At 52.3% G+C, this 57,671-nt stretch carries 56 protein-coding genes, 1 pseudogene and 1 riboswitch (2 of these 58 cut by a window edge); of the genes and pseudogenes, 35 read left to right on the forward strand and 22 right to left on the reverse strand.

Features of this window, described 5'->3' with window-relative positions; genetic code table 11:
* Positions 1–490, reverse strand: partial view of a metallophosphoesterase gene (locus R50912_RS14525; protein WP_197073082.1) — the start only. Its footprint begins 887 nt before the window's first position; only the first 490 of its 1,377 coding nucleotides appear in the window; the start codon lies at positions 488–490; its stop codon lies beyond the left edge, outside the window.
* 314 nt (positions 491–804) lie between these two features.
* Here R50912_RS14525 and R50912_RS14530 point away from each other — a divergent pair, with 314 nt between their 5' ends.
* Together R50912_RS14530 and R50912_RS14535 are read left to right on the forward strand one after the other, a co-directional pair.
* Positions 805–1,404, forward strand: coding sequence for a nitroreductase family protein (locus R50912_RS14530; protein ID WP_042235844.1), 600 nt, complete (start codon positions 805–807; stop codon positions 1,402–1,404).
* 79 nt (positions 1,405–1,483) lie between these two features.
* The gene (locus R50912_RS14535) at positions 1,484–1,678 is read left to right on the forward strand and encodes a DUF2188 domain-containing protein (RefSeq protein ID WP_042235847.1); all 195 of its coding nucleotides are present in this window, start codon (positions 1,484–1,486) and stop codon (positions 1,676–1,678) included.
* A gap of 96 nt (positions 1,679–1,774) precedes the next feature.
* Here the strand turns inward: R50912_RS14535 and R50912_RS14540 are convergent, their stop codons facing one another.
* Both R50912_RS14540 and R50912_RS14545 read right to left on the reverse strand, forming a co-directional pair.
* Complete coding sequence (locus R50912_RS14540; RefSeq protein WP_042235850.1) at positions 1,775–3,013, reverse strand: peptidylprolyl isomerase; 1,239 nt, start codon at positions 3,011–3,013, stop codon at positions 1,775–1,777.
* 253 nt (positions 3,014–3,266) lie between these two features.
* Entirely contained in the window at positions 3,267–3,602 is a 336-nt protein-coding gene (locus tag R50912_RS14545; protein WP_039298093.1) for a LytTR family transcriptional regulator DNA-binding domain-containing protein, read from the reverse strand.
* A gap of 199 nt (positions 3,603–3,801) precedes the next feature.
* On the opposite strand from R50912_RS14545, the gene R50912_RS14550 reads away from it, so the two are divergent.
* Complete coding sequence (locus R50912_RS14550) at positions 3,802–4,908, forward strand: lactonase family protein (RefSeq protein WP_042235852.1); 1,107 nt, start codon at positions 3,802–3,804, stop codon at positions 4,906–4,908.
* A 157-nt stretch (positions 4,909–5,065) separates the two neighbouring features.
* On the opposite strand, the gene hfq is transcribed toward R50912_RS14550, so the two are convergent.
* Positions 5,066–5,287 (reverse strand): RNA chaperone Hfq, encoded by a 222-nt coding sequence (hfq, locus tag R50912_RS14555; RefSeq protein ID WP_039298097.1) that lies wholly within the window; start codon positions 5,285–5,287, stop codon positions 5,066–5,068.
* A 110-nt stretch (positions 5,288–5,397) separates the two neighbouring features.
* Between hfq and R50912_RS14560 the strand changes: the two genes are divergently transcribed.
* Entirely contained in the window at positions 5,398–6,078 is a 681-nt protein-coding gene (locus R50912_RS14560) for a phosphatase PAP2 family protein (protein ID WP_042235855.1), read from the forward strand.
* A gap of 32 nt (positions 6,079–6,110) precedes the next feature.
* Here R50912_RS14560 and R50912_RS14565 read toward each other — a convergent pair whose 3' ends face one another.
* The gene (locus tag R50912_RS14565) at positions 6,111–6,611 is read right to left on the reverse strand and encodes a hypothetical protein (protein ID WP_042235857.1); all 501 of its coding nucleotides are present in this window, start codon (positions 6,609–6,611) and stop codon (positions 6,111–6,113) included.
* Positions 6,612–6,839: 228 nt separating this feature from the next.
* Here R50912_RS14565 and R50912_RS14570 point away from each other — a divergent pair, with 228 nt between their 5' ends.
* The 3 genes from R50912_RS14570 (at position 6,840) to R50912_RS34955 (ending at position 10,695) form a co-directional block, all read left to right on the forward strand.
* Positions 6,840–7,895 carry an FUSC family protein gene (locus R50912_RS14570; protein ID WP_042235860.1) on the forward strand — a complete coding sequence of 352 codons (1,056 nt, stop codon included), beginning with the start codon at positions 6,840–6,842 and terminating at the stop codon, positions 7,893–7,895.
* 241 nt (positions 7,896–8,136) lie between these two features.
* Positions 8,137–10,494: an RNA polymerase recycling motor HelD gene (gene helD / locus R50912_RS14575; RefSeq protein WP_042235863.1), complete on the forward strand. Its 2,358-nt coding sequence runs from the start codon at positions 8,137–8,139 to the stop codon at positions 10,492–10,494.
* Positions 10,495–10,554: 60 nt separating this feature from the next.
* Positions 10,555–10,695, forward strand: a complete 141-nt coding sequence (locus R50912_RS34955) for a hypothetical protein (protein WP_156123125.1) — start codon at positions 10,555–10,557, stop codon at positions 10,693–10,695.
* A gap of 5 nt (positions 10,696–10,700) precedes the next feature.
* Here R50912_RS34955 and R50912_RS14580 read toward each other — a convergent pair whose 3' ends face one another.
* The 3 genes from R50912_RS14580 to fsa all read right to left on the reverse strand — a co-directional run bounded on the left by R50912_RS14580 (position 10,701) and on the right by fsa (position 13,153).
* Positions 10,701–11,912, reverse strand: coding sequence for an MFS transporter (locus R50912_RS14580; protein ID WP_042235867.1), 1,212 nt, complete (start codon positions 11,910–11,912; stop codon positions 10,701–10,703).
* Between the two features lie 12 nt (positions 11,913–11,924).
* Complete coding sequence (locus tag R50912_RS14585) at positions 11,925–12,362, reverse strand: MarR family winged helix-turn-helix transcriptional regulator (RefSeq protein ID WP_042235870.1); 438 nt, start codon at positions 12,360–12,362, stop codon at positions 11,925–11,927.
* Between the two features lie 143 nt (positions 12,363–12,505).
* Positions 12,506–13,153: a fructose-6-phosphate aldolase gene (fsa, locus tag R50912_RS14590; protein WP_042213033.1), complete on the reverse strand. Its 648-nt coding sequence runs from the start codon at positions 13,151–13,153 to the stop codon at positions 12,506–12,508.
* A gap of 238 nt (positions 13,154–13,391) precedes the next feature.
* Here fsa and R50912_RS14595 point away from each other — a divergent pair, with 238 nt between their 5' ends.
* Together R50912_RS14595 and R50912_RS14600 are read left to right on the forward strand one after the other, a co-directional pair.
* Positions 13,392–13,835: a hypothetical protein gene (locus R50912_RS14595; protein WP_042235874.1), complete on the forward strand. Its 444-nt coding sequence runs from the start codon at positions 13,392–13,394 to the stop codon at positions 13,833–13,835.
* Positions 13,819–14,373 (forward strand): macro domain-containing protein, encoded by a 555-nt coding sequence (locus tag R50912_RS14600; protein ID WP_042235876.1) that lies wholly within the window; start codon positions 13,819–13,821, stop codon positions 14,371–14,373. Before R50912_RS14595 ends, R50912_RS14600 begins: the two co-directional genes overlap by 17 nt.
* A gap of 61 nt (positions 14,374–14,434) precedes the next feature.
* Here R50912_RS14600 and R50912_RS14605 read toward each other — a convergent pair whose 3' ends face one another.
* A complete protein-coding gene (locus R50912_RS14605; protein ID WP_039298117.1) occupies positions 14,435–14,632 on the reverse strand; it encodes a periphilin-like transcriptional regulatory Lge1 domain-containing protein in 198 nt (65 codons plus the stop codon).
* Between the two features lie 72 nt (positions 14,633–14,704).
* Between R50912_RS14605 and rpiA the strand changes: the two genes are divergently transcribed.
* From rpiA to R50912_RS14630, 5 genes are all read left to right on the forward strand, one after another.
* Entirely contained in the window at positions 14,705–15,385 is a 681-nt protein-coding gene (gene rpiA, locus R50912_RS14610; protein ID WP_197073117.1) for a ribose-5-phosphate isomerase RpiA, read from the forward strand.
* A complete protein-coding gene (locus tag R50912_RS14615) occupies positions 15,354–15,884 on the forward strand; it encodes a VanZ family protein (RefSeq protein WP_231637857.1) in 531 nt (176 codons plus the stop codon). The genes rpiA and R50912_RS14615 overlap by 32 nt, the downstream gene beginning before the upstream one ends.
* Complete coding sequence (locus R50912_RS14620; protein WP_042235882.1) at positions 15,874–16,314, forward strand: GNAT family N-acetyltransferase; 441 nt, start codon at positions 15,874–15,876, stop codon at positions 16,312–16,314. Before R50912_RS14615 ends, R50912_RS14620 begins: the two co-directional genes overlap by 11 nt.
* Positions 16,315–16,526: 212 nt before the next feature.
* Positions 16,527–16,979, forward strand: coding sequence for a MarR family winged helix-turn-helix transcriptional regulator (locus R50912_RS14625; RefSeq protein ID WP_042235886.1), 453 nt, complete (start codon positions 16,527–16,529; stop codon positions 16,977–16,979).
* Positions 16,976–20,134 (forward strand): MMPL family transporter, encoded by a 3,159-nt coding sequence (locus R50912_RS14630; RefSeq protein ID WP_042235890.1) that lies wholly within the window; start codon positions 16,976–16,978, stop codon positions 20,132–20,134. Before R50912_RS14625 ends, R50912_RS14630 begins: the two co-directional genes overlap by 4 nt.
* 130 nt (positions 20,135–20,264) lie before the next feature.
* Here the strand turns inward: R50912_RS14630 and R50912_RS14635 are convergent, their stop codons facing one another.
* A complete protein-coding gene (locus R50912_RS14635) occupies positions 20,265–20,936 on the reverse strand; it encodes a tetratricopeptide repeat protein (RefSeq protein WP_042235893.1) in 672 nt (223 codons plus the stop codon).
* A gap of 247 nt (positions 20,937–21,183) precedes the next feature.
* On the opposite strand from R50912_RS14635, the gene R50912_RS14640 reads away from it, so the two are divergent.
* Both R50912_RS14640 and R50912_RS35590 read left to right on the forward strand, forming a co-directional pair.
* Positions 21,184–22,185, forward strand: coding sequence for an aldo/keto reductase (locus R50912_RS14640; protein WP_042235895.1), 1,002 nt, complete (start codon positions 21,184–21,186; stop codon positions 22,183–22,185).
* A gap of 173 nt (positions 22,186–22,358) precedes the next feature.
* Complete coding sequence (locus R50912_RS35590; protein ID WP_197073083.1) at positions 22,359–22,517, forward strand: hypothetical protein; 159 nt, start codon at positions 22,359–22,361, stop codon at positions 22,515–22,517.
* 142 nt (positions 22,518–22,659) lie between these two features.
* Here the strand turns inward: R50912_RS35590 and R50912_RS14645 are convergent, their stop codons facing one another.
* From R50912_RS14645 to R50912_RS14650, 3 genes are all read right to left on the reverse strand, one after another.
* On the reverse strand, positions 22,660–23,577 hold the full coding sequence (locus R50912_RS14645; protein WP_042235898.1) for a manganese catalase family protein: 918 nt from the start codon (positions 23,575–23,577) through the stop codon (positions 22,660–22,662).
* A gap of 103 nt (positions 23,578–23,680) precedes the next feature.
* Complete coding sequence (locus R50912_RS34190; RefSeq protein WP_081956504.1) at positions 23,681–23,986, reverse strand: HNH endonuclease; 306 nt, start codon at positions 23,984–23,986, stop codon at positions 23,681–23,683.
* A 3-nt stretch (positions 23,987–23,989) separates the two neighbouring features.
* Positions 23,990–24,202, reverse strand: a complete 213-nt coding sequence (locus R50912_RS14650) for a hypothetical protein (RefSeq protein WP_039298136.1) — start codon at positions 24,200–24,202, stop codon at positions 23,990–23,992.
* 165 nt (positions 24,203–24,367) lie between these two features.
* On the opposite strand from R50912_RS14650, the gene psiE reads away from it, so the two are divergent.
* The 19 genes and pseudogenes from psiE to R50912_RS14745 all read left to right on the forward strand — a co-directional run bounded on the left by psiE (position 24,368) and on the right by R50912_RS14745 (position 49,606).
* A complete protein-coding gene (psiE, locus tag R50912_RS14655; RefSeq protein WP_042235901.1) occupies positions 24,368–24,772 on the forward strand; it encodes a phosphate-starvation-inducible protein PsiE in 405 nt (134 codons plus the stop codon).
* A gap of 459 nt (positions 24,773–25,231) precedes the next feature.
* Positions 25,232–25,839, forward strand: a pseudogene (locus tag R50912_RS36450) (transposase); the annotation flags it as partial.
* Between the two features lie 271 nt (positions 25,840–26,110).
* Positions 26,111–27,472 carry an ABC transporter substrate-binding protein gene (locus tag R50912_RS14665; RefSeq protein ID WP_042235902.1) on the forward strand — a complete coding sequence of 454 codons (1,362 nt, stop codon included), beginning with the start codon at positions 26,111–26,113 and terminating at the stop codon, positions 27,470–27,472.
* Positions 27,473–27,557: 85 nt separating this feature from the next.
* Positions 27,558–29,285, forward strand: a complete 1,728-nt coding sequence (locus R50912_RS14670; RefSeq protein ID WP_042235905.1) for a cache domain-containing sensor histidine kinase — start codon at positions 27,558–27,560, stop codon at positions 29,283–29,285.
* 14 nt (positions 29,286–29,299) lie between these two features.
* The gene (locus tag R50912_RS14675; RefSeq protein ID WP_042235908.1) at positions 29,300–30,667 is read left to right on the forward strand and encodes an ABC transporter substrate-binding protein; all 1,368 of its coding nucleotides are present in this window, start codon (positions 29,300–29,302) and stop codon (positions 30,665–30,667) included.
* Positions 30,668–30,685: 18 nt separating this feature from the next.
* Complete coding sequence (locus R50912_RS14680) at positions 30,686–32,281, forward strand: response regulator (protein ID WP_042235911.1); 1,596 nt, start codon at positions 30,686–30,688, stop codon at positions 32,279–32,281.
* Between the two features lie 984 nt (positions 32,282–33,265).
* Positions 33,266–34,471 (forward strand): MFS transporter, encoded by a 1,206-nt coding sequence (locus R50912_RS14685; protein ID WP_042235914.1) that lies wholly within the window; start codon positions 33,266–33,268, stop codon positions 34,469–34,471.
* Positions 34,472–34,592: 121 nt separating this feature from the next.
* Positions 34,593–35,660, forward strand: a complete 1,068-nt coding sequence (locus R50912_RS14690; RefSeq protein WP_042235916.1) for a Delta(5) desaturase DesA — start codon at positions 34,593–34,595, stop codon at positions 35,658–35,660.
* Positions 35,661–35,810: 150 nt separating this feature from the next.
* On the forward strand, positions 35,811–36,947 hold the full coding sequence (locus tag R50912_RS14695) for a sensor histidine kinase (RefSeq protein ID WP_042235918.1): 1,137 nt from the start codon (positions 35,811–35,813) through the stop codon (positions 36,945–36,947).
* On the forward strand, positions 36,947–37,549 hold the full coding sequence (locus tag R50912_RS14700; RefSeq protein WP_042136705.1) for a response regulator transcription factor: 603 nt from the start codon (positions 36,947–36,949) through the stop codon (positions 37,547–37,549). The genes R50912_RS14695 and R50912_RS14700 overlap by 1 nt, the downstream gene beginning before the upstream one ends.
* Before the next feature lie 579 nt (positions 37,550–38,128).
* On the forward strand, positions 38,129–39,574 hold the full coding sequence (locus R50912_RS14705) for an SWIM zinc finger family protein (protein ID WP_042235921.1): 1,446 nt from the start codon (positions 38,129–38,131) through the stop codon (positions 39,572–39,574).
* An 81-nt stretch (positions 39,575–39,655) separates the two neighbouring features.
* Positions 39,656–41,503, forward strand: a complete 1,848-nt coding sequence (locus tag R50912_RS14710; RefSeq protein WP_042235924.1) for a HEAT repeat domain-containing protein — start codon at positions 39,656–39,658, stop codon at positions 41,501–41,503.
* 60 nt (positions 41,504–41,563) lie between these two features.
* Entirely contained in the window at positions 41,564–42,667 is a 1,104-nt protein-coding gene (locus R50912_RS14715) for an AAA family ATPase (protein WP_039303646.1), read from the forward strand.
* On the forward strand, positions 42,664–45,012 hold the full coding sequence (locus tag R50912_RS14720; RefSeq protein WP_042235928.1) for a DUF5682 family protein: 2,349 nt from the start codon (positions 42,664–42,666) through the stop codon (positions 45,010–45,012). The genes R50912_RS14715 and R50912_RS14720 overlap by 4 nt, the downstream gene beginning before the upstream one ends.
* On the forward strand, positions 45,013–46,230 hold the full coding sequence (locus R50912_RS14725; RefSeq protein ID WP_042235931.1) for a VWA domain-containing protein: 1,218 nt from the start codon (positions 45,013–45,015) through the stop codon (positions 46,228–46,230). It begins immediately after the preceding gene.
* Positions 46,231–46,352: 122 nt separating this feature from the next.
* The gene (asd, locus tag R50912_RS14730) at positions 46,353–47,438 is read left to right on the forward strand and encodes an aspartate-semialdehyde dehydrogenase (protein ID WP_042235932.1); all 1,086 of its coding nucleotides are present in this window, start codon (positions 46,353–46,355) and stop codon (positions 47,436–47,438) included.
* Positions 47,439–47,584: 146 nt separating this feature from the next.
* The gene (locus R50912_RS14735) at positions 47,585–47,782 is read left to right on the forward strand and encodes a DUF3934 family protein (protein WP_039303638.1); all 198 of its coding nucleotides are present in this window, start codon (positions 47,585–47,587) and stop codon (positions 47,780–47,782) included.
* A gap of 158 nt (positions 47,783–47,940) precedes the next feature.
* Entirely contained in the window at positions 47,941–48,642 is a 702-nt protein-coding gene (locus tag R50912_RS14740; protein ID WP_042235936.1) for a pseudouridine synthase, read from the forward strand.
* Between the two features lie 19 nt (positions 48,643–48,661).
* Complete coding sequence (locus R50912_RS14745) at positions 48,662–49,606, forward strand: hypothetical protein (protein ID WP_042235937.1); 945 nt, start codon at positions 48,662–48,664, stop codon at positions 49,604–49,606.
* Between the two features lie 90 nt (positions 49,607–49,696).
* Here the strand turns inward: R50912_RS14745 and R50912_RS14750 are convergent, their stop codons facing one another.
* The 9 genes from R50912_RS14750 to R50912_RS14790 all read right to left on the reverse strand — a co-directional run.
* Entirely contained in the window at positions 49,697–51,529 is a 1,833-nt protein-coding gene (locus R50912_RS14750) for an ABC transporter ATP-binding protein (protein WP_231637858.1), read from the reverse strand.
* Positions 51,529–52,005 (reverse strand): MarR family winged helix-turn-helix transcriptional regulator, encoded by a 477-nt coding sequence (locus R50912_RS14755; RefSeq protein WP_042235941.1) that lies wholly within the window; start codon positions 52,003–52,005, stop codon positions 51,529–51,531. Before R50912_RS14755 ends, R50912_RS14750 begins: the two co-directional genes overlap by 1 nt.
* A gap of 207 nt (positions 52,006–52,212) precedes the next feature.
* Positions 52,213–52,884 carry a thiamine phosphate synthase gene (gene thiE / locus R50912_RS14760; protein ID WP_042235943.1) on the reverse strand — a complete coding sequence of 224 codons (672 nt, stop codon included), beginning with the start codon at positions 52,882–52,884 and terminating at the stop codon, positions 52,213–52,215.
* Complete coding sequence (thiD, locus tag R50912_RS14765) at positions 52,881–53,708, reverse strand: bifunctional hydroxymethylpyrimidine kinase/phosphomethylpyrimidine kinase (protein ID WP_042235945.1); 828 nt, start codon at positions 53,706–53,708, stop codon at positions 52,881–52,883. The genes thiE and thiD overlap by 4 nt, the downstream gene beginning before the upstream one ends.
* Before the next feature lie 27 nt (positions 53,709–53,735).
* Positions 53,736–54,533, reverse strand: a complete 798-nt coding sequence (gene thiM, locus R50912_RS14770; protein ID WP_042235947.1) for a hydroxyethylthiazole kinase — start codon at positions 54,531–54,533, stop codon at positions 53,736–53,738.
* Positions 54,534–54,608: 75 nt separating this feature from the next.
* On the reverse strand, positions 54,609–55,688 hold the full coding sequence (locus R50912_RS14775; RefSeq protein ID WP_052416336.1) for an ABC transporter substrate-binding protein: 1,080 nt from the start codon (positions 55,686–55,688) through the stop codon (positions 54,609–54,611).
* Complete coding sequence (locus R50912_RS14780) at positions 55,685–56,461, reverse strand: ABC transporter permease (RefSeq protein WP_042235949.1); 777 nt, start codon at positions 56,459–56,461, stop codon at positions 55,685–55,687. The genes R50912_RS14775 and R50912_RS14780 overlap by 4 nt, the downstream gene beginning before the upstream one ends.
* The gene (locus R50912_RS14785) at positions 56,442–57,224 is read right to left on the reverse strand and encodes an ABC transporter ATP-binding protein (protein WP_331281915.1); all 783 of its coding nucleotides are present in this window, start codon (positions 57,222–57,224) and stop codon (positions 56,442–56,444) included. Before R50912_RS14785 ends, R50912_RS14780 begins: the two co-directional genes overlap by 20 nt.
* 112 nt (positions 57,225–57,336) lie before the next feature.
* A riboswitch (TPP riboswitch) is annotated at positions 57,337–57,439 on the reverse strand.
* 68 nt (positions 57,440–57,507) lie between these two features.
* Positions 57,508–57,671: the end of a TetR/AcrR family transcriptional regulator gene (locus R50912_RS14790; RefSeq protein ID WP_042235955.1), read on the reverse strand. It continues 511 nt past the right edge of the window; 164 of the gene's 675 nt are visible here — the last part of the coding sequence; the start codon falls outside the window, past its right edge — the gene reads right to left on this strand; its stop codon occupies positions 57,508–57,510.

Below are 57,671 nucleotides of genomic sequence, written 5' to 3' on the forward strand. Positions count from 1 at the left end.
CCGCGTTAATATGATCTGCAACCACCTGCTTGTCACCGTCAAAGGATCTGGCCCAAGGGTTATTAATATCGTGGTTACCGGGAATAACATATACGCTGGTACCCATTGCCTCAATCCGGTGCAGCTTCGCGGCTAATTCTTTATGGCTGCTTGCTTCACCATTGTTGGTGAGATCGCCACTGAGAATGAGGAATTCAGGCTCCTTCTGTTCCACATCATAGACAAGGGCTTCAGTCAATTCATCACTGTAGGGAAGCATCTTACCGTCTCCGCCCGTGACATAGGTCTGGAAGGCTTGGCCGCCATCCTCAAGCGCTTTATCCAGATAATGTGTATCGGTAGCGACCCAGAAGGACACAGGCGCAGTGGAATCTATAGCTGTCTCAGGTTCTGTAACCGCGGCCGCTGCATTTAAAGATGTCGAAGCTCTTTCTTTGCAGCCGCTTAAAATCAAGGCAGAACTTAGCAGCATTAATAATGTGAATTTCATTGTTCTTTTAGTTCCATCCTTAACAGGGGAGCTCATGAATTGACCTTCTTTCTGCACTTTTGCTGAATCATTGTAGCGTATTTATTGACAGGTTGTATATACGAAAAGTTAGTGCCATGTTTCTAAATGTAAAGATCAGCTTATAGAAAATAGTGGAAGGCGTATAATTACTGCCAATACTGCGACACTAAGAGCTGATATATAAGCATAAGCAAGCAGACAGGAGAAAGTTGTGAATAAGAGTTGTATTCCGGTAGGAAAAGTGTTAAGATTTATAAAAGTAAGTTACTTAATTAAATGGAGGTAGTTATTTTATGTCTAAGAGCTTTTTCGAAGCGGTAAAAGGTAGACGTTCCGTATATGCCATCAGTAAAGAATCGCCAATCTCTGATGAACAGATCCAGAAGATCGTTGAAGAGGCAGTATTACATAGCCCGACTTCCTTCAACTCCCAGAGCTCCAGAGCCGTGGTTCTGCTGGGTGAACAACATGATAAACTGTGGGATATCACTGCAGAGACTTTGCGCAAAATCGTTCCCACTGAACAATTCGAAGGGACAGCACAGAAGTTAGCCTCCTTCAAAGCCGGTTACGGCTCCGTGCTCTTCTTCGAAGACCAGGCGGTAGTGAAGCATCTTCAAGAGAACTTTGCACTGTATGCAGAGAATTTCCCGATCTGGGCCAACCAGTCCTCAGGGATTCTGCAGTTCGTAGTGTGGACAGCTTTCGCAGAACAGGGTCTGGGCGCTTCGCTTCAGCATTATAACCCGCTGATTGACGATGAAGTCAAAGAAACATTCGGTATTCCGGCAGAGTGGAAGCTGATTGCGCAGCTGCCATTCGGTACAACTGTAACCCCTCCGGGAGAGAAGGAATTCCAGCCGATCGAAGAGCGTGTGAAAGTCATTAAATAAGGAAACATAACAATAAGTGGTTTAGAACCTCCCTGATCCGGCTAAGTATGAGTATAGTCAGATCAAGGAGGTTTTTGTTATGCCATGGAATAAAGGAGACTATCCGGATTCTCTGAAGAACTTCACTGCACCAGTGCGCAACAAGGCTGTGGAAATTGCCAATGCGCTGCTTGAGGATGGCTATGAGGAGGGGCAGGCGATTGCCATTGCAACCGCGCAGGCCAAGGAGTGGGGCGCGAATCATGACAAACAGATCCGTAAAAAGAATCATTGACCACTGTGCCCGGGCCTAAGGCCGGACAGCAAAGAGGACAGGCGGGAATCCGCCTGTCCTCTTTAGGTATGTGCATATTATGCAGGAATGAATAGATTACTTGGCTGGAGCTTCTGTTGCAGCAGCAGGGTCTGCGCTGGCATCTGGTGCGGCAGATGCTGCCGGAGTAGCGGATGCATCTGGAGTATCGGTCAAAGTATTGGTGATGGTGGCATTCTTGGTCAAATCAGCCAGCCAGGTAGAAGACATTTCCGAGACTTTCTGCGCTTTCAGAGTCTTGGTGATTTCCTCTTTTTTCTCAGCAAGCGTGTATTCATGTGCTTCTTTACGGTCAGTAACCTTGATAATGTGATAACCGTAATCGGTCTTCACAGCACCGCTGGTTTCGCCAACCTTCATGTTGAAGGCTGCATCGGAGAATTCAGCAACCATATCGGCACGTTTGAAGAAGTCGAGGTCTCCGCCTTTGTCTTTGGAACCGGTATCTGCAGATTTCTCTTTAGCGATTGTGGCGAAGTCTGCTCCGTCTTTCAGCTGTTTGACGATGGCATCGGCTTCTTCTTTGGTTTCAACGAGGATGTGGGAAGCGCGAACTTCTTCTTCCTGATTGAAGGTAGCTTTGTTCTCGTCATAGTATTTGGAGATATCCTCATCCGTAATGGTAACCTTCGGTTCAACCAGCTTGCGGATTTCAACCTGCAAAGGCATTTGCTTCTTCAGGTCTTCCAGAGTCATGGAGCTCTGCTGCAGAGCAGAATTCAGGGCTTCCTCACCGCCGAACTGGGTGATCAGGTCTGCGATCTCCTGGTTAATGTCTTCATCGGTTACGGTAATGTTGGCTTTCTTCGCTTCCTGATCCACGAGAGTGGTAGTAATCAGGTTCTGCAGCGTGGATTCCCCGCCTGCTTCAACCAATTTATCGTAAAGCTGTGCTTTCGTGATATCCGTTCCGTTAACGGTAGCAACAGCGATCTTGCTGTCGTCTTTCTTGAAAGGCTGCACAATCAGGACTACAATTAATGCCGCTGCCAATATGATGGAGGCGATCATCCAGCCTTTACCACCCGCAGGTGCGGCCGGCTTGGAAGGAGGAGTACCGTCGCCTACCTTGTTCATTACGGGAACGCTTTCTTCAATTTTCGGAGAATGCACGCTGCTGGAGCTTTCTGTTGCAGCTTGTACAGGTTCTGCCGGAATCATTACTTCCTCCTGAGGGTCAGATACGGCCTCCGCAGGTTCAATTCCATCTTCCGGGGTAACTACAGAAGTGTCGTTCTCTTCCGGCGTTCCGCCGTTTTCAAGCTGTCCATTTTCGTTGAAATCTTTTTTGTCCATTATAATTAATGACTCCCTTCAATATAGGTGGTGCCTGTCTTTCTACAACTTTACCAGAAAACAGAATTCCAAACCTTAAGAAAGTATAAAAAAGCATAATAACTTTTTAAGATTCCATTAAGAAACAGGAAAAAGCCGGAGCAGCAATAGGTTTCCCCATGCACGCTCCGGCCAGATGAGAGAGACATTGAATGCATAAAAATGATTCCATGCTGTATTCTACGGATTAGCGGGCAGCGGATATGTATCCGCCTTAGGAGCTAAGTCCTCTCAGCAGATGGCGGATGCTTTCCTGTTTGCGTCTGGGAACACGCACAGACTTGGCATACAAGCCCATTTCACCGAAGTAGATACAGTCATCTTCGATGGAACTGATCTTGTTCAGGTTAACGTAGCAGCCCCCGTACACATGATAATAGCTGTTGCTTGACAATAAGCGGTTCAATTGCTCGGCAGTCATTCTCTTTTTAATGTTGTAGTTTCTGCCGTGAAAAATGACCAGGTCATGGTCCCCGACCTTAAAGAACAGAATGTCTGTCTCCACCTCGAAGTCCTCATATACATTTCTGGCTTCCAGCAGGCTGCTCATTCGTGTTCCCCCTTTATACTTAATTAACATCGATGTTAGCGCTTTCATTATAACATACTCTTTTTGCTTTGAGAAGTCTTATTTTTGAAATGTTTTTTGTCATTTTTTCCGTTGCATTTGTCATACCTCACGAAAAACTGTAAATTATATAGATGGCTGATATGCATCCATAACCACAAGTTGGAGGAGGATTACCCAGATGAATGAGAATACGAAGCTGCTGTTGTTTACCGGCTCTTATGCAACGGTTGAGGAGAGCGGGGTTCAGGTGTTTGCTTTTGACGGTGAAGCCGGAGGTACACTTGAGCGGCTGGATACAGCTGATGGCATAACGAACCCGACGTTCGTAAATGTGGACCCTTCCGGGCTGAAGCTGTATGCGATTGGCGAGAAGCCAAGTGGGGAGGGCGGCAAAGAGGGAGAGATTGTAACCTTCGCGATTGAGCCTAAGACCGGTAAGCTGAGTGAATTGAAGCGGACTCCGACGATGCCTGCCGCAGGCACAGGTCAAACCACGACCTGTAATATCAATAGAGATGCTGAAAGCGAACATATTGTAGTATGCAGCTATCACGGGGGAACGGTAGGACTGCTCACCCTGGATGCAGACGGAATACCCGAAGCCCTGACGGATATTGCAGTACATACCGGTCATAGTGATCTTCCTGGCCACGACCGGCCGCATCCGCATTCGGCTATCTTCAGTCCGGATGAGCGTTTCCTGTTTGTGTCTGATCTCGGGCTGGATCTGATCCGGACCTACCGGATTAACAGAGAAGCGAATAAGCTTGAAGCGCTTGGAGATACTGCACTGCATGAAGGAGCGGGACCACGCCATTTCGTGTTCCATCCGGATGGCAAATCCGCTTATGTGATCAATGAGCTGGATTCCACCGTAACTTCTTTCCTATATGATGCTGCTGCAGGGACTCTGCAGACGGCATTTACGGTATCGACACTTCCTGAAGGTTACCCGTCAGACAATAACAGCTGTGCTGAAATTGCATTTTCCAAGGATGGGAGATATCTGTACGGTTCAAACCGCGGCCACGACAGTATCGTTGTCTACAGTGTAAATCCGGCATCGGCTGAGCTTACATTGATGGAGCATGTATCCACAAGAGGGGGGCATCCGCGCCACTTCTCGGTAACGCCGGACGGAGGCTATCTGATTGTTGCCAACCGGGACGGCAATAATCTGGTGGTCTTCTCACTGGATGCTAATGGTGGACGATTAACCTTCACAGGAAATACGGCGGAATTGTCCAAGCCAGTCTGTGTCATGCCTGCCGTATTTGCCGGATAGTTATTTCGGACCGGTTAGTAGCTGCTACGTGTAATGCTTGTCCTGCCAGGCAACTATGGCAAAAGGAACACCGGAATGGCTTGCTCCGGTGTTCCTTTTGAATTCAGGACGGTTAATTTGTAGGTGTTAGGCCCAGAGATGCGCCGGGCGGGACTGCTTATTTGAGTGAGACGGGCTTCAACGGCACTACCGTGGAGACTGCCGATTTGAAGAGTACGTTCTGTCTGCCGTCACCTTGACCCTGCAAGGTGATAGTATAAGCGTCATAAGAGGTTACGAGTCCCTGCATTTTGACTCCGTTAGTTGTAAAAATGGTCACGGGCACTTTTGTTGAGATACACTGGTTCAACAAACGTTCCTGCAATTTTAGACTTTCCACTTTGGCAGCACTCCATTTTTATATGAATTAACTTCTTAGGCAATTATAACACGGGAGAGATGCTCCCAGGAAATCTGTCATCGGGCGCGGAAATAGACAAGGGGGTAGTTATGCTTTATTATCATTACTGGTCCGGCGGATTTCGCCGTTTTATATGGTTTTTGCTGGGATTTATCCTGATCGCTGTATTAGTTAAACAGGGCGGAGCTGCAGGCTTTGACCGTGCCGTTATACATATCGTGCAATCTATGGAATCGCCGCCGCTCACTGCGCTGGCCAAAAGCCTATCGCTCGTCGGCTCTTCGAGACTGGCTATCGGGATTTCGCTGCTGACTATGACTATATTATTCTTCGCCTTGAAGCACCGGATGGAACTGGCTTTGTTTCTGTGGGTAGGCTTAGGCTCCCAATTGCTGAATACACTGCTGAAGCTGTGGTTTCACCGCGAACGTCCCACTGTACACAGACTCATTGAACAGGCCGGGTATAGCTTTCCAAGCGGACATTCTATGGCTGCCTTCTCATTATACGGGGTGATTGCCTATCTTCTCTGGAGGCATATGCACAACAGACGCGAGCGGTTCATCCTGATTCTGTTCACCGTACTGATGACCGGCGGGATCGGCTGGAGCCGGATTTATCTGGGAGTGCATTATCCCAGTGATGTGATCGGCGGATACGCAGCCAGCGGCGCATGGCTGATGCTGTCTGCCGCCTGCTTCGAGGCTTACCGGAACTTCAGGGAACGCCAGGGGTCAGGACCGCACGGCAAAAAGGATGCCCGCAAGTAATCTGCTGGGCATCCGCATTATTGACTGTAGCTTTAGCGCGTCTTCGGCGCAGCAGGCTGCTGTGAAGGCTTGGCCTGGTGAAACTGGGCCGCACGGCTAAGGCTCAGCTTGATCATTACGGGCAGCCCGGTCTTCAGCTTGTCGGCATCCTCTTTCGTAATCCGGCCGTCCTTGACGGACTCGTCCACCTTGAGGCTGGCGGCTTCACTCAGCTTCTGGATGTACTGATCTTCGCTCCAGCCCTTTTTCTCCTGGGCGAGGGCGGAGAGTGTCTTGCCTGCCTTGAGGCTGTCTATCAGCTCTGAACGGTCCATCTCAAGCAGCTTAGCCGTTTCATTGATGATGAAATGGCCTCCGGCCCGAAAGTTCTTAATCCCGCCGTGAGGATGCCCATGCTCCTTGCCGGCGTGTATGGAATCCGGTGAGGAAGTAGGCGTTACGGCAGATGGATTCTCTGCAAAAGCGGCAGCCGGTGCCATAGTGAGCATTACGGCTGCAGTGAATGCAGTGATTCTTTGGATAGGGTTGTTCATGATTCACCTCTTCTGAGTTGTGAGTTGGCTGACATGTACCCATTATTCCCTGAAAGCTGAAAGAATCCTTAAACCTGGCTTAAGCCATACTAAAATTCGCCAGCGTGCTTCATGGGTAATAATGTGTGTGCAATTATTAGAGATTTATCGAATACCTTCAGGATATACATAAATTTTTAATCACAGCATCTATATTGAAATAGATTAAGCTCTTTAGGAGGGATGGATTTGGCTTTTGGTGCCCGCATACTCAAAACAGGAATGGCAGTCACGCTCGCACTTTATCTGTCCGTTCTACTTAATTTCGCCTCCCCTGTCGGTGCGGCTATAGCGGCTATTTTTGCAATGCAGCCATCCATATACAGATCATGGAGGTATTTCCTCGATCAGATTCAGACCAGCACCATGGGAGCTGTGATAGCACTGCTGGGCGGAATGCTGCTGTCCAATGAACCGATTGCGGTCGGGCTGGTATGTATTCTGGTGATTATGATCAGCATGAAAATGAACCGCGCCGATACGATCGGCCTGACGCTTGTTACCGTAATCTCCGTAATGGAGGCTTCCGGGCAGTGGCAATTTGCGCTCACCCGTTTTCTGCTGACGCTGACCGGTATTCTGTCGGCATTCATTATTAATATCGCTGTCTTTCCGCCGAAGCCGCGCAAGCAGTACATTCAGCAGATTGAGAATGTATTCACCAGCCTATCACTGCTGTTAAGGACTGCGGTATCGCATGAAATGAAGGAAAGTGTATTTCGGGATGAGAAGAACGCTCTAGAGGGTTCCATTAAGGCGCTGGCTGACAAGTATGCATTGTTCGAAGAGGAGCAGAAGCAGCTAAGAAGGGCGAAATACAGCCAGACAAGGCAGATGGTGGTGTATAAGAATCTGCTAAATTCTCTGCAGAAGGGGTTTCAGGTGCTGGAGGCTATAGACCGGCATTACTTCCAGGCCGAGCGAACAGAACGTACCGATAAGCTGTTTGACCGGCATCTGGAGCAGCTGATCAAATATCATGAGTACATCCTGCTGAAATTCGAGAATAAGCTGAAGCCGGGTGCGCATGATTCTGAACTTCTGGCAGAAGACAACGACCGTTTTCTGGAGGCGGCTATCCACGGATATGATTCTGAGAAATCGGGGCAGCTGCGGTTGTCCGTGGTGGCAGCGGCAATATATGATTACGGCTATCAGCTGGATCGTCTGGATAGGGTGGCTGATCAGATTAACCGGATGAACACGGACGAGAAGGACTCTGCCGATATGACGGGGGAAATATAAAGAACAAAAAATCCGGTCCCAGAGGGACCGGATGAAGATATACATCATAAGGTTATGTATTGCGTGAAGCATATAAATTCTTAACTTATTGAATAAATTGTGCCGGAAACTTGTAAAAGCGCTAAAGAGTTGGTAATATAAAAAGATATCAAATAAAGTCTAACTAAAAAAACATAGTTATTCAATTTAATTATAACATGAAGAATTATGAATGTCAACCTTCTGAAGGGGATGAAATGATTTGGATAAACATGATCACGAGTGGCAAGAGGAGCAGGAGCGGGTCACCGGAATTACCAGGCAGTTATCTACACACATCCGGCTGCTGTCGGAGGAGCTTGGACTCCACCGTACAGATGTCGTGGATATGCGTAAGGACTTCTGGGAAGAAGTTACCGTGAACTTCAGCAGCCCTGACGATCTGGGCGAGACCTCAACCAGCCTGCGGCAGCAGGCACAGATCCTGAACGAACGCGAACGCCATCATCTCCAATCCAGTAAAGCGCTCAAAAAATATAAAAAGCTGGTCGTATCCCCCTACTTTGGCCGGATTGATTTCTCGGAATCCACGGATACTGCGGCAGATAAAATCTATCTGGGCATCGGTTCACTGATGGAGGATAACGGAACCTTCCTGATCTATGACTGGCGGGCCCCGATATCGAGCCTGTATTATGACGGTGCGCCGGGTCCGGCTGCCTATGACACACCGGGCGGATTAATTACGGGGAACATGGAGCTCAAACGCCAGTTTGTAATCGATAATGGAGAGATCGAAGTGATGTTCGATACCGGCGTAACGATCGGCGATGAGCTGCTTCAGCAGGTGCTGAGCCACAGCGCCGATGACCGGATGAAGAGCATCGTAGCGACCATCCAGAAGGAGCAGAATGCGGTGATCCGCAACGACAGAAGCCGGATGCTGGTTGTGCAGGGTGCGGCCGGAAGCGGCAAGACCTCAGCGGCGCTGCAGCGGGTAGCCTACCTGCTCTACAAATACCGCGAGGTGCTGCAGGCAGACCAGATGCTGCTCTTTTCACCGAACCCGCTGTTTAACAGCTATGTATCGACCGTCCTGCCTGAACTCGGTGAAGAGAATATGCAGCAGACCACCTTCCAGATGTATCTGGAGCACCGGCTTGGACAGGAGTTTCAGCTGGAGGATGTGTTCAATCAGACGGAGAGCCTGCTGAATGCGCCGGATGGGCCGGAAGCCTCCATACGCAGAGCCGGGATTACCTATAAATCCTCCGTATCGTTCCTGGATGTCATCCGGCGGTATGTAAACCTGCTGGAGCACGAAGGCATGATGTTCAAGCCGTTGATGTTCCAGGGGCGTGCGGTCGTCGGCAAGGAAGAGATGGAGCGCCAGTTCTATAGCTATGATCCGAATATCAAGCTGGCTAACCGGATCGAACTGATGACGGGCTGGCTGCTCAAAAGAATAGCCGCGTTTAGCATTGAGGAACGCAGTGCATCATGGGTCGAGGACCAGATTGAGCTTATGGACAACAGCGACTATCAGCGTGCTTATAATATGATGCGCCGCAAGGGCGGAGGGCATAATGAGAGCTTTGATGATTTTGAAACGGAGAAAATCATGCTCGCCCGTTATATCGTCAGCCAGCGCCTCAAGCCGCTGCGCGGCTGGACCAAACGCGGACGGTTCGTTGATGTGAAGGGGCTGTACAGCCGGCTGTTTACCGACCGGGAGTTAATGAACAGCTTGAACAGCAGCCAGGTTCTGCCTGATGTATGGGATGATATCTGCAGCTTCACGCTGACTACCCTTGCCGGGAACGAACTGGCCTATGAAGACGCGACACCATTTCTATATTTGAAGGAGCTCAGTCAGGGCTTCCGTACCAATACACTGATCCGTCATGTGATTGTCGATGAAGTGCAGGATTATTCGCCGTTCCAGCTGGAATTCATGCGCCGGCTCTTTCCGCGGGCCAAAATGACTGTCCTGGGCGATCTCAACCAGGCAATCTACGCGCAAGGTGAGGTGCTGGGGGATTTGGCCGGGCTGGTCAGCATCTATGGCGAAGTGAACACGGAAGTAATCTCATTGACCCGCAGCTACCGCTCCACCTATGAGATTGTCGAGTTTACACGGGCGATGATTCCCGGAGGGGAGAAAATCGTACCGTTTAACCGGCGCGGCGAGGAGCCTTTGCTGACGGTCGTGGACAGTGAAGACGACCTGCTGGCCTCGGTGGAGCAGGATGTGCTGAATCTGCATGCACAGGGCTATCATTATGTAGCTGTTATCTGCAAAACAGCGGAAGAAAGTGCACGGGTGCATAATGAACTGCAGAGCAGGCTGCCGGTAAGGCTGGTTACCAAGGAAACGCCTAATTTCCAAAAGGGTACTCTGGTGCTGCCCGCCTATCTGGCAAAAGGCGTGGAGTTCGATGCGGTAATTATCTACGATGGCTCGGCAGAGAAATATGGCCGTGAGCATGAACGCAAGCTTTTCTATACAGCCTGTACCCGGGCGATGCATCTGCTTCATATCTACAGCCTGGGGCAGCCTAATCCGTTCCTTCCGGCTGCGGTGCGTGAGACTGTATCGGTAGGAGCTTTACAGGACTGAGAGCAACCGATTGTCTGCAGAACCGTCTACGCGTGTATACGCCGGGCGGTTTTTTTGCCGTTGGCGAATATCAGACTCCAGTTTGTGAACGATGAGCGCCGCCCTGTACAGCAGCATTCGGTTCAGCGGAGTGGCACTTGGACCGCAGATGGTTCGCTGCTGCTGATGTCATGGGGGCATTGGAAGGTATTTGAACTGTAGCGGGGTTAGGTATGGCTGATTACTTCGTGTGCATGAGAGTGGCGTCCTCGGCTGCGCTGTGATGCATAGACGAAGAGGTAGATTACGAGCAGCAGGACAGGTGCGATTATGGAGTATCTGTACATAACGGCATAACTTGTATATAAGGCAATTGCTCCAAGCAGCAAGGTGCCGATGGCGACTCCGAGATCAAGGGAGTTAAAGAACATGCCGTTAGCCAGTCCGCGCTGGCGCGGTTCTACGGATTGGATCATCCAGGTCTGGAGTGCAGGCTGCATCGACCCGAAGCCGAAGCCGTAACATAGGGCGGCTGGGAACAGTGCAGCTGTCGTTGATGCAAAAGAGAGCAGCAGCAAACCGCCGGCGATAAACAGGCTTCCCGGGATGAGCAGGGCTGCCGGGCCAAAGCGGTCATAAATCCTGCCGGACAGCGGACGGATAATCACAATCGAAACGGCATTGAACAGGAAGAAGTAGGCTACATGGGACAGGTTTTTCTCAGCTCCGAAGAGCGCCAGGAAGCCAATCAGCCCGCCATAGGAGATGGATAACAGGAAGTTAAGCAGGCAGGGAAGAAACAGCCTGCGGTACGCCCCACCCCCGGAGGCTGAAGCGGGTACTCCTGCGGGCTCTTTGTGCTGCGGGGGCAAGGTTTTGGCCAGGCGGTAGCCCAGCGGGAAGATGATGGCCAGCGCAGCTCCCGCGCCGAGGAGCAGGGAGCCAAAGCCGGGTCCCTGCAGCAGGCTGAGCCCGATCAGCGGACCGGCGGACATCGCCAGACTGGTGGACAACCCGAAATAACCCATGCCTTCACCCATCCGGCGGACAGGGATCACATCCGAGGCCATAGTCGGAAAGGCAGTACTGGCCATTCCGAAGCCAACGCCGAATAACATCCGGAGCAGCAGCAGGGCGGCGATACTGCCTGCGAAGTAGTAGCCGGCCACGGCCGCGAGTGAAACGGACAGTCCGAGGAAGATCAGCAGATTACGGCCGCCCTTCTCCATGGCTTTGGCCGAGAATAGACGGGAAGCGATAGCGCTGAGTGCAAATAGGCTGGTTACGAGGCTGACCTGCACGGAAGTTGCATGCAGTGTACCTTCCGCATACGCCGGAAGGGTGGATAAGGTCATCTGCAGGCCCGTGAACAGCAGCAGATTGCATAGGGTGAGAGTAATGAAGGACTTGGTCCAAAGACGTTCTGTTGAATTGCTCAAAGGTGTATGCTCCTATTCTTGATGGTTGGTGTTGTGGTAGATCAGCTCCAGCATGCTGCGGAGCTCTTCAAGCTGATGCGGATTCAGTCCGGCCACGGCAGTATTAATGGTCTGCTGCTCGAGTTCGAGCGTATTTCCGATAAGCGACTGCCCTTCTTCTGTGGCGTAGAGCTGAAAAGCCCTGCGGTCACCGGGATTCATTGACTTGCTGATGAACCCTTTCTTGAGCAGGAGCTCAACGATCCGTGCAGTGGTCGGCTGGTCCTTGGCGGCAGCAGCGGCAACCTCCTTCTGGCTGATTCCGCTGCGGTCACAGATCATGAGCAGGACCGACCATTGCTCGGGAGTAATATCATAAGGCTTCAGAGCCCTGGCAAATCCGGTGGTAATCCTGCGGTGGGTGGAGCCCAGCAGGAAACCGAGAAATTGCTGCGGAGAAGAATGCGGCATAAATTTGCTCCTTCGAATATAGTTGTCATGACAATTATAATTACAACAATCAAATTGGTCAAGGCATTTGCGGGACAGCAAACAACAAAAAGCCCCGCTCCGCGTTCGCGGAAAGGGGCTCGAACTAAAAAACCGTTATGAGTTTAAACTTGCGGCACTTTCTCCCAATCCTTCAGGAAACGCTCAATTCCGTTGTCTGTCAGCGGGTGCTTCCAGAGGGAAGGTAAGAGTGAACCCGGGATGGTCGCAATATGAGCGCCGGCAATAGCTGCTTGCTCTACATGGGCGATATTGCGGATGCTGGCTGCAATAATTTCGGATTTCAGGCCATAGTTGGTAAGAATGGTCTTCAGATCCTTGATCAGCTTCATGCCGTCAACGCCGATATCGTCCAGACGTCCGACGAACGGGCTGATATAAGTAGCACCTGCTTTGGCTGCCATGAGGCCCTGAGCAGCGGAGAATACGAGCGTAACGTTAGTTTTGATGCCTTTCTTAGTCAGTTCATAACAAGCTTCAAGACCATCTTCAGTCATTGGCAGCTTGATTACGACATTCGGAGCCCATTCAGCGATTTCGTAAGCTTCCTTAAGCATCTCTTCCGCTGTGAGACCGATAACTTCAGCACTGACCGGACCGGGAACAATCGCCACGATCTCCTTGATTACATCTTTAAACAATCTGCCTTCCTTGGCGATCAGCGACGGGTTCGTCGTTACGCCATCCACTAATCCGAGGCGGGTAATACGTTTGATTTCCTCAATATTTCCGGTATCCAAGAAAAATTTCATTTCCAGGTATCCTCCCTTGATTTCGTATGGATTGACAAATCAGTTTGCTCCACTTCATTATGAGACATGCCACGGGAAGTTTCAACTGTTAATTTGAATATCTCAAAATAACTTTATAGATGAAACGCTTAAATAAACATTTCTTGCGTCTGGGCCATTCACGGCAGACTTCTCTACATGATAATATAGAAACGGTATTGTCCATTTCATGCGATTGGCGGTGAAGGGAATATTTACTTTGATTGGAAGTGTGGTGCTGTTTCTGCTGTTCGCCGCCGGAATTATTGCCTTTCAGAACAGCAGAATGCTTGCTGAACGGGAGAATGATTCATCCAGAGCCTACACCGGCCATTTGATGTATTCTGTATATCATCAGACTTTCTCTCCAAATGAGGAGTTGCCGGAAGCAGTCCCTTTGTTTCAATTCACACTGTTTGACGGGGCGGACGAAGAGTCCTTCATCACGCATGCGCTGTGCAGGGTTGCTGCCGGACGGGGCGAGATGGTGTTATCCGACGCGCAGAATTATATGCTCAGCAATCTCAGCCAGGCCGCGCTGCAGGGAGTCCGGTTTGAACATTTATCTTTTCCGGGCAAGGCTGCCCGCAGGGGGGAGAAGGAATTGATTAAAGCGCTGGAGACTGCGGCGAAACAGGAGGCCGAACATGCAAATCACCGTTAACAATGTAGTGATTTCAGTAAGTGAAGGCGATATTACCGCCTGGCAGGGTGAGATGATTGTGAATGCATCCAACTCAGGTCTCTACGGGGGCGGGGGAGTGGACGGGGCGATTCACCGGGCAGGCGGACCCCGCATTGCGGAAGAATGCGCTGTAATCCGGCAGAAGCAAGGCGGAATACTCCCGGGACAAGCCGCGGTAACCACAGCAGGTCTTCTCCCGTTCCGGGGAATCATTCATACTGTAGGACCGATTTGGAAAGGGGGCACTGCAGGCGAGACGGCTATTTTATCCCAATGTTATAGCAGCAGCCTCAGTCTGGCATGCTCCTACGGAGCACGGAGTGTGGCCTTTCCGAACATCAGTACCGGAATATTTAACTTTCCCAAAGAGCTGGCCTGCAAGACGGCGCTGGATTCAGTCGTCACTTATGTGCGTGAACGGACATCCGCGGAGCTCCCGCTGCAGCGGATTGAATTTATCTGCTTTGAACATGACAATGCCATATTGTATGAGGCCATGCTCAACGATTATATCTGAGCTGACAGTGTAGGCCTGCCTGCTGATCTGTTCGGGCTTACATATTGTCCTTAACTATCCGTTAGGCGTGATATTTACCCGTGGGTGCGTTCAGTACCCATTCGAGCATCATCATCATATCTTCCAGCCGGGTTAGCTGGACATTCAGCGCTGCCCGCTGCGGATCACCGGCAGACAAGGGTGCCAGCCGCGACTCCAGAGATCTGCGCTGAAGCGTCAATTCGTTGATTTTGGATTGAATCTGATTTTCGGTTCTCATCCGGAATCCTCCTGGTGTGCATTATTGTACTTGGTTCATTATAACGGATAACATGGGGGTAATAAAATGAGTATCAATGTTAAGCAGCTGGCAGCAGAGAAAGCCGTCGAGTACGTGCAGGACGGAATGAAGGTAGGGCTGGGTACGGGTTCTACGGCTTACTGGGCCATCCGCAAGCTGGGTGAACGTGTTAGCGAAGGCTTAAACATCACGGCAGTGGCAACCTCGCAGGCTTCGGAGGATCAGGCCCGTGAGCTGGGGATTCCGCTGGTTGCTTTTGGCGAAGTGGATTCTCTGGATCTGACCATTGACGGCGCGGATGAGCTTGATGGTGCACTGCAGCTGATCAAAGGGGGAGGCGGAGCGCTTCTCCGCGAGAAGATTGTTGCGATGGGCAGCACCCGTATGATTGTGGTAGCAGATGAGAGCAAGGCAGTGACCACACTTGGCAAATTCCCTCTGCCGGTTGAGATCGTGCCGTTTGCCTGGGAATGGACTGTCGCTGACCTGGCCAAGCTTGGCTGTAAGCCGGAGCTGCGCCGCAGCGGCGGTGAGCTGTATAAGACGGATAACGGCAACTACATTGCTGACTGCCGCTTCGAGGCTATTGACTCTGCTGCTGATCTGGCGCTTGCCCTCCAGCGTATTCCAGGAGTCGTGGAGCACGGGCTGTTCATCGGTATTGCCGATATGGCAGTGATCGGCAAAAATGACGGCACCATTGAAATCATTGAAGGTGAGAGCAATCTCTAACACGCGTAAACACCGGCGGAAAGGAAAACCGGCGGCAAACAGACAGAAGCTGCCCCCGGGGCGGCGGATACTGGCCTGGCTGCTGCTACTCATATACAGTGCAGTGCTGATCTACTGGATGTTTCTCGGCTTTGGACGGACGGTTCAGACGGAGGGGCCGCTGCGCTACAATCTGGAGCCGCTGCGCACAATGCGTTTGTATTTTGATATGAGTAACGGAGTGTCTTACTCAGGGCGGGTGGTCAACCTGTTGGGTAATGTTGCTGTGTTTGTGCCTTTTGGCATCCTGCTGCCTCTGGTTAGCACCGCCTACCGCTCATTGCTGCGGTTAACGCTAGTATCCGTTCTATGTATAATAGTGCTTGAGCTGATGCAAATGCTGCTGCGGGCGGGCAGCCTGGATATTGATGACCTGCTGCTTAATCTGCTGGGGGTATGGGCGGGATATGCACTGCTGCGTGTTAAACAAACTTTTAGGAGGTCACATAATGTTGATTGATTTGAAGCCACTTGTCGGAACACCTGAGGTGAACGAACTGCTGGCTTATGCGGTTATAGATGATCCGGATGCGCTGGAGCGCACGTCGGCAGAATACCGGGAGCAAGCGGCGCTGCAGCTATGCGGCTGGGAGGAGGAAGGGCTGCTGCTCGGCCTCACCGGCTTTGAAGAGACTGAAGACGGTTCGCTGGATATCCGCCATATTGCAGTGCTGCCGGAGAACCGGGGCAAGGGCTATGCGCGGGGGATGATTCTGGAACTGGTGACGACCCGTCAGCCGCGTTATCTGGTGGCGGAGACCGAAGATGAGATTGCCGCGGATTTCTATCGCAGCCTTGGATTTATGGTATACAGCCTGGGCGAGAATGCAGCCGGAATCGAAATATTCCGCTGTGTGTACGAGGTTGAAGAGACCGAGGACGAGGAGTAGAGCGGAAAGGCTGGCATCAACGTAACAGAACATCACAGACAGAACATACCGGAAGAGAACAGCCATTCAGCACTTTACGGTGCAGGGTGGCTGTTTTTGCGATGGAATGTAAAATTCATGATGAGCGGTTGACTTTTTAAGATTAGGACAATATAGTTTTACTGTGAAACTGTTCTACACGTGAACTATTATTTCGTAAAGGAGGAACCCGCATGAAAAAAGATGCAGAGGAATGGATCAACCGTTACGTGGACGCATATATGGTGGTTACCAGGCAGATTAACGCCAGGCTCAGGGATATTTTTGGCGAAGGGCTGACGAATGACCAGTTCCTGATCCTCCGGCTGATTGCCGGACAGGAGAAATGTACTTCCACCTATCTGGCTGAGGCTGTAGCGGTGGGCAAAAGCTCAATTACGGCTATTATCAACCGGCTGGACGAAGCGGGAATGATTGAGCGGACCCGTGATGAGAATGACCGCCGGCAGGTGTATCTGACGATGACCGAGCATGGCAAAAGTGTCTACAGCACTTCTGAGAAGCAGATGCAGGAGGTTATCTCCCCCTACTTGTTCCACTTCGAGGATCACGATATCGAGCGGTTTATTACGATGTTTGAGAAGCTGGCATTTTTGATGCAGGAACCAGGAGGTAGACAAAATTGAGAACTATTTTAAAAGCAAGATGGGCAATTATCGCTATTTGGCTGGCGGTGGCAGTAGTGCTATTCCTGACCGCCCCGGCTATGTCTGATCTGGTACGGGAGAAGGGGCAGATCTCGGTCCCGGCAGGATACACTTCGTCAAAAGCCGCCGAAATCATGAAGGAAGTGGCAGAAGCCAAAGGCGGGGAAACCGTACATCAGGTTGCGCTTGTGTTCAACAAGCCAGAGGGCCTGCAGGCTGCGGACACCGAGAGTATTAAGCAAGGCGTTGAGAAGCTGGCGGCGAATAAGGCTTCCCTGAATCTCAGTGCGATCACCGATCCTTTTACACAGCCTGAACTTAAGGATACCCTTATTGCCAAAGACGGCAATACAATCATGGTTGCTTTGTCGGTGCAGGGCGGAGAAGAAGAGGTTAAAGAGCTGCCGGCCAAGGCCGGGGCATTGCTGGGGGACGTCACCGCTGATCATTATATGACCAGTGAAGGGCTGATTACAGAAGATACGATTGCCAGCTCTGAAGCCGGGCTGAAGAAGTCGGAATACATTACAGTTGTCTTTATTCTGCTCATTCTGTTCGTTGTGTTCCGCTCGTTCGTAGCGCCGTTTGTGCCGCTGTTAACCGTGGGGCTGAGTTATATTGTGTCACAGTCGGTTGTGGCTTTTCTGGTGGACCGGTTTGATTTCCCCCTGTCCACGTTCACACAGATTTTCATGGTCGCTGTTATGTTCGGGATCGGGACGGATTACTGCATTCTGCTGATCAGCCGGTTCAAGGAAGAGCTTGCCCATTCCGAGGATACGACAAGTGCCATTATCTCTACTTACCGTAAAGCGGGCGGTACCGTATTCTATTCAGGGCTGGCGGTGTTCGTCGGATTCCTGGCGATCGGCCTGTCCAAATTCATGCTGTACCGTTCAGCGGTCGCGGTAGCTGTCGGGATTGCCGTGATGCTGCTGGCGCTCGTGACGATTGTACCGTTCTTCATGGCGGTGCTGGGCCAAAAGCTGTTCTGGCCGTCACGCGGCAAGCTGGAGCACAGCGAGAGCCGGATTTGGGGGGCGGCAGGCTCCTTCTCCCTGAAGAGACCCTGGGCTGCGCTGCTGATTGTGGCAGTCATCGTTGTACCGTTCCTGCTTACATACAGCGGGAAGCTGAGCTTCAACAGCATGGATGAAATCGGCTCGGATTACGCGTCGGTCAAAGGCTTCAACATGATCTCGGAGAGCTTCGGTCCGGGTGAGTCGATGCCGGGCAAGATTGTCATTAAGAATGATGACCGGATGGATACGGCTGAATATATGGGCCTGGCCGAGAAAATCAGCCGTGAGCTGGAAAAGGTGGACGGAGTCAAGGCTGTGCGCAGCATGTCCCGTCCAACCGGGGAGCAAATTAATGACTTCCTGATCCCTACCCAGGTCGCTACGCTCGCCGACGGGCTGGATCAGAGCAATGAAGGCTTAACCAAAATTCAGAGCGGGCTTGCTGAAGCAAGCGAGCAGCTGAAAGAGAATGGGCCGAAACTTACAGAGGCCGTATCCGGGAGCGCCAAGCTGACGGAAGGTACAGCTGAGCTCAAGGCAGGCATCGATGCGCTGGGTGACGGCCTGTCACGTATTGAGAACGGAATCCGCAGCGGATCAGCCGGAGCCGGAGAGATTAAGACCGGCCTCTCGCAGGCGGCGGCAAGCGCGAAACAGCTGGCAGCGGCCAATACGGCACTGCTCGAAGGCTACAAGAAGATCGGAAGCGGCCTGACGGCGCTGGATGGAGGGCTTGCCGGCCTGCAGACACAGCTTCAGGGTGTTGCCGATGCACTGACAGGCCTGCAAGGCTCCTTCACCGGACTTGAGTCCGCGCATCCGGAGCTGCTGCAGGATATCAATTACCAGACGATCAAAGGTACAGTGACGCAGAGCGGCGCTGGAGCTGCAGGGCTGGCCGGAGGGCTGGGCCAGATTTCAGCCCAGCTCAAAGGGGCGGCAGCAGGGCTGAGCGAAGCCAATGCCGGTTATGTCAAAGCGGCAGCAGGCCAATCCGCGCTGGCGAAGGGGCTGGATCAGCTGGTGGCCGGTATCGGCCAACTGCAATCCGGCCTGAATCAGGCGGCAGACGGACAGGAGCAGATTGTCGGCAAGCTTCCGTCCATCACCAGCGGGCTGGATCAGCTGCAAGGCGGACAGCAGCAGCTCGCGGACGGTTTCGGTGAGCTTACAGGCCAGCTTGGCCAGCTGCAGGGCGGACTTACCCAAAGTGCGGATGGCCTGGGACAAATTACTGGCGGCCTGAGTTCCGCGCAGGATTATCTTAAGCAGATTCAGGATGCCAAGGATGACGAGCTGAGCGGGTTCTTCGTACCGGCAGAGGCGCTTGAAGCTGACGGTATTCAGCAGGTATTTGATACCTATCTGTCCGGAGACCGTAAGGTCATGACACTGGATGTTGTATTCGCTGAGAATCCATACAGTGCTGAAGCCATTGACAGTGTCGGAGATATCCAGGCTGCAGTGGACCGTGCTGTGGCCGGTACGAAGCTGGAAAATGCGGAGACAGCCATGAGCGGCGTGACCAGCACCTACAGCGATTTGCAGAAAATCTCTAATGAGGATTACACGCGGACCGTGATTCTGATGCTGGGCGGTATTTTCATTATATTGGTGCTGCTGCTCCGGTCAATCATTATGCCACTGTATCTGATTATCTCACTGCTGATTACCTACTTTACAGCACTGGGCGTAACGGAGGCGATCTTCGTCCATCTGCTGAACTATTCCGGGATCACCTGGACGACTCCATTCTTCAGCTTCGTCATGCTGATTGCCCTCGGGGTAGATTATAGTATCTTCCTGATGGCCCGGTTCAATGAGAATAAAACATGGGATGTGCGTGAAGCCATTCTGCATGCCATGCGGAATATGGGAACGGTAATTCTGTCAGCCGTTGTTATTCTTGGCGGAACCTTCGCCTCGATGTATCCTTCAGGGGTGCTGTCGATGATGCAGATTGCCACCGTGGTGCTATCTGGTCTGGCCCTGTACGCATTGCTGTTCCTTCCGTTCTTCGTGCCGGTAATGGTGCGGATGTTCGGCCGGGCCAACTGGTGGCCGTTCAGTACGGCAGCTGCAGAGGAACAACCCAAATCCCTGAATCTCTAAGGAGCTCTAAATCCCTGAACTTGAGATAACGGTTCCTGTAAAATAACACAAACAACCTCCGGGGCACGGTAACGTGCAGCAGCCGGAGGTTGTTTGCGGTAAAGGTCCTGTATCATTAATAATAAGCCGCTCAGCGCAGCTTGGCGAAATAGCTGCGCAGCGCCCAGCCGCGTTCCTGGCGTTTCTTGTATTTGGGCAAGGTGCGGTAGACGGCAAGCGATTCGGCAAAAGCACGCTTGGCATCTTCCCCGCGCCCCAAAGCCTTGTACATGGAACCCGCCAGATAATAAGCTTCGCTGGAGGAGGTCTGAATCTCCTGGAATTGGCTCACATAGTGGAGTGCCTTGTCATGGTCTACATGCCGGAAGGTTTCGGCAAGTCGAAGGTAGGGCTGCCCGTATTGCGCCCTGCGGTTGATCTCCAGTCCCTTGAGCATCTGGGCTTCTCCTTCGGGAAGCTGGCCCAGCTTGAGGTTAGCATATCCCAGCTCCACCCAATACTCAGCCGATGTTTCGTAACGGTCAACAATTGCTGTCAGAAGCTCCTTGGACTCGCTGTAGCGTTTGCGCTCTGTCATCAGCCGGGCCAGATCGAATTTGGCGGTTACATCGTTCGGGTTCTGTGCAATGGTCAAGCGCAGTTTGGAAATCTGGCGGCTGCGGCGGAAAGGCTTGGAGAAGCTGGGCAGAATGCCTACATAACGGCGGTCTACAAAATATAGAACGACGAGCAGAATGATCAGGGCCAGAAATGGATTGCCGAGCAGACGGTACAGCAGCAGGAAACCTAGAAATTTAATCATGGATAATGAATTCCCTCCGTTATGGTTGTGTTTATGTAAGCTTCCTGCAAGAATTAGAGCAGTATGGCAGGGCAATTATACCATATCCTCCTTTTTTAAGGCCATGGCCTTATTATGCAGTGTTAATGGCACTACAATTGACAGCCCGTAGGGTAAGACTTAAGCTTTGTGTACAATGATATTGTCTCATAGCTATATATGCTCTTACATATTGGATTCAATTAATTCTCTGAGAGAAGGATGAACTATGGAGACACTGACAAGCAAGGTCAATTTACGCCTGCTGGGGCAGTCGGATTTATCCGTATCGCCGCTTGGACTCGGCTGCTGGCAGTTCAGCCGGGGAAGCGGCATCGTGGGCCGCTACTGGAGTAATCTCACTGATGCGGATATTCTGGATATTGTACGGGTCAGCCTGGAAGGCGGCATGAACTGGGTCGATACGGCAGAAATCTATGGAGGGGGCAAATCGGAAGAGGCGCTGGCTCATGTGCTGGATCAGCTCCGGAAGGAAGGCAACCCGCATGCCGCACCGCTGATCGCTACCAAGTGGTGGCCGTTGCTGCGGACAGCCGGCTCCATTACCGCAACGATTGACCAGCGCATCGCCTGTCTGGGAGGAAGAGGAATTGATCTGTATCAGATTCATCAGCCGTTCTCCTTATCCTCCATTGCCAGTGAGATGAAAGCTATGGCTGGACTTGTGGGGGCAGGCAAAATCCGTTATGTGGGCGTAAGCAATTATTCCGCCAAGCAGATGGTGGAGGCACACCGGCTGTTGAAAACCTTCGGGCTCCCGCTGGTATCCAATCAGGTCAAATACAATCTGCTGCACCGCAATATCGATCAGAATGGGACTCTGGCCGCTGCCAAGGAGCTGGGGATTTCCATTATCGCCTACTCTCCATTGCAGCAAGGCATCCTGACCGGTCGCTTCCACAATGATCCGTCGCAGATTGCTGCAGTCTCCCGGATACGGCGGATGCAATCGGGTCTGGACGATGCCGGTCTGACCCGCAGTAAGCCGCTGATTGATTCTCTGGGTAAGCTGGCAGAGAAATATGAGGTGACACCGGGCCAGGTAGCCCTTAACTGGCTCATTCATTATCATGGCGACACCGTAGTTGCCATCCCGGGAGCATCCAAAGCCCGCCATGCCCGGGAGAATATCGGTGCCATGGCCTTCCGGCTAAACCAGGAGGAGCTGGGACTGCTGGATGAAGCATCCTGGGCAGCACTGAAGAGATAAGCGGTAATTGTGTTTGTACATAGCCTCCGGCCGGGTTAGCGGCCTGGAGGTTATTTTTTTGCTTAAATTAATAAATAACTGTTTAAGACTGGAAAGAGCAGGTTATATAAGGGATAAGATATTTCGCACTCACGCAAACTAAGGTGAAGATTACAGAAGGAGGTTGAACTTCAATGAGTATGAGCGTACATAATCTTATGGCTTTTAATCATCAGTTTTTTAGACCTCAGCCCGTTCTTAATCCTAAGCCGCAGAAGTCAGAAGACAAAGTCCAGAGCTTTCAGGAAGTTCTCAATGAGAAGCTGAGCGCTTATGGCGATAGGAAGAAATGAATCTCAAATAGGAACCGCCAGATGCAGAATATATCGCAGCAAACTATAGAACCAGAAGAAGCAGGTGCTTTCCCGGATGGGGGGCACCTGCTTCTTTGTATATCTGGTTATTTCACTCTACTTACCTGGTGCAGCTTAGCGTTTAATTCGTATTTCCGGAAGAGCTTATATTGGCTGCCGACTGCAGGCGGGCAGCAATGGCGAGGAAATCGTCCTCGGAGATGCCCGGAGCGAATTCTTCAGGCACCTCTGGCGCCTCGGGAACCGGGAAGCCCTTAGGTATACCTTCGATTACTTCGAGCGGCTGTCCATCCTCCGGATGCAGCCCCTTCCAGATCTGCCTGATCGCTGTGAAGTCACCATCGCTGTTCGTATACAGCTTCGTATGAACGCCTCTGGACTCGTATTTCCGGGTCTCATTAAAAGCCTTGTTGCTGAGGGAAGGGATTGGAATTAGCTTGCTGACATCAACACCGGTAGCCACCTCCAGCGCTTTGGCATAAGCCACTACATGGACTCCCCCGCGGACCAGCAGATAACCTATAACCTCACGCGCAGCCGGATGGTCGGTCAATTCATACACCTTCATCTTGTGTGTACGGGCACCGCACTCCAGGAAGAAGTTATGCAGCAGATCGAGAATCAGATTCCCGCTGTTGAAGACATATTCACCGCTCCAGGGACGGCCCATAGAGTCGAAGGGCATAGCGGATTGGGCTCCGCCGAGGGCGAAATATGTATTTCGCGCATCTTTGAACGGATTAAGCGGAGTCTGATCCGGTTCCTTATAGGCTGTTGATCCGCACAGGCATTTATTGACCGCATGCGATACCAGTTCTACATGACCAAGTTCTTCTGCAGTGATACTTGTAACGAGATCGTAGAAGGGCTTGAGCTTTTTTTTGCTGCGGAAATTAAACGACTGGAACAGATAGTTATTCAGTGTCGACATCTCGCCGAATTTACCGCCAAGCAGCTCTTGAACTGCTGCTGCGGCATTTGGATCGGGACGCTCCACTTCAGGAATCTCAATGGCAATTTCGTCAAAGCGCTTGAACATAAACGCACCTGCCTCACTATAGAGTATTGTTGGCCTGCCGGCCATTCTCCGCTCTATAGTGTCTCTATATCAGGCAATCTATTCATATTTTCGGTCAAGCGGCTTAATATCCACCCCGCACACGCTTGGATTTGCGGAGCTTAGGCTCAGAACCTGGCGGCTGCCTGATGATCCATTGGAGATATGCGGCGATCCTGGGGTCGTGTCTAAGGTTGTCTAGCGTTGTCAGGCCAAGAATGACCAGATCGCTGTTGGTATACAGGGCATGAATCTGCCGGTGGCAAGCCTTGCAGAGAAGAGCGGTAGGCAGCAGGGCTCCGCCTTTCTCACGGGGAATCAGATGATGGACGGTGGTTGCGAGAGGGGAACGGCCGCATAGCTCACACTTGCCCAAGGCTTGTTCTTTCATGTGCTACGGCCGGACTTCGAAGAATTCGCATCGGCTGCGCGAATAATAGGTCAAATCGCTGACCCGGGACTGGATCACAACATCTGAATCTGTGAAGCGGACCACAGTCGCACCGGAATTCACTAGATGGTCATCCTGGAATACACGGACGGGCAGCTTGCGGTCAATCGCTTCCTGGAGATCGCTGTCGGTCAGCAAAGGACGGTTGATGGGCATGGGATAAATCTCCTTTTTATAGGGATGAAAGTAGTTCAGTAAATACAAACAGTATACCCGCGAGCAGGCCATAAATCCACTTCGCTCATCCCGGTTAAGCAGTACTTGCACTGGAAACGTAATCACTTCTATACTGTGGGTTAACCTGGAGCAGGAGCTGATACGATGAAAATTCTTAACAAATTCGCTGTTGTGCCGCTGGTTCTGCAATGGGTATTGAACCTGTCCCTTGTTGTACTCGCCTTGATTCTGGTCATTTTCCTGGGCAAGGAAACAGTATACATCTTCAGCCACATTAATGATGCCAGTGAATTATCCAAGCTGGAGCTGCTCGAAGGGATACTGGTGTATTTCCTGTATTTCGAATTCATTGCGCTGATTATCAAGTATTTCGAGGCCCATTATCATTTCCCGCTCCGTTATTTCATCTATATCGGCATTACGGCGATCATCCGGCTGATCATCATCGATCATGAGAGTCCGCTGGACACTATATTGTATTCCGGTGCCATACTTGTACTGGTGATCACGCTGTATCTAGCCAACACCAAGCAATTGAAGCGCGAATAAATCGCTTATCCACATTTTACGAGGCTGTCCCAAAAGCCATGAAATGGCTGCTTGGGACGGCCCCTCTTTTTTTGAGTTGGATTAACTTGTGAACGTGGTGTGGACGCTGCGCGAACGGACCGTTGCTACAATCGCTGTGCTCTCCAGATTTTATTTATTTCCCTTAGCGGTAAAAATCCGGAGAGCAAGGCGACCGCTACCGCTTTTCCACAATCAGTCCGTCCTCTCCGCTGTTAAAGCGGGGGGCGTTTCTAAAAGGTCTTTCAAAAATCACAAAAAGAAATCGCTCGTTTTGGTAAAATGGAGGTACCACCCAACCATTCCCAAAGGAGCGATTTCTTTGTACATTTAATAGTCCATGGACCAACTTTGCTTGCCCATGGATCTCGAAGAAGATATTCCTTCGAACCACCTCGATCGCGTTCGTGAATGCAGCCGTCAACCGGCTGGAATCAGATCCTCGGGAAATTGCCAAAGACAGTCATTGCGGATGCAGGTTATGGCAGCGAAGAAAACTACGCCTATCTGGAAAGGGAAAAGATTCAGGCGGTAGTAAAGTACGGCAGCTACCACAAGGAAAAGAGCAAAGCCTGGAAAGCGAATGTTGGTAAAATTGAGAACTGGATACACCATACAGCCGAGGATAACTGGACGTGCCCAGCCGGGAAAATGCTGCATTTTCATAGGGAAAGCAAAAGACCTTAGAGAGCGGCTATAAAATTCGTAGACGTCATTACCGAAGCGGCTCCTGTGACGGCTGCCCCCTAAAGGAGCATTGCACGAAAGCGGCAGGAAATCGGGAGGTGGTCGTCAGTTTGGAACGACTACGATACCAGAAACAGGCTCGGGAAATTCTACGGAGTGAGGAAGGTTACGCCTTGGCCGTACGCCGAATGACGGAGCCAGAAAGTGTGTTTGGACAACTGAAGAACAACCGTGGGTTCCGGTGATTTCTGCTTCGCGGCTTGGAGAAAGTGACGCTTGAGGTCGGATGGCTTTCCCTTGCTCATAATCTGCTGAAGCAAGCCACCAATGACCAAAAACGCAGAGCAGCGATCCTCCAATAACGGGAGAATCGCTGCTCTGCTCACTTTTTGTAGTATTAAGAATGAAGAGAACTGTCTTCCGCGGTAGAAAACCTACTTTTGGGAAAGCCCCGTTGTGCGTTCTGGACTGAATAGCAGTCTGGTTTCTTCTGTATTGAAGCCTCGCGTTTGGTAAAGCTGCCGAATCGGAAATATTTCCACCATAAATCGGCGGTTTGCCTCCTCAAAAAAAAACACTCGCCTACTGTACACTAAATCTTGTAAGAGAAACCTTTGAGAGGGGTACAGAGGAATGAAAAAAGCAAAGTACTTGGCGCTGACGCTGGTTTCCATCATACTCATAGGTTCGCCCGCGGCATTCGGAGCTAACAACAACAGCGGCAACATTGCTGCGGATAAATATACGGGTAACAATACAGCAAGCGCGAATGCACCAACCTCCGGGGAGAAGAATACAGAGCCCGAAGCGAAGGTAAAGCTTACTTTCTGGACAATGGGCGACATGAACTATGAAGAGCTGGCCAATACATACATGAAGGAACACCCGAATGTAACCATTAAGGTGCAGAACACCGGTGACACGAATGCACACCATAACAAACTGGCGGCAGCATTCTCGGCAGGTTCGGGTACACCTGATATTTTCCAGCTTGAGGCCGGTTTCATGGAACATTACCTGGGTGTTCAGGACAAATTCTATAATCTGAACGACCTTGGAGCCAAAGATATCCAGACGGACTTTCTAAAATGGAAGTGGAAACAAGCCTCATCCGTGGACGGCAGCTTCCAGCTTGGACTTCCGGCTGATATCGGACCAACTGTGGTCTATTACCGCACCGATCTGGCTGAAGCAGCCGGCCTGCCCGGCGACCCTGAAGGGTTCAGCGCAGCGATCGATACATGGGATAAATTCGCTGCTGTCGCCAAAGATTTCAAAGAAATAACCGGGAAGTACTTTTCCGACCTGACGGATCTTACGTTTAATGCACTTCGAGACCAGTCTGTAGATGAAATCTATTTCAGCAGAACAGATGGAACATTCTTCGGCGACACCAATCCGTATTTGAAGAGAGCGTATGACTTTACTGTTAAAGGCATTCAGGAAGGCTGGATCAGCAATTCGGAGATCTGGTCGCCTGAATGGGAACAAGGCATGAATGACGGTTCATTCGCAGTTGTGATAGGACCGGCATGGCTTGCCGGCAAAATCAAAAGCAGTGCACCTGATTCTTCCGGCAAATGGAGAATTGCCCAGCTTTCTGAAGGCGTCGGCAACTGGGGCGGTTCGTTCATTACCCTGCCTAAGGAAGGGAAGCATCCGAAGGAAGCCTATGAATTCATCCAGTGGCTCGTTAACAAGGAGAATCAGCTGGAGTCCTTCAAGACCAAAGGGCTGATCCCCTCGACCCCTGCTCTGTATGAAGATCCTGCATTCGCAGATTTCAAGGATGAGTTCTTCGGCGGCCAGCAGACTGCTGTTGAATTCGGTAAAGCGGCTAACCGTGTTAAATGGGTATACTACGGACCGCTGCATGACAGGGCTGATACCTTCTTCAAGAATGCGCTGAGAAACGTGTCGGAAAAAAAAGCCGATCCGGCCAAAGAATGGAACTATGCAGTGAAGCAGGCGAAAACGCTTGCTCCACCCGGTTAACCAATCTATAAATGACTGCGACAGGAAATAAAGAATGCTATGAAGAATAATAATAGACAGAGTCAGCTGGAGGAAGGGAACATACATGAAGCTCCGTCGTAAGATCTTGTTTGCTATTATTCTTCTCGTCTTCATTCCCGTGATCGTCATGGGGATTGTTACGTATGTCAATTTCTCTAATGCTATGGAGAAGAAATCAAGCAATTTCTACTGGATCTCCCTGCAGGAGACGGACCGCAAGCTGAAGTTCGCGCTCAGTGAGATTTCATCGACCACCAATTCAGCCATTACGCAGCCGCCAATTCAGCAGGCGCTCAAGCAGCAGAACTTTGTCCTCACCTATGACAACAAGCAGTTGATCAACAATCTGCTGTTAATTCATCCAATGATCACCTCCTTCAGCCTATACGGCAAAGACCGGCTGATCTATCAATATAACGCGCCGATGTCTTTTGCCGAAATGCAAAATCAGGTCTGGTTCGGAGCGATGAATAGTGCCGAGGGGCGTCCTGTCTGGTCCGGTCCCGGAGAGAACGGCTCGGCAAGCGCGGGTAAACCTGTGCTTGTGCAGGCAAGAGTGATTAAGGATTTCTATTCTCTGGAGGATATTGGCTACCTGGTCGTTTACGTGAAGCCGGATTTGCTCGATCAAATCTTCTGGGAGGCTGCCACCTTGAAGAAAGGGGATATTCTGCTGGTGAACAAGCAGGGCAATATCGTCTTTAACAAGTCGGGGGAGCATATTGGTGAGCGGACGGATTTTCCATTTTTGCAGGAGGATTATACGCAGGAGCAGGACTATTACATTGACAATTATCAGGAGGAGCGGTCTCTGATCACTTTCCTGCCCTCACATAATTCAGACTGGTATCTGGCTGCTATTACACCGATGAATCTGATTTCATCAGAATCGGTATCTATCCGTAATATTGCGGTTATCCTCGGGATTGTGTCGCTGCTGTCTGCTTTTCTGTTCGACCATTATTTCATCCGCAGGCTTGTCCGCAGCATTAACAGTGCGGTGAATGGAATGAAGCGGGTCAAGCAGGGGATATTCATCCCGATCCCCGTACCGCTCCGTGCCAATGATGAGAGTGATTCCCTCATTGACGGCTTCAACCGGATGAGCTCGCAAATCAATGAATTGATTGAGCAGGTGCAGACGGAACAGGGGCGCAAGAAGGAAGCGGAAATGAAGGCGCTGATGGCGCAGATTAACCCGCACTTCATCTATAATTCACTGGAATCGATTAATTCGATGGCCGTACTGGCAGGTAACAGGGATATCAGTAAAATGGTTATTTCGCTCGGCAGGCTGCTGCGGATCAGCATCAGCCAGAACCAGGAGCTGATTCCGCTGCAAATGGAATTCGAGCATGTCCGCCATTATCTCGATATTCAGAAGTTCCGTTTCGGAGAGAAGTTCTCGTATGAGCTGGAGCTGCCTGAACCGCTGAGGTACGTGATGACCCAGAAGCTGATTGTCCAGCCGATCGTCGAAAACGCTTTATATCATGCAGTTGAACAGATGGAGGAGCATGGCACCATTACGGTCAAGGCACAGGAGAACGGCAATGATGTTATCATTATCGTCAAGGATAACGGACCGGGCTTTGACCTTGAGGTGCTAATGAGCCAATGGAACAAGGAAAGGGCCAATGCCAAGAAATACAGTGACAGCGGGGTGGGCCTGAAGAATGTGCATGAGCGCCTGAACATCCGGTTCGGCAATCCCTATGGCATTCTGGTCTGCTCATCTCCCGGCTTTGGATCAACAATTTGTATCCGGATTCCGAAGATTCAGCCGTCATGAGAAGGAGAAACCAAATGAAAGAGGAGCGGAGTATTGCTAGATGGTTGACCAATTGGGGATGGATTCTGCTCTATACTGTACTAATGTCCGGTGCGGTATGGTTCATTATGCAGGAAGACAGCGGGCAGATCGAAGATAACTCTCCCGAGAAAATCACGCTGACCTTCCGGCACTTCTGGATCAAGGAGCATGACCGTCCGCTTCTGGCCATCTTTGAGGAAGTTGTGAAGAACTATCAGGTGAGCCATCCGAATGTGAAGGTGAACTTCGAGGGTCTGGACCAGACCATTCACCGGGAGCAGAAGCTGAAGAGTGAAATGGTCACTGGAACACCGCCTGATATGTTCGTCCTCTTCGGCGGAGCGGAGATCGAGCCTTATGTGCGTTCGAACCGGCTGATGGATCTAACGGATTTCACCGAAGTGAACGGACTGGGCGATCAATTTAAGGATTTGCATCTGTGGACTTTCAATAAGCGTATCTATGGGCTGCCCATTGAGGGCAATGCTGAACCGCTTTATTATAACAAGAGTATCTTCGCTGAGCTCGGACTGGATATTCCCGTAACGGTTGCGGAGCTCGATAGAGTCATTACGAAGCTGAAAGCGGCAGGATATATCCCGTTTGCGCTGGGCAACGAAGACCTCTGGCCCGCAGGGGTCTTCGCCCATTATCTAATGGACCGCTATGCCGGACCCGAGCTTATACAGAAGCTGGTTACCGGGGAGGATGGGGCGAGCTTTCAGAACAGCAGCTACTCGGATGCGTTCCGCCATCTGGATAAATGGATAGATGAAGGTGCTTTCAGTGGTGATTCCAATAATGTATCCACCGAGAATGCTGTGGGTCTGTTCACGGAAGGGAAAGCAGCCATGTATCTTAACGGAAACTGGGACATCAATTTGTTCTCAGGCGCGGCAGCGCCGGCAGATTTCCAGAACCAGGTTGGTGTAATTCCGTTTCCCGCGCTGATCAAGGGGGCAGAGACGTCGATCGCCGGCGGCTACACTATAGGAATCGGACTCTCTTCGAGCCTCAGCGGAGCGAAGCGGGAAGCTGCCCTGGAACTGATGAAAGCTTTCTATACGAAGGAGATTCAGACCCGGATAGTATACGAAGGACTGAGAATTCCGTCGATGCGCATTGCCTTCGACCCGGATAAGACCGGCCCGGTGTTTGCCCAGGTCATGGATATGATGGAGGAGAACAATCAGAGCTTTGTGCCATATGACAATCTGTTGTCCCCTGAAGTGAAAACGACATTTCTGAGTGTAATTGAAGAGATGATTGATGGAGGGATGCATACGGATCAGGCTTTACAGCAGCTGCAAGATGCATCCAAGCAATACTGGAATCTGATCCGGAGTTCGGCCGGTCAATAAGCCTGGGGGGTGCAAGAGATGAGTGAACATAAGGATAAATATAAAGTGCTGCTGGTGGATGATGAGCCGATTATTCTCCGCAGCCTGAAGGTTGCGGTTCCCTGGGAAGAGCTTGGCCTGACGATAGTCGGTGAAGCAAAGAACGGGGAAGCTGCATTGCAGCTGATTCAGGAGACCACGCCGCATATTATTATCAGCGATATCCGCATGCCGGTGATTGACGGGATCGCTTTAATGAAGGAGGTGCTTCCGCGCAGCGCCAAGCTGATTTTTATCTTCATCAGCGGCTACGGGGAGTTTACATATGCCAGGGAGGCGCTGCGGCTCGGTGCGTTTGATTATCTGCTGAAGCCGATTGACCATGAGGAACTGGCGGAGATGCTCACCCGGGCCAGAGAGCGGCTTGACCGCCAGAAGGAAAATGAACAGCTGATGCTGTCAGTGCAGACCTTGTCAATGCTTGCCCGCGAGCGCATGCTGGCCGAGTTCACGCTGGGCAACCCGCGTCCGCTGCAGCATCTGAAGTGGCTGGAGAATAGCGAGCTGGAAGATGAATATTTCATGGCGGTTGTCCGTCTGGACGATTATGCCGGGCTGACAGCCAAGTGGAGTGCGGAAGAGAAGCATCTCTGGCTGTTCGCGGTCCGCAATATCCTGGAGGAATGGTCCTTGGAGAATGGGGCGTTGTCCATCTTCCCGTTCTACAACGGGGAATGGATCTTGCTCTTCCCGGCAGGCATTAGTGCCGGCAAAAGAGAGCTCGGTGAACAGCTGATTGCCGGCATCAAACGTTACTCTAAGCTGAACTGTTCTGTTGGCATCAGCCGGTCCACCCAGGGAATTGATCAGTTAAGCACGGTCTATCCGTTAGCTTCTCAGGCCTTATATCAGCGGTTCTATTCCGGACAAGCCGGTGTATTCATTGAAGAGGAGACTGCAGCAGCTGGCAGCCGTGAGGTGAAGTATCCGAAGGAGCTGGAGCTCTCGCTGATTGAAAGTATCCGCACCCTGAACCTGGAGCGTATGCTTGCCCTTTTTGACGAGATGTCTGTCTTCATTGAATCCCAGGCCCTTCCGCAGCCGCTCGCGGAGCGTCTGATTATTGAGATGAGCGTGGTGCTGTACCGGCAGTTCGAGCATTTGAACACCCATAGCGAATGGTCGATAGAAAGTCTGCTAAGCAAGCTGCATGGCCTGGGAACGCTGTCAGGCATGATCGAAGCACTCAAGTCGGAATTCCGTGAATGGCTGCTTCAGAGTCACAGCACAGCAGCCCGCGAAGATGGGCGCAGCATCATTGAGAAGGTTAAACGGTACATTGAATCCAATTACCACAAGGATCTCAGCATTGAGGAAGTGTCCGAGGTGGCCGATCTCAGCATCAGCCATTTCTGCACACTGTTCAAACAAATCTCGGGCTACACCTTCCTGGAATTCGTCACCCACTGCCGGATGGAGAATGCCAAGTACATTCTGCGAAGCAGCAATGTGAAGGTCTACCAGGTAGCGCCGCTTGTGGGCTATCAGGACCCGAGGTACTTCACTCAGGTGTTTAAAAAGGCTACCGGCAAGACGCCGACGGAGTATCGTGAGGAGCATGTGAAGCAGGATTGATGCATCGGGGTGGCGCTAACCGTAAAGACCAGATAAGAACATATAGCATAGCATATAGGCCATAAGAATGTAGGAACATAGGAACATTGGGAAATAGGAACATAGGACATAAGAATATAAGTATGAGGATGAGTACGAGCACTTTGAGCACCTTCGGGTGCTTTTTTTTATGGTTATAGAGATGATAATCGTCAGTAACCCCTCTAATTTCACCGGTCGCGAGCCAAGGGAGAGCCAATGTATGCGAAAACAAACATGTCTTTCAAGGCACAACTCCAGCATGAAAATGAGCAGCGCGCCTAAAAACAGAACGTCGTCTGTTCATCTATTCAACAAATTTTAACGGAAAACTGAACACAATTAGACCGGGTGGGTAGCGTAAGCCAAATGTAATCGAAAAACCGAACACAATTGGACTGGGAGCGCCACGTAAGCCGAATGTAATCGAAAAACCGAACACAATTGGACTGGGAGCACCACGTAAGCCGAATGTAATCGAAAAACCGAACACAATTGAACTGTGAGCGCCACGTAGGCCGAATGTAATCGGAAAACCGAACACAATTGGACTGGACGTGCCACGTAGGCCGTGCGTTTATCGCAGGTTGTGCCAGAAGTATTTTCACAGAAAAACCGAATACAATGCAATGTGCTACCACGGAAGAAATGAGGAGCGCAAGTACGCTTGTTTGCTTGAGGCGCCCCAGAAGTAATCTAAATGAAGTAATATGCGGTGGCACTTAATATCTTATAAGCGCATAAGCCGCACAAGCTCCAACATCATTCACTTGAGCGGTTACTTTTTTTATGGAACAGTGTCCATCTGTGATGTTATAGGATTCGAGCCATATTCACAGTTATAAAATAGATTAATGAAATAATAATCTATTTTATAACTAGACAAAATAACTTAATATCTATATATTAATAAACAGATTAGATATATATCTATTTAGTCTATATTAATGTATGGGGGATAGCGTCGTGTTAAGGAACAAATATGTAAGAACGATTATTATGTCAAGAGTATTTCTGCAGCTCGGAGTATGGGTGAGGAACTTTGCGATTCTGCTGTACGTGACGGATATTACGCAGAATGATCCATTCTATGTCTCGCTCATTTCGGTGGCCGAATATGCTCCAATTTTTCTGTTTGCTATTATAGGCGGTACCTTCGCGGACAGGTGGCTGCCCAAGCGGACGATGATGATCAGTGATGCGTTATCGGCATGTTCCGTCTTTGTGGTGCTGCTGGTTGTCATGTCCGGATCGTGGAGGGCACTGCTGCTGGCTACCCTGGTATCAGCTATATTGTCACAATTCTCGCAGCCTTCTGCGATGAAGCTGTTCAAACAGCATGTGCCTGAAGATCAGTTACAGAGTGTGATGGCCATGTTCCAGTCGCTGTCTGCTTTCTTTATGGTGATTGGTCCGGTAATCGGCGCTTTCATCTATAACCATTACGGAATTGAGGTATCGCTGGCTGTGATGATCGGTATGTTCACCGGCTCTGCGCTTATTCTGGGCCTGCTGCCCAAAGACGCGCCGCAGCAGGCCGGAAAGCTCCGGAACGGGATCATGGCTGAAATGAAATCCGGACTGGATTATGTTCGTTCGAGCCAGGTGCTGAAGAATCTTGGCGCAGCCTTTGCGTTTGCGGGGCTTGCCGCAGGACTGATCCAGCCGCTGGGGGTATTCGTAATCATTGAGAATCTGGGCAGGGACAGAGGGTTCCTGCAGTGGATCATGATGGCGAACGGGGCGGCGATGCTGCTCGGCGGAATGCTCATTATGAGCAAAGGCAAAGCCGTGAAGCCACAGACGATGCTGGCATTCGGTCTGCTGGTCAGTGCGGCTGGAACGGTCGGCGTGGGCTGGTCGCATCATGCAGCATTGACGATCCTACTACAGACGCTGACCGGATTCTTTTACCCGTGTATCCATATCGGCATCAACACACTGATTCTGCGGAATACCGAGGCCGGCTACATGGGCAGGGTTGGCGGTATAATGGGGCCGATGTTCATGGGCTTCATGGTGATCGGAATGTCTGCGGCAGGTTATTTGAAGGAAGCCTTCTCGCTGTTCACAGTATTCACCGGAAGTGGCATACTGTTCCTGATGGCGATGCTGATTCTGCTGCCGATGGTCAGGGCGAAGGAGTCTGGGAGGCAATCTCTTCAGGGGTGACTATGACATATGTCATACACCGGGGTTGATGTTTGTGACTTACAGGGGTGACACTTTCTTCTCTATAATGTAGAGAGATAAGTATCCTTGAATGGATGCATCCGAGGAGGAAACGATCCCGATGACTACAAACCAGACATCCCAGCTCTCCAGCTTGAAGAAAAGCGTAGCCCCTTACGAAAAAACAGACCGTAAAGCGAGCATCTACCAGCTCATTAATACACTTGGACCACTAGTGCTCCTATGGACTGCTGCTTATTTCAGCTTATCCGTTTCCTACTGGCTGACGCTGCTGTTCGCCGTTCCGGCTGCAGGTTTTGTCATCCGCACCTTTATTATTTGTCATGACTGCTGTCACGGCTCATTCTTCAAGAACCGCAAAGCGAACGATATTTTCGGAACAATAACCGGTGTGCTCACTCTGGTCCCTTACCGCCAGTGGAAGCACAGCCATTCGATACATCATGCGGGAAGCAGCAACCTCGACAAAAGAGGCATCGGCGACATCTGGATTATGACGGTGGATGAATATGCAGCCGCGAAACCGCTGCAGCGACTATACTACCGGATCTATCGTAACCCTCTGGTTTTGTTTGTACTCGGACCCATTGCCGTCTTCGTGATCCAGTACCGTTTCAACGCCAAAGGTGCCAGACGCAAGGAACGCATGAATACGTATTTGACGAATGTCTCGATAGTGGCTCTGTACGGTACGATGATTATGCTTGTCGGTTGGCAGGCATTCCTGCTGGTGCAGCTGCCGGTTGTGTTCTTCTCCGGTTTTCTCGGGATTTGGCTGTTCTATGTGCAGCATCAGTTTGAAGATACCTACTTCGAGCATGATGAGGAATGGAGCTATGTCAACGCCGCAGTAGAAGGAAGCTCCTATTATAAACTGCCGAAGCTGCTGCAGTGGATTACCGGCAACATCGGTTTTCACCATGTTCATCATTTGAGCCCGAAGGTGCCCAATTATAATCTGGAGCTGGCCCATAATGCCACCCCGCCGCTGCAAAAAGCGACAACCATTACGCTCAGCACCAGTCTGCAGGCCTTGAAGTACCGTCTGTGGGATGAGGAGCACAAAACGTTCGTCAGCTTCAAGGAAATGAAGCAGCGGCTGCAGCAAAAGAAGCCTGCGGCAGCCGAGGTGCTGAAGGTAATCAAACCGGGATTCCAGAATAAATAGAAGCCGTCACAGAAGAGAAAGACAGTTCCGGCGTGCAGGATGCCGGAGCTGGTCTTTCTTTTTGTCCGAAATGTTGAGCGGAATTGCCGTTTATGTGATGGTTTATGCTAAAATGGGGGTATAATCTTGCTGGCAAAAAGGATGGCAAACATGCAGAAGTGGCATCATATTTTTCATAAAAGTACGGGACTAAGTCCTTATGTGTGGGTCATTTTTTACATTCTCCCGTTCTACTCCATCTTCCGTTCAGCCTCTCCGGACCGCTGGGTTTACGGAATACTGATGATTATTATCTTCTTTGCCTGCTATGTGCTGTCGTTCAAGTCTAAGGGCTGGGTGGTCTATTTCTGGACCAGTGTACAGATGGTGGTCTCGATTACGATGACGCTGCTGTTCGGTTACATGTACTTTGCGCTGTTCCTGGCTTTTTTTATCGGGAATATCCAGAAACGGGCCGCCTTCTTCACACTGTATTCCATTCATATGCTGACGACGATTGTTGCCATCAACTATGAGCTGATTACACGTGATCCTGTGTTTCTCTCACAGCTGCCGTTCGTGCTGGTTAGTATCATTGCTGTGGTGCTGCTTCCGGCCACGACATATAACCGCAACAATCAGGATAAGCTGCAGGGACAGCTGGAGGATGCCAACAAACGGATCTCCGAGCTGGTCGTTATGGAGGAGCGTCAGCGGATCTCCCGTGATCTTCATGATACGCTGGGGCAGCGGCTGTCGCTGATCGGACTGAAGAGTGACCTGGCAGGCAAGCTGATCACTAAGAATCCGGCGCAGGCCCAGATCGAAATTAATGATGTCCGGATGACGGCCCGCAGCGCCCTCAAGGAAGTCCGGGAAATGATTACCCAGATGCGGGGCATCCGGCTTGAAGATGAGCTGATCCGTATCCGGCAATTACTCCAGGCCGCAGAGATTGGCTACATGCTGGAGGGTGACCCTAACCTGACCAACACTTCACTGATTACCGAGAATGTGCTGAGCATGTGTATGAAGGAGGCCGTGAACAATGTGGTCAAACATAGCGGTGCCTCGCTCTGCCTGATTCAGATTGAACCTTCCCGGACCGATCTGGTCATCAGGGTGAAGGATAACGGCGCGGGAATTGAAGGGACTAATCACTATCATAAAGGTCATGGGCTGCAGGGGATGAAGGAAAGGCTTGAATTCGTCAACGGAAGTATGGATGTGGTGCTTGACGAAGGAACAACGATAGTTATTAAGGTGCCTAATGTTGCACAGCGGCCGGAAATGGAGGTAAACGTGTAATGATTACGATAGTGATTGCCGAAGATCAGCGGATGCTGCTGGGAGCGCTCGCCGCCCTCCTGGATCTGGAGGAGGATATGAAGGTTGTGGGCCGGGCAGGCAACGGGGAAGAGGCCGTGAAGCTGGTGAAGCAGCATCAGCCGGATATCTGTATCATGGATATTGAAATGCCGGCCATGACCGGTCTCGAAGCAGCGGAAGCACTGAAGGGATCGGGCTGCAAAATCATGATACTGACCACGTTTGCACGGACCGGTTATTTCGAACGTGCAGTTAAGGCCGGAGTTGATGCCTATCTGCTCAAAGACAGTCCAAGCGAAGAGCTGGCCTTGTCGATCCGCAATGTGATGGACGGCAGACGGATCTACGCGCCGGAGCTGATGGATGAGGCTTACAGCAGCGAAGCTAATCCGCTGACGCAGCGTGAGAAGGAAGTGCTGGGGCTGATCGCGGACGGCAAGAATACGAAGGAGATCGCCAGCCAGCTGTATATTACAACCGGAACGGTCCGCAACTATATCTCTGTGATCCTGGACAAGCTGGATGTCGGCAACCGGATTGAAGCGATCACGCGCTTTAAGGAAAAAGGCTGGTTTAAATAAAATAACTTGCTTGGAATATTGAAACGGCAACTGTCATCTGTGACAGTGGGCCGTTTCTTTTATTTTGCAGACAGAGACAAGGCTTATTCTAGTGGTAGGGAAGACGGGCCGACGGGCCGACGTAAGGGGCGGAGCAGAGGCGGACTTTGATTGAAGCAGAGAAATCAGCCTGGCTCTAACTGCATTTAATGCAACTGAAATCTCCTGACAGTACGAGATAAGCTGGATAACTGTATTTTATGCACTTATATAGACTGCCTTTCGTAGAATGATCAATTTTCGTAATTTTAGTTGTACAGAATACAATTAATGGAACAAATCCGCTGGAAAGCCTATTTTTTAACTGTACGAAATACACTTATTCCCTGCATGCGCTCCCTAGATAAGTTTATATAGCTAGTTCATATTTACTATTTTCTCCACGAAAAGCCCTCCGGGATTGGATCGTTGGAATATTTTTGCTAAGATAAATGCAAACATGTGATCTTATCCGTTGAAGTTGGGTAATAACTTGCATGTGTCATAACCGCACTCCTTTTTATGCCGCGTACATCTTATTTCAGCCGGGAGGAATCTGATTTGCCTGAACTTACTTCATCATACGTTGATTCACTTGCACCCAATGCTGCAGCCATCAAGAACGGTCAAGGTCTGGTCCGCAAAAAGAGCTTCATAGAGCTTCATCAGTCGGAGGACGGAGAGCTGCTGTTTGGAAAATGTGCAGGGAGTGGCAAGACTCCCTATGAATGTTCTGTGGATTTCATCGTGCCGGACAATCCGGTCTTCCGCTGCAGCTGTCCCAGCCGCCAGTTTCCCTGTAAGCATGCGTTAGGCCTGCTCTATGCCATGGCCGAAGGCCAGACGTTCAGCCCCGCTCCCGTCCCTGAAGACATAGCTTCCAAGCGTGAGAAGGCCGAGAAGCGGGAAGAGAATAAGGTGAAGCAGGCGGCCGAAGGGGCAGAGCCTAAGCCAAAGAAGGTTAACAAATCCGCGCTCAAGAAAAAAATTACCGCCCAGCTTGAAGGGCTCGATATGCTTGAGAAGCTGGTGCTGGGGTTCGTCCGCGGCGGACTGTCTACCATTGACCGTTCGAGCATGAAGACGATTCAGGAGCAGGTGAAGCAGCTTGGCAACTATTATCTGTCAGGAGCACAGATTGAGCTGCGCCGGTTCACGATTCTAATGTTCGGCGGCAAGGACCAGGAACAGAACTATACATATGCGATGGAGCAGCTGTCACGTCTTCATGCATTTATTAAGAAGGGGCGGGCGTATCTGTTGGCCCGGAGCGAGGACCCGGAGCTTGCACTCGATCATGAATCGACCATCGATGAATGGCTGGGGCATGCCTGGCAGCTGAGCGAACTGAAGGAATACGGGCTGGTGAAGGAAGGGGCTGAGCTGCTGCAGCTGGCCTTCTACAGCTTCAATGATATGGCCCGGCTGGAATATGTGGATCTCGGGTATTGGATGGACCTCACTGCGGAAGGCGGTAAGATCCACCGGACGGTTAATTACCGGCCGTACAAGGCAGCTAAGCTGATGCGGGAGGAAGACAGCTTCTTCGAGATTGCCGTGGTCCCCCAGCTATATACTTATCCGGGGGATATGAATGCACGGGTCCGTTTTGAAGCCATGTCTCCAAGGACAGTGCAAGGTCCGGATATAGAACGGGCTACCACCCAGGCTCACCGCTCCTATGCGGAAGCTGTCAAGACAGTGAAGAATCAGATCAAGAATCCGCTCAGCGACAAGCTGCCGGTGCTGCTGCTGCATGCCGCCAGTCTGGGCATTACGGAGAGCGGCCAATATGTCATAACGGATGAATCCGGCAGCAGGCTGGCTCTGGAGGATATTCCGTCCCTGCCGCAGGGAACCGTGCATATGCTGCCGTTTGTGCCGGCTACCGCGCATACGGATTGCTACCTGCTGGTGATGTTCGAGCATAATCTGGACGAGGGAAGGTTGACTGCCCAGCCGCTGACAGTCATTAAGGGTGAAGAAATCATCCGGTTGCTGTATTAGTTAAGATTGTATCTAGGAAGGACACTGCCGAGCATCTGAATTCTAAGATAACTCAAGTTCATTCATATAGGAGGACAGTCCATGAGCACAGCGTTATTACAGGAGCTGCATCAGGAGATTAGAAGACTGTATATTGCCGGAAGCGGGCTGGCGGCTGGAGACTTCCGCCTGAAACGCCTGCTTCCGCAGTTTCAGCAGCTGGGGGAACGCGCACCAGTCTTTAAGAAGCTGGGCGAGGGCGTGGCTTCATTACTAGAGCCTGACGGTGCTGAAGAGATCGCTCCCGGTGTTCAACTGCAGGAGCTTACGCTGCTGCTGGAGTCGGTGCTGTATACCCAGGGGACAACAGCAGTTGACGGAACCCCCGGACCTTTGCCAGCCTTGAGCTTTGAACTTAAGACGAACCAGCCCTACCGCAAGATTGGTGCCGTTCAGCAGGCGCTCAGCACAACAGGAAGCGGAAGATATGAAATTGTAATTGATGCTTTTAAGGAAGGTGTTTTTCAGGATTTGCGGCTGCTGCCTCCGGCAGTCTCGGCGCTGAACGATCCTTATTCGGAACTTGCAGACTTTGCGATGACCGATATTCTTCCGTCGTATGGACCAGACATTGCCGGATTCCTGTTCGAAAGCTTGGATCCAGCCGGTGGCAGGAGCGAGGTCCGCAAGCTTGAAGTGATCGGCAAGGTGGGAGGAGAGCGGTATCTGAAGGAGATGTTCCGCATCGCCGGAAGCGGCAGTGAAGACATCCGGGTAGCCGCTATGAAATGGCTCGCCGGTCATGAGCCGTATGTGGACGCACTCTTGGAGTGGACAACAGATAAGAAGAAGGCCATCCGTGAAGCTGCCTTCTCGGCGCTGGCAGCAGGCGGTTCGCAGCAGGGCACTGAACGGCTTGTGGAGGCTTTCACGGCGAAAAAGGACCGTGAGATGGTAGCCGGTGTACTGGCGGGCAGAGCTTCCGCAGAGGTGTCTGATAAGCTGGCGGCATTGTTCATGGAAGAACTGCAGAAGGCGCCGCAGAATAATGCAGACAAGAAGCTGACAGAGTCCGCATGGAATAGCCTTCTTCCATTCTTAACCGCTCTGCGCCATGAGCGGAGCCCGCAGCTGGATGAAGTCTACAGCTATATCCTTCAGGAGTACGCCCGGTTCTCCCCGCTCGGCTGGATTCCGCTCATTGACCAGGCAGCCTGGTATAAAGAGAATACTCCGGGCGGAGCTGCACTGGCAGAGCTGGAGGCACTGGATAAGCGGAGTGTGCGTTTCCTGCCGAATTACTTCCATGCTGCCCAGCGGGTGATGACGCCCAAGGAGCTGTACAGCAGGTTCGGCGGAACCTTTATGGACAAATTGAAAGCGCTAGTGGGCAAAGATTCCAAAGATGCGGCTCAGCGCGCCCAGCTGCTGATAAATACGATTGAGGAGCAGATCGTGGATATCCGCCGGAGGGCGTATGAGGTAGAGTGGGATGCTGCAGGTATTAGGCAGCCTTACAGCAGGGAGATGCTGTCAGCCGAGGAGATTGCGGCAGACTGGGATTCCCGCTGGCTGGACTGGTTCATTCAGCATGATGCGGTGAACCTGGCAAGCGCTTTTGCCCGGCCGGGTCATAAGGGCGTGCGGGACTACCTGCTTGGCAAGCTGCAGGAGCCATTTAAACGCACGACGTATGATCTCCTTGCTAATATTTTCAAGGGTCTGGAGAGGGCGGGGGTGCCGGAGCCGGAGCGTCTTGAGCTGCTGATGACAGCCCTGGAGAATAAAAATGTTCATACAGCTTACACCTTTGAGCTCTACTTATTTAAACTGATGGAGCGCTTCCCGGCCAGCTATGCAGGACGTCTGGAAGCGATTGTCCCTAAATATAGATATGAATGCAAGCAGCAGCTGGAGTATGTGCTGAACAGCTTGAAGAGTGCGCAATAATCCAGGGCGGAAGTAGCTTAAGAAATCTAATTGAAGAGTTCTTATAAAGGAGAGGTGTTCATGTCGACGGAACAAAGTCAGCTTCAGGATTACATGCGTCTGCCAGCCGAGGTTCTATACCGTGAGGAACTGGAGGCCTTACGCAGGGAAGATACAGGCCGTATCCCTGCCGGGTGGCAGATGTCGCCGCGTTCGGTGTTAACGTTCATTGCCGGAGGCAAGGCGGGCAAGACCGTGATTACCCCGAAATATATCGGTAACACGCGGCTGATCGAGATGGCGGTGGCCACGCTGGTAACAGACCGGGCGCTGCTCCTGATCGGTGAGCCGGGAACGGCGAAGTCCTGGCTGTCCGAGAATCTGGCGGCTGCGATCTACGGCAACTCGGGCCTGGTTGTGCAAGGGACTGCCGGAACCAGTGAGGAGCATGTACGTTATTCCTGGAACTATGCCATGCTCCTGGCGAACGGGCCAACGCCGGAGGCGCTGGTCAAGAGTCCGATCATGCGGGCAATGGAGGATGGCGGCATAGCCCGGTTTGAGGAGATCTCCCGCTGCGCTTCCGAGGTGCAGGATGCGCTGATCTCCATCCTCTCTGAGAAGACGATCTCTGTGCCAGAGCTGGGCAAGGAGACCAGTGCCCGCAAGGGCTTCTCCATTATTGCCACCGCCAACACGCGTGACCGCGGCGTGAACGAAATGTCAGCGGCGCTCAAGCGCCGGTTCAACATCATCGTGCTGCCGGCACCGTCTGATCTGGAGACTGAGCTGTCTATCGTGAAGAAGCGGGTTGCAGAGATTGCTTCTTCGTATGAGCTTCAGGCTTCCGTTCCGGCTGATGAAGCACTGCTCAAGGTAGTGACGATCTTCCGCGAGCTGCGCAGCGGCATGACGCTCGACAAGAAAGAGAAGGTGAAGACACCGGCCGGTGTAATCTCTACGGCGGAAGCCATCTCCCTGCTGACGAACAGCATGGCCCTGGCAGCCAGCTTCGGCAGCGGAGAATTGACCGACGGGGATCTGGCTGCCGGCCTGCAGGGGGCTATCGTCAAGGATGACGACAAGGATAAGCTGGTCTGGAAGGAATACCTCGATAATGTAATGAAGAAAAAAGGAGCGGACTGGCGCGGATTGTATCAAGCCTGCAAGGAGATGAACGAGTGAGTGGGGCGACTGTTGCTGCCGGTGTGAATATTTTCGGGGTGCGCCATCTGTCTCCGGGCGGTGCGAAGCATCTGCTGGAATACTTGGATGAGCTTCAGCCGACCGCTGTCCTGATCGAAGGACCCGGCGATGCCACTGATGAGATCCGCCATTTGACTCACAACGTAACGAAACCTCCGGTTGCGATTCTGGCCTTCACCGAGGATTTACCTGTGCGGACGGTGCTGTGGCCGTTCGCTGTCTACTCCCCGGAATACCAGGGGATGCGATGGGCGAAGGAGCATGGGGCAGAAGCGGAATTCATCGATCTTCCCTCTTCCGTAACCCTGGGTCTGCAGGATGCCCTGCGGCTTGAATCCGGGAGCAGGCCGTTGCTTAAGCCTGCGGCGGATGAACAAGGTGAGCCTACGGATGATGAGCTGCAGGAGCAGGAATCGGTATACAGCCAGATTGCCCGGCTCGCCGGTGAGTCTGATTATGATATGTATTGGGAACGCAATTACGAGCATAACGCCAGCAGCGGAGCGTACCGTGCGGCGATACTGGCGTTCTCTGCCCGGATGCGTGAGCTGTCAGAGTCCCGGGAGCTGATAGAGCAGCCCCGCGAATATGCTTATAACGCGCTGCGCGAAGCTTATATGCGGCGTCAGATCCGGAGGAAGATTGAAGCCGGCCATCCGCCGGATAAGATAGTAGTGATCTGCGGCGCTTACCATGCTGCGGCCCTCTCAGACCTTGCAGACGGGATGACCGACAGCGAGCTGTCGTCACTGCCTACACGCAGCACGAAGCTGACGTTGATGCCGTATTCGTATTACAAGCTCTCTACGATGTCGGGTTATGGTGCAGGCAACGGGGCTCCGCATTACTTTGAGCTGATGTGGGAGCTGATGGAGTCCGGCAGGGCTGAGGAGCTGCCGCATCTCTACCTGTCCTCCGTGGCTAGGCAGGTACGCGGTTCCGGGACGCACCGCTCCACGGCAGAAGTCATTGAAGCGGTCCGGCTGGCAGAGTCGCTTGCAGCTCTGCACGGCGGGAGCGCGCCTACACTGCGTGATCTGCGCGATGCCGCCCAGACGCTGCTCGGCCATGGCGACCTCGCGGTTGTTGCCGAATCACTGGCTCGCGTGGATGTCGGTACGGCGATCGGCAGCCTGGCCGAAGGTGTCAGCCAGACACCGATTCAGGATGACCTGAACCGGCTGCTGAAGCGGTATAAGCTGGAAAAATATAAGTCCACTGTAGCCAGTGACCTGGCGCTCGATCTGCGGGAGAACCGCCGGGTGTCAAGCGCGGAAGCGGCCTACCTGGATCTGCACCGTTCCGTGCTGTTTCACAGGCTGGAGCTGCTGGGCATATCATTCGTGCGGAATATGCCAAGCGGACAGTCCGGGGCAACCTGGGCAGAGCACTGGATTATCCAGTGGTCACCGGAAGTGGAGATTCAGGTAGTTGAATCGACTCTCCTGGGCGAGACCATTGAAGTCGCTGCAGCTTATGTGCTGAGGGAGAAGCTGCTGGAATGCCGCTCCATTACTGATGCGTCTGCGCTGATCCGCATCGCCTGCCAGTGCGCGATGACCTCGCAGATGGAGGAGAGCAGCCGGGTGCTGCAGAGCCTGGCGGTGGACAGCCGCGATGTAGTTGCTATTGCCGCCGCTGCCCGGGAGCTGGCGACAATTATCGGCTTCGGCGATATCCGCAAGGTGGATACCGCTCCGCTCGTGCCGCTGCTGGAGGAGCTGTTCCGGCGCGGCTGCCTGTTCCTGCTGGATGCGAGCGGCTGCAACGACGAAGCAGCGGCGCTAATGATCAGCGCCATGAATGAGCTGAACGGCATCTCGCTGGAACATAGCGGGACTCTGGATTCTGTCCTGTGGCTTCAGGAGCTGCAGCAGCTGTCACAGCGGGATGACCGTAACCCCCGGCTGTCCGGCTTCGCCTGCGCGATCCTGATGGAGCGGGCTGCGGTCTCTGCGGAAGATGTGGCCGCAGAGGTGTCGCGCCGGCTGTCTCCGGGTATCCCCGCTGATCTGGGGGCGGGCTGGTTCGAAGGGCTGTCGATGCGTAACCGCTACGGCCTGCTGTCACGGATGAGCCTGTGGGAGCAGCTGAATGATTACATTAATGCCCTGGACGATGAGGAATTCAAACGTGCCCTGGTCTTTCTGCGCCGGGCATTCAGCACTTTCTCTCCCCGGGAGAAGACGATGATCTCCGAGCTTCTGGGTGAGCTGTGGGGGGTTAACACAGAACAGGCTGCTGAGATACTTACAGGCGAGCTGAAGGAGGAGGAAGCCAAAATGCTGGATGAGCTGAACGATTTTGACTTCGGTGACCTATAGATGGCGGAGGATATTAAGGATAACGGGCGGAACGGGGCTGTGTCGCGCTGGAGGCTGATTCTGGGCCAGGAAGCAGAGGAAGCTTTATCCGGCTATGGGGCAGGCGGCGGGCCTACTCTGACCGAGGAAGAGCGGATTATGGATGCGGCGCTGGCTGCCATCTATAATGAGGCAGGTGCTGACGGGACCTCTCAAGCGGGTTCAAAGGGCAGGGGGGCGGGATCAGGGCATGCCGCCATTAACCTGTCCAAATGGCTTGGGGACGTGCGCACCTTCTTCCCGGAGGATGTTGTCTCGATTATCCAGAGTGATGCCATGGAGCGCAAAGGCTGGAAGCAGCTGCTGTTCGAGCCGGAGCTGCTGGCGGCAGTGAAGCCGGATATCCAGCTGGTGGGTACGCTTCTGGCACTCAAAGGCAAAATTCCTGAGAAAACAAAGGACACCGCAAGAATGCTAGTCCAGGCACTGGTTGACGAGCTGGTCAAGCTGCTGGAGACGGATATCCGCCGTGCGGTCACCGGTGCGCTGAACAAGCGCCAGCATTCTCCGCTGCCGTCCCTGAGCGGGCTGGACTGGAAGCGGACGATTGAGCGCAATCTGAAGCATTATGATGCAGAGCGGCGGATGATTATCCCCGAGCGGTTCTTTTATTTCGACCGGGCCCGCCGCAGCAAGGAATGGACCGTGATCGTGGACATTGACCAGAGCGGATCGATGGCCAGCTCTGTTATCTGGGCTTCGGTGATCGGCTCGATCTTCGCCAGCATTCCGGCGCTTAACACGCGCGTGGTTGCTTTTGACACTGAGGTCGTAGATTTGACTGAGCAATGTGCCAATGATCCTGTAGACATGCTCTTCGGCATTCAGCTTGGCGGCGGCACAGATATCCATAAGTCCGTGAAATATTGTGAGCAGTTCATTGAGGAGCCGAAGAAGACGCTGTTCATCATTGTTTCCGATCTGTATGAGAACGGCAACCAGGCCGGATTGGTCCGGCGGATGCGTGAGCTGCGCGAATCCGGTGTGCGGACGATGACACTGCTGGCCCTGTCGGATGAAGGGAAGCCTTCCTACGACGAGCGCCTTGCCGCCCAGCTCACCCGTGACGGAACCCCTTGCTTTGCTTGTACTCCGGCGTTACTGCCTGTTTTGGTGGAGGGAGCGCTCAAGGGCCAGGATCTCGGTGAATTGTCCAAGCGTCTGGGGATGGCGCGATAATTTTTTGCAACAGGAAACACTTACTTTATAATCACATATTGTGTAACATGCATATATCATTTATAATCGGTTATTAAAAAGCACCTATCGCTAGGCGCTGCTTGAAAGGAAATGAATTTCTTATGTCAAGTAAGTTGAGAGCGGGTATTGTTGGCGGTACCGGTATGGTCGGCCAGCGTTTCATTGCACTTCTTGAGAATCATCCCTGGTTTCAGGTAACGGCTATTGCCGCGAGTGCGAATTCGGCCGGCAAGACGTACGAGGAGTCCGTCAAAGGCAGATGGAAGCTGTCCACACCCATGCCGGAGGCCGTTAAGAGCATTATGGTTCAGGACGCCTCCAAGGTGGAGGAAGTGTCTGCGGATGTGGATCTGATCTTCTGCGCTGTAGATATGAAGAAAGAAGAAATCAAGGCACTGGAAGAAGCCTACGCACGCACCGGCACTCCGGTTATTTCCAACAATTCCGCGCACCGCTGGACGCCGGATGTTCCGATGGTGATTCCTGAGATCAATCCTGAGCATCTTGAGGTGATTGCCCAGCAGCGCAAACGTCTGGGTACCGAAACCGGATTTATCGCTGTCAAGCCTAACTGTTCCATTCAGAGCTACATGCCTACACTGCATGCGCTTCATGATTTCAAGCCTTCGAAGGTAGTTGTGACGACGTATCAGGCGATTTCCGGAGCCGGTAAAACCTTTGCCGACTGGCCGGACATGGTGGACAACGTGATTCCATTCATCGGCGGCGAAGAAGAGAAGAGCGAGCAGGAGCCATTGCGGATCTGGGGGAAGGTAACTAAAGAGGGGATTGTCAAAAGCGAACAGCCAGTGATCACGACACAGTGTATTCGTGTACCGGTTGCTGATGGCCATATGGCTGCGGTATTCGCCTCCTTTGAGCAGAAGCCTAGCAGGGAAGATATTCTGGAACGCTGGAACAGCTTCCAGGGACGTCCTCAGCAGCTGGGACTGCCAAGCGCACCTAAACAGTTCATTACCTATTTCGAAGAAGAGAACCGTCCGCAGACCCGTCTGGACCGTGATATTGAGAACGGAATGGGAATTTCAGCAGGCAGACTCCGTGAAGATTCACTCTATGACTATAAATTTGTCAGCCTGTCCCACAACACTGTAAGAGGTGCTGCCGGCGGTGCTGTCCTGATCGCTGAGCTGCTGAAGGCCGAAGGTTATATTCAGCCGAAATAAGCAGCAGGAACAACTCCATTTCAATTCGTATTGCAGCCTGCCGGAGCTTCTCCGCGCAGGTTGTTTGCGGTTTTACCTGACATTACCCCCGGAATAATGGTAAGATAGAGGAATGCATGACGAAAACTGAATACTGACGGAGTGATATTGTGGCAAAAAGTAAAGGCGGCGGCACAGGCAGAGGGACAGGGAGCAAGGGCTGGACCCGATGGAATAAGACGGCGAAACCCGTGAAGCCGGCAAAAAGCGGACCTCCCGGAAGCCCGGGCACCAAACCGGGAACCAAAGGAGCAGGCACTGCCAAGGGCAGCAGCGGCGGCAACAAAACCGGAGGCAGTAAATAAGGCGGCCATGTGCCCATAAATGGTTTCAAAATATTATTTCACGCTGAAACGGAACCGTCCTTGTTCAAGGACGGAATAACCGTTTCCACTTGGCAGCATCTGATTTGTAAGTGAATCAGGTGTTCTTTAATATGTAGGGCAGGAAAGCGGGTACTGGAGTGAGAATTAATAAATATATAAGTGAGACAGGCGTATACCCGCGCAGAGAGACGGATCGGCTGATTGCGGCGGGACGGATAACCATTAACGGTATAGCCTGTGCAGCGGGGGCCAGTGTAGGGCCTGGTGATACTGTGGCCGTTGACGGCGTTACGCTGAGCCCGGACCCGGAAGAACGGGTCTATCTGGCTCTTAACAAGCCAGTTGGGATTACCTGTACAGCTGCCCGGCAGGTGGAAGGGAATATCATTGATTATGTCGGTTATCCTTCCCGGATCTTTGCCGTCGGCAGGCTGGATAAACAGTCCGAAGGACTGATACTCATGACCAATGACGGAGCCGTGGTTAACCGGATGATGCGCTCCGAGCATGGGCATGAGAAGGAATATAACGTTACGGTGGACAAGCCGGTGACTGAAGCATTCCTTCAGGAGATGTCAGCCGGTGTGGATATTCTCGGGACCCGGACCAAGCCTTGCCTCACCCGCAGGATCACGGACAACGAGTTTGCGATTGTTTTAACCCAGGGACTGAATCTGCAGATCCGCCGGATGAGCAAAGAACTGGGTTACCGGGTGCTCCGCCTGGAGCGCATCCGGATCATGCACATTACGCTCAGCGGCCTTGAGCGGGGGCAGTGGAGGCATCTGACTACAGATGAGCTGGCTGAGCTCCACTCCAGACTGGACGCAGAGAAATAGGCATTCACAGGAGGATCAAATGAGAATAATAAGTTTGCTAGTAGCGCTAATGGTTATAGCCGGTTGCTCGGGAACCGGCAGTAATGAATCTGCGGAGCCGCCGGAAGCATCTGTGACTTCAGAAACAGCAGCACAGTCTTCTGCACCACAAGCCTCTCCGGCGGATACAACCGCTGATTATACGGGGGAAGTACCGGAAGTCTCCCCGGAGATTTCGGATAAATATTCAGGCTTCTTACATATGGATGCCGTTCAGCTGAACGGGCAGATCTACGAGGTGTATTACTGGAACAAAGGGGAGTTTACGTATAAGCAGTTTGCGATTGTGAAGGACGGGAAGATTGTCTTTGACAGCAAGCAGGCCGGAATTAAGATTGAAGGCGGCAATATCTGGAGTGAGGAGGATGATCTCTGGGCGGAAGCGCTTGTGCAGAATAACCATGCCACCTTTTTGTTCAGTCTGATGGATAACCGTCCTGAATCATCCTATATTGTCGTGGAGGAAATCGACGGAGTCATGCAGGTGACTGTTAACGATAATGTCTCGGTGAACTATGAGGATACGGATCAGGACGGAGATGAGGATTTGCTTGCAAGTCCCTTTTCCGGGCAATTGCCGCTTGGTCCAGCGCTGGTAGGCGTGTATGAGCTTCAGGGAACACGGTATGTACCGGATAAGACCCTCACCAAGCAATATGCGGAAGACCAGCTGCGGCTAAATGAGCAGGAGTACAAAAATAACCCCACAGACCTGACATTGGACAGCCTGCTCAGTGCTTATCTGATTCTGGAGCAGCGTAGTTTTGCGTTGTCGCGGTTTGAAGAATTCTATGAGTGGGCAGGACAGCGTGCCGGAGACGGCGGTTTTGTGGACGAATATTATGACCGCTTGAAGAAGAACGAGACGCCGGAATACTTCAGCGGATGGATGGACAAGCTGGAGCCATTGCGTACAGAGCGATAAACCTGGACTTGTCTATTCAATTCTAAAAAGGGATTCCGGAGGCAGCGGTTAATGGCCTCCGTGAATCCCTTTTTTCAATTCCGTACAACATCAAGTGGCGGACTCTGACGCCTGAAACTGCTTGTTATACAAATCCCTGTAGACCCCGTTGTCCGCCAGCAGAGAAGCATGTTGTCCATACTCCACAATAGCGCCGTCCTGAACGACGAGAATCGTATCGGCAGCCATAATGGTGGAAAGCCTGTGGGCGATAACGATGCTGGTCTTGCCCAGCAGCAGCTGATGCATCGCCTGTTGGATATAGAACTCCGACACTGTATCCAGTGACGAGGTGGCTTCATCCATGATAATAATGGGCGGATTCTTGAGCAGCACGCGGGCGATCGAGATCCGCTGCTTCTCTCCGCCGGACAGCTTGATTCCCCGGTTACCGACTACCGTATTGTAGCCTTCAGGGAGCTTCATAATGAAATCATGAATATAAGCGGCTTCACAGGCAGCAATCATCTCAGCTTCAGTGGCACTGGCGCTTGCATAGAGCAGATTCTCTTGGATGGTTCCGTTGAACAGATACGTATCCTGCGTAACCAGCCCGATCTGAGAACGCAGGGAGTGCAGTGTGAATTCACGGATATCTTTGCCGCCGATGCGGATCACACCCGAATCCAGTTCATAGAGTCTGGGGATGAGGTTGGTAATGGTCGTTTTACCCGCTCCGCTGGGGCCGACCAGCGCAGTCAGTGATCCGGCGGCAGCCGTGAAGGAAATCTCCCGCAGGGCCGGTTTGCCCGGCTGATAGGCGAAATTCACCTTGTCGAAGACGATATCCTGGCCGTCAGCACTGCTTGGCAGGGCCAGCGGCGAATCCACAATCAGCGGGTCCATATCGAAATAGTCAAAAATCCGTTCAAACAGCGCCACCGACCGGTTCACATCCACATACAGATTAGTCATTTGCATGACCGGCCCGTATAATCTGCCCAGCAGCGCCACAAAGGTGATAATCGCACCCACCGTCAGCTCTCCTTGAATAAATAAATAACCCCCGTACAGATATATCAGCATGGGCCCGATACTGGTGAAGGTGGTGAGGACCAGCATAAACCAGCGGCCGGCCATCGATTCTCTGATCTGCAGGCGAGTCGCCTGGGCATTAACGGTTCTGAAGCTTGCCAGCTCGGTGTCTTCCTTGGTGAATAGCTTCATGAGCATATATCCACTGAGACTGAGCGTTTCCTGGATGATCTGGTTTTGCTCGGAGATCTTCTCCTGGGTTTCCTTGGCCAGCTTCCAGCGTACATTGCCCATTTTGCGGGTTGGCATAATGAACAGGGGGACGACCAGTATGCCCAGCAGCGCCAGCTTCCAGTTCATAATAAACAGAGTTGCCGCTGTCGTAGTCAGAATGAACAGATTGCTGGCAAAATTAACGATGGTGCTGTTGAACACGCCCTGTATCCCGGCAATATCACTGGTCATTCGGGTGATGACTTCGCCTTGCTTGACCCCTGAGAAGAACTGCAGCGGCATGCCCTGCAAATGGCGGTACATCTGATTTTTCATATCATGGACAATATTTTGCGAGATAAAAGAGTTAAGGTAATTCTGCAGCACTCCCAGCAGACCGGACACTACAGTTGTTCCGAGTGAGGCAAGAACGAGCAGAACCAGCAGCCTCAGGTTTTTATCCGGAAGCGCGCGGTCAATAATATGCTGAATCAGGATCGGAGGGAGCAGCCCGAGCACTGCGGTAATGCACAGCACAATCATCACCAGCAGGGTCTGCTTCCAGTAAGGCAGGAAATATTTCACGATGCGGAGCAGCAGCGTCTTGGATATATCCGGCTTCGCCTCATCATCGTCGAACTTTAATTTGCCATGCCCGGGCCCGCCGAATCCCATTGGACCGAAGCCTCTTCCCATTATTCATCACCAGCTTTGTGTGTATTTAAGTTATCCTGATTCCGGGTCAGCTGTTCGAGCAGCTGTGAGTGCATTTGAATGAGCGACTGGACTTCTTCTCCGGAAAAATGATCCAGAGCCGCGCCCAGCATTTGGTATGAGTAGGCGTCTTCGTTATATTGTCTGCACAGCGCTTCACCTGCCGGTGTGAGATTCAGCCTCGTTTCCCTGCGGTCTGCCTCGGAGGCGGTCCGGGTCACCAGTTCCTTCTCGGCCAACACATCAATATGCAGGCTTACGCGGCTCTTGGCAAATACCAGACGCTCCGTTATTTCCTTCTGCGATTGACCCGGATGCTTGAGGAGAGAATTCAGTATACCGATCTGATGCACGGTTAAACCGAGATCCGCAGCGCTCTGATGGGCCAGCTTACGGAGCTGGCGGGCAACGGCAAGCAAGGAATGATACACCTCTATCGTCTGCGCCGGATCTGTCATGGGGCAACCTCCTCTGATCTGATAATAGTTTCTTTTGTTAACAGTTAACAATGTAAACTGATTATACGCCTGAATATTCCAAAAGTAAATGTTACGCTGAAATAGCGGTAAACAGATTATGCCGGAATACATAAGAAACACCCGCAGCGCCTGTGTGAAGGCAGCAGCGGGTGTATTTGTAATTGAAATACGCTCATTTATATAAGCTCATTCCGGAAGCATTCCGCATTGTATAATCCGCCCGAATGCCCTCGCGGTCTCCCGGATATCCTCCGCTCCGGCAATGGCCGAGATGACGGAGATTCCGTCTGCACCGGCCCGGATTACCGGCAGGGCGTTATCCAGGCTAATACCGCCGATCCCTACCAGGGGAACATTAAGTCCGCTGCGGCGGAGCGTTTCAATGACAGCCGTCCCTTGAACGGCTTCGGCATCGTCTTTGGAGGAGGTGGGGTAGACCGGACCGACCCCGAGATAATCGGCTCCGTCCGCAATAGCCTGCTGCGCTTCCGCGAGATTATGGGCGGAAACGCCGATGATCTTGTGCTCGCCGAGCCGCTGGCGGATCGTCCGGGCCGGCAGATCATCCTGGCCGGCATGGACCCCGTCTGCATCAAGTGCTACCGCCAGCTCCAGGTCGTCATTGACGATGAACGGAATCTGCCGGTCCCGGCAGATTGCCCGGAGCTGCTGGCCAAGCTCTAGCAGAGCAGCGCCGGTCAGAGCACCGGGACCCTTTTCACGGAACTGGAATAAGGTGATTCCCCCGTCTGCTGCGGCAGATAAAGTCTCGGCTGGAGAGATGCGGCAGTTCACGCTGCCCATAATGAAATATACCTTAAGGAGCTTGCGTATATCCTCACGGTCCATTCGTTTCATAGCTGCTGCCCCCTTGATCTGATACGGTTCCCGTAAGCAAAATGATTGGTCGGCCCGTGTCCTGCCCCGAGGTTCAGACTGTCCTCAATAGCTGCCTGAATGAAGGCTTTGGCTGTATGAACCGCTTCATCAATGGAGTGGCCGAGCGCAAGTCCTGCCGTCACTGCCGCCGAGTAAGTACAGCCGGTCCCATGCGTATGCCTGGTCTCGATCCGCGGACTGGTCATATATTGGAATTCCCGGCCGTCATAGAGCAGGTCCACCAGCTGATCGCCTGACGGATCATGTCCACCCTTAAGAACAATGTACTGCGGCCCCATCTGATGCAGGAGTCTTGCAGCCTGTTCTCTGTCTGCTATTCCATTAATCTTCATCCCGGTGAGAATCTCTGCTTCGGGAAGATTAGGAGTAACCACAAGTGCCAGAGGCAGCAATCCGTTAATCAGTGCCTGCACGGCTTCCTGCAGCAGCAGAGCGGACCCGCCCTTGGCAATCATTACCGGGTCGATCACAAGCCGCTGCTGCCAGCCGTACGCTGTCACCTTATCCGCGACAACACCGATAATCTTACTGCTGAACAGCATACCGGTCTTAATGGCATCTGGCGCCAAGTCGCTCCCAATAGAATCCAGCTGTGCAGCAACGGCTTCCGGCTCCAGCGGATATACACCTTGAACGCCTAAGGTATTCTGTGCCGTGACCGCAGTGAGCGCGGACATTCCGTAGACTCCAAGCTCCTGGAAGGTCTTCAGATCAGCCTGGATACCGGCACCGCCGCCGCTGTCAGAGCCGGCAATCGTTAACGCTTTACGTATAAGGGTCATCGGATATTCTCCTCTATAAGGTGCGGTTTATTGTTCAAGCAGCTGCAGGCGTGACCGGCTGCTGTAGATATCTGGTGTGACCAGGGACAATTGATTCAGGAACTCCATCTGGAAGCTGCCGGGTCCTTGTCCTTCCGCGGCTTCAGCGGCAATCTCGGCTGCCACGCCGTAGAACGAGATTGCTTCGGCAGCTGCCTCAAGCACATTCCCGCCGCTTACTGCAAGAAATGCGCCTACTACGGCACTGAGCAGACAGCCGGTTCCCGTCACTTGGGTCAGGATGGAATGGCCGTTGCTGGCGATGTAGGTGCGCGTGCCGTCGGTAATGATATCCTCCTTGCCGGTGATGATCACCACGCAGTCCAGCTTCCGCGCAGCCTTGTTCGCCAAGGCAATCACATCGCCGTCACCTGCTCCGGCGTCGACGCCTTTGCTCGCCCAGCTCTCTCCGGCGACATTGGCAACTTCGGCCACATTGCCGCGCAGAGCGGTCAGCTGCAGCTCACCGAGCAGCTTCGCGGTAACGTCAGTGCGGTACGGTGTAGCGCCTGCTCCAACGGGATCGAGCACGAGCGGGACACCATGCCGGTTCGCGGCTTGTCCGGCCTTCACCATTGAAGCGATGGCGGCTTCATTCAGTGTACCGATGTTCAGCACGACCGCCCCGGACATCGCGGCAACATCCGCCACCTCTTCCAGTGCGTCGGCCATGAACGGGGAAGCCCCCAGCGCCAGCAGTCCGTTAGCGGTGAAATTAGCCACAACAATATTGGTAATGTTATGTACGAGCGGATTTGCCTGCCGTACCTTAGATACAAAAGACATGATTATTCCTCCTGAAAGTTTGATAGCATACGCATGCTTGAGATCATTTCGCAAAACTAACTTCGAAAGCATGTTCTATAAATTAATAAAAGCATCTGCACTGTCAACTTCCTCTGCCAGCAGACCGCCCTCGCTCAGCCATTTACGGACATTCTCCCAGGAAGCGGTATCCTGATATCCGAAGGGCTGTGACCCGGCGTCCATAAGCGGCAGCAGAATTTCCAGGCTGCGCTTCTCGATGGCTTCATCAAGCGGTGCGGTGGCATCCTGATGCTCCAGCAGAAGCTTCAGCGCCTGCTCCGGCTGCTTAGTGACGAATTGCTGACCCTTGCGCGCAGCATTCATGAACTTTTGGAAATATGCCGAGGAATCCTGTAGACCCTGGTCACTTGCGACCAGCACCAGCTCATAATAATCAGGAACCCCGTAGTCTACCGGATTGAACGAACGCACAGGATGGCCTTCCTGTTCTAATATCAGCTGCTCATGGTTGATGAAGCCGCCCATAATTCCATCCACACGCCCGGTGGAGAGGGCAGGGATAAGCTCAAAGCCAACGTCAATCAGCTTCAGGGAGGCGGGATCGCCGCCATCGGTTTGGATCATAGTGTGCAGCATGGCTTCATACAGCGGAATGGAGGAGTAACCGGCTTGCTTGCCTGAGAGCTCTCCGGGGCGGGTTATTCCGCTGTCTGCGGAAACCATGAGATGGTTCAGGGGATGCCGTACCAGAGCGGCGACGGATTTGACCGGAATCTGCTCTCCCCGGGCCATCAGCACCTGCGGCTGGTAGCTGAGGGCCAGATCGACTTGTCCGGCAGCTACCAGCTTCAGCGCGTCGTTGCTGTCGGCAGGCATCTGTATCTCAACATCAAGCCCCTCTTCGGCAAAATACCCCTCACTCTGAGCTGCATACAAAAAGGAATGAACGGCATTAGGATACCAGTCGAGCATGATCGTCAGCTTATGGGCTGTACCGTCTGCGGCTGCCGCCGGAGCGGATGATGCCAATGATGAGCCGGAGCCAGCCGGCCCGTTATTGCCGGCGCAGCCGGGCAGAACCAAAAGAACAGACAGGAGCAGTACATAAGGCAGCAACTTATAAGGTTGAGCACTACGGGGGTAGAGATAACGGGTATAGCGGATTGGAGTCATGAATAACGTCCTCTTTTCTTCAAAAATAACTTCTCAAGCGTAGCAATACAAAGAAACAGAGTGATCCCAAGAGCGGACAGCAGCACAACAGCGGCAAACATATCGGCACTCTGCAGATTGCCGGCCATTCTCCGGCTGAAGTAACCGAGCCCCTGGCTGCCACCCAGCCATTCGCCGATGGTAGCGCCGATGACACAGTACACTACCGACAGCTTCAGTCCGGAGAAAAAGGACGGCAGGGCCAGCGGAACAGCAGCCTTGCGGAGAATCTGCCAGCGGTTCGCGCCAAGCGTCAACAACAGCTCGCGGTACTGCTCCGTATTCTTGCCCAGCCCGTCGTAGGTGCCGACAACCACCGGGAAGAAGGCGGTCAGGAACACTACGGCGACCTTACTCCACAAGGTGTAGCCGAACCACATGATAAACAGGGGAGAGAGGGCAACCAGCGGAATCGTCTGGCTGATAATCAGCAGCGGATACAGCGCTTTGGCCATCGGCCTGAATAGATGCATGCCCGTTCCCAGCAGACTGCCGCAGAAGACGGACAGAGCGAAGCCTGTTAGTACCTCAAGCAGCGTTGCGGGCAGGTGCACACCGAAGAGCAGACGCCGCTCCTCCATCAGAGCGCTCCAGATGGCAGTGGGGGCCGGCAGGATGAACGGAGGAATCAGCCCCAGCCGGGACACCGTTTCCCAGACTGCAAGGATCAGCAGCACGAGCAGAATAGCCGGGCTGTATTCCCGCAGCAATCTTCTATAAAAGACGGTTGTCATTCAGCTTCAGCTCCAACTCCTTCCGCAGGGCAACAAACTGCGGTTCGTAATTCAGACTGTGATGTCTGGGGCGGGGCAGACCGGTGATGAACTCCTGCATACCGCCCCCGGCACCGCCGGTCATCAGATAGATGCGGTCGCTAAGCAGAAGCGCTTCTTCAAGGTCATGGGTAATGAACAGCACAGTCTTCTCCAGTCCCGACCATAATTCCAGCAGCCAGCGGTGAAGCTCCCGCTTGGTTATGGCGTCCAGCGCCCCGAACGGCTCGTCCAGCAGGAGCAGCTCATTCCCGGCGGCAAGGGTGCGGAGCACCGCAACCCGCTGGCGCATGCCACCCGACAGCTCATGCGGATACGCAGCTCCGGTCTCACCAAGACCGAACTGCTGCAGCATGCTGCGGATCTGGATAACGGCTTCCTCTTTGGAGCCGCTCCGCTTCAGTTCCCAGGGCAGCAGGCAATTGTCCAGCACGGTTCTCCACGGCAGCAGGAGATCCCGCTGCGGCATATATCCGACCTGGCCGAGCCGCTCCAAGGCGTTTTTGGACGGTTGCCCGTGCAGTGCAACCTCGCCGCTGCCGGGTTCCAGCAGGCCGGCGATAATCTTGAACAGCGTGCTTTTGCCGCAGCCGCTGGCCCCCACGACGGAGATGAACTCCCCGCGGCGGACCTTCATGGAGATTTCGGAGAAGACCGGAGCCCTTGAAGCTGCGCCGAAAGAATAGGACAGGTTCGCGATGTTGATCATAGGATGGGGAAGCAAGCCTCCTTAGGGAAAAGTGATTACGCTACGAAAACAAGAAAGACCCATCCATTTCCGGAGGAAATGAATGGGTCTGAAGGTACAGTCAGTTTGCAAAGACGCGGAACCGCTGATACATTCTGCTCCACTTCCCTCCGCTGGTATGATCCAGATCAGGTTCCAAGGGTCCGGAGCTTAAGCTCCGTCTCAGTCGGCCGACTCCCCTAGTGAAATAACAGGCGCTATTGAATTCGTAATTGCTACTTAATATACCATAATTCCTCCGCTTGTAAAGAGCCTGTACTCAGCGCTTGGAGAGGCCGGTTATGAACAATGCAACAATTCCCTGCGAGATTTCCTCTTTGGAGGAGCCGTTCCGTTTCTGTTCATACAGGTAAAGATCGGGACTAAGTACAGAGATCAGTGCTGTGGCAGCGAAGCGGGGATCAATCCCGATAATCTCTCCAT

Origin of the sequence: Paenibacillus sp. FSL R5-0912, assembly GCF_000758605.1 — a bacterium.
Lineage (GTDB): Bacteria > Bacillota > Bacilli > Paenibacillales > Paenibacillaceae > Paenibacillus_AQ.

Excerpts from the sequence above, each read along its gene's own strand:
- R50912_RS14530 (WP_042235844.1), top strand. The coding sequence starts at position 805 with ATGTCTAAGAGCTTTTTCGAAGCGGTAAAAGGTAGACGTTCCGTATAT.
- R50912_RS14535 (WP_042235847.1), top strand. The coding sequence starts at position 1,484 with ATGCCATGGAATAAAGGAGACTATCCGGATTCTCTGAAGAACTTCACT.
- R50912_RS14540 (WP_042235850.1), bottom strand. The coding sequence starts at position 3,013 with ATGGACAAAAAAGATTTCAACGAAAATGGACAGCTTGAAAACGGCGGA.
- R50912_RS14545 (WP_039298093.1), bottom strand. The coding sequence starts at position 3,602 with ATGAGCAGCCTGCTGGAAGCCAGAAATGTATATGAGGACTTCGAGGTG.
- R50912_RS14550 (WP_042235852.1), top strand. The coding sequence starts at position 3,802 with ATGAATGAGAATACGAAGCTGCTGTTGTTTACCGGCTCTTATGCAACG.
- R50912_RS14560 (WP_042235855.1), top strand. The coding sequence starts at position 5,398 with ATGCTTTATTATCATTACTGGTCCGGCGGATTTCGCCGTTTTATATGG.
- R50912_RS14565 (WP_042235857.1), bottom strand. The coding sequence starts at position 6,611 with ATGAACAACCCTATCCAAAGAATCACTGCATTCACTGCAGCCGTAATG.
- R50912_RS14585 (WP_042235870.1), bottom strand. The coding sequence starts at position 12,362 with ATGCCGCATTCTTCTCCGCAGCAATTTCTCGGTTTCCTGCTGGGCTCC.
- fsa (WP_042213033.1), bottom strand. The coding sequence starts at position 13,153 with ATGAAATTTTTCTTGGATACCGGAAATATTGAGGAAATCAAACGTATT.
- R50912_RS14600 (WP_042235876.1), top strand. The coding sequence starts at position 13,819 with ATGCAAATCACCGTTAACAATGTAGTGATTTCAGTAAGTGAAGGCGAT.
- R50912_RS14605 (WP_039298117.1), bottom strand. The coding sequence starts at position 14,632 with ATGAGAACCGAAAATCAGATTCAATCCAAAATCAACGAATTGACGCTT.
- R50912_RS14620 (WP_042235882.1), top strand. The coding sequence starts at position 15,874 with ATGTTGATTGATTTGAAGCCACTTGTCGGAACACCTGAGGTGAACGAA.
- R50912_RS14625 (WP_042235886.1), top strand. The coding sequence starts at position 16,527 with ATGAAAAAAGATGCAGAGGAATGGATCAACCGTTACGTGGACGCATAT.
- R50912_RS14635 (WP_042235893.1), bottom strand. The coding sequence starts at position 20,936 with ATGATTAAATTTCTAGGTTTCCTGCTGCTGTACCGTCTGCTCGGCAAT.
- R50912_RS14640 (WP_042235895.1), top strand. The coding sequence starts at position 21,184 with ATGGAGACACTGACAAGCAAGGTCAATTTACGCCTGCTGGGGCAGTCG.
- R50912_RS35590 (WP_197073083.1), top strand. The coding sequence starts at position 22,359 with ATGAGTATGAGCGTACATAATCTTATGGCTTTTAATCATCAGTTTTTT.
- R50912_RS14645 (WP_042235898.1), bottom strand. The coding sequence starts at position 23,577 with ATGTTCAAGCGCTTTGACGAAATTGCCATTGAGATTCCTGAAGTGGAG.
- R50912_RS34190 (WP_081956504.1), bottom strand. The coding sequence starts at position 23,986 with ATGAAAGAACAAGCCTTGGGCAAGTGTGAGCTATGCGGCCGTTCCCCT.
- R50912_RS14650 (WP_039298136.1), bottom strand. The coding sequence starts at position 24,202 with ATGCCCATCAACCGTCCTTTGCTGACCGACAGCGATCTCCAGGAAGCG.
- psiE (WP_042235901.1), top strand. The coding sequence starts at position 24,368 with ATGAAAATTCTTAACAAATTCGCTGTTGTGCCGCTGGTTCTGCAATGG.
- R50912_RS14665 (WP_042235902.1), top strand. The coding sequence starts at position 26,111 with ATGAAAAAAGCAAAGTACTTGGCGCTGACGCTGGTTTCCATCATACTC.
- R50912_RS14670 (WP_042235905.1), top strand. The coding sequence starts at position 27,558 with ATGAAGCTCCGTCGTAAGATCTTGTTTGCTATTATTCTTCTCGTCTTC.
- R50912_RS14675 (WP_042235908.1), top strand. The coding sequence starts at position 29,300 with ATGAAAGAGGAGCGGAGTATTGCTAGATGGTTGACCAATTGGGGATGG.
- R50912_RS14680 (WP_042235911.1), top strand. The coding sequence starts at position 30,686 with ATGAGTGAACATAAGGATAAATATAAAGTGCTGCTGGTGGATGATGAG.
- R50912_RS14690 (WP_042235916.1), top strand. The coding sequence starts at position 34,593 with ATGACTACAAACCAGACATCCCAGCTCTCCAGCTTGAAGAAAAGCGTA.
- R50912_RS14695 (WP_042235918.1), top strand. The coding sequence starts at position 35,811 with ATGCAGAAGTGGCATCATATTTTTCATAAAAGTACGGGACTAAGTCCT.
- R50912_RS14700 (WP_042136705.1), top strand. The coding sequence starts at position 36,947 with ATGATTACGATAGTGATTGCCGAAGATCAGCGGATGCTGCTGGGAGCG.
- R50912_RS14710 (WP_042235924.1), top strand. The coding sequence starts at position 39,656 with ATGAGCACAGCGTTATTACAGGAGCTGCATCAGGAGATTAGAAGACTG.
- R50912_RS14715 (WP_039303646.1), top strand. The coding sequence starts at position 41,564 with ATGTCGACGGAACAAAGTCAGCTTCAGGATTACATGCGTCTGCCAGCC.
- R50912_RS14725 (WP_042235931.1), top strand. The coding sequence starts at position 45,013 with ATGGCGGAGGATATTAAGGATAACGGGCGGAACGGGGCTGTGTCGCGC.
- asd (WP_042235932.1), top strand. The coding sequence starts at position 46,353 with ATGTCAAGTAAGTTGAGAGCGGGTATTGTTGGCGGTACCGGTATGGTC.
- R50912_RS14745 (WP_042235937.1), top strand. The coding sequence starts at position 48,662 with ATGAGAATAATAAGTTTGCTAGTAGCGCTAATGGTTATAGCCGGTTGC.
- R50912_RS14750 (WP_231637858.1), bottom strand. The coding sequence starts at position 51,529 with ATGGGAAGAGGCTTCGGTCCAATGGGATTCGGCGGGCCCGGGCATGGC.
- R50912_RS14755 (WP_042235941.1), bottom strand. The coding sequence starts at position 52,005 with ATGACAGATCCGGCGCAGACGATAGAGGTGTATCATTCCTTGCTTGCC.
- thiE (WP_042235943.1), bottom strand. The coding sequence starts at position 52,884 with ATGAAACGAATGGACCGTGAGGATATACGCAAGCTCCTTAAGGTATAT.
- thiD (WP_042235945.1), bottom strand. The coding sequence starts at position 53,708 with ATGACCCTTATACGTAAAGCGTTAACGATTGCCGGCTCTGACAGCGGC.
- thiM (WP_042235947.1), bottom strand. The coding sequence starts at position 54,533 with ATGTCTTTTGTATCTAAGGTACGGCAGGCAAATCCGCTCGTACATAAC.
- R50912_RS14775 (WP_052416336.1), bottom strand. The coding sequence starts at position 55,688 with ATGACTCCAATCCGCTATACCCGTTATCTCTACCCCCGTAGTGCTCAA.
- R50912_RS14780 (WP_042235949.1), bottom strand. The coding sequence starts at position 56,461 with ATGACAACCGTCTTTTATAGAAGATTGCTGCGGGAATACAGCCCGGCT.